Genomic DNA, 57,671 nt, shown 5'->3' with positions numbered 1-57,671 from the left:
CCAAGATCGGTCAGCCCCGCCCGCCAATAGGCGGTGTTGTCGAACAGCTTTTGGCGAAGGTCGTCGCCCTCCTCGACCAGATCAAGCGCAGCGATTCCGGCCATCACGACCGACGGCGGCAGGGAATTTGAGAACAGATAGGGCCGCGCCCGTTGGCGCAGCAGGTCAATCACTTTTTGCGGCCCGGCGATATAGCCGCCAATAGCGCCACCCAGCGCCTTGCCCAACGTGCCGGTCATGATATCGACATCGACCTTGAAATGCGCCGGGGTTCCGCGCCCCTTCGGACCCATGAAGCCCGTGGCGTGGCAGTCATCGACCATCACCAGCGCCTCATACTTTTCGGCGAGGGCAGTGATTTCCGGCAGTTTCGCCAAATAACCATCCATCGAAAACACGCCGTCGGTTGCAATCATGATGAACCGGGCGCCGTCCGCGCGGGCCTCTTTCAGCCGCGCCTCAAGCTCATCCATATCCGAGTTCGCGTAGCGATACCGCTTCGCCTTGCAGAGCCGGATTCCGTCAATGATCGACGCGTGGTTCAGCGCGTCGGAGATGATCGCGTCCTCCGCGCTAAGCAGCGGTTCGAACAACCCGCCATTCGCGTCGAAACACGCGGCGAACAGGATTGCATCGTCCTTTTTCAGGAACTGCGCGATGCGGTGTTCCAACTGGCGGTGAATATCTTGTGTGCCGCAGATGAAGCGGACCGACGCCATGCCGAACCCATGGTCATCAAGGCTCAGCTTCGCGGCATTGATGAGGGTCGGATGATCGGCAAGGCCAAGGTAGTTGTTCGCGCACAGGTTCACGACGTTCTCATGGGTATGGCCTTTGAAATCGACAGTGATCCGACCGCCTTGGGGCGACGTGATCGCCCGCTCGCGCTTCATCAGGCCGTCGGTCTCAATCTCGCTAAGGGTCTCTGTCAGATGATCCAAGAATTGCTGTGTCATTGTGGTTCCTTTCGCGGCGCGGCTTTTGATCGAATAGACTCAACGGCCCAGGCCTTCAAGCAGACGGCATCACCCCCGCACTCCGCTTCGGCTGACCGTGCGCCTTGGGGTCGGCACTGTCAACGGCTTGCCTTGCGGGCGGAAAACATGCAGTCATATCACTTGCAACGACCCCGGAGAAAGCCGTGACGGATTTCAAACTTGATGAGTTTCTGCCCTACCAGCTTGCCGTCGCCGCATCCCGCGTCAGCCGCGCGTTTTCCGCCCATTATATTGAGAAGTTTGGAATTTCGACACCTGAATGGCGCGTCGTCGCACATCTAAGCCAGGAAGGGTCGGTAAGCGTGCGCGAAATTCACCGCAGGGTCGATATGGATAAATCCAAGGTCAGCCGCGCCGCCGGGCGGCTTGAGGCGGCGGGGTATATCTCCAAATCCGAGAACCGGTCAGATCGGCGGCTGGTGGAACTGCAACTGACCGACAAGGGGCGGGAGATGATCGATCAACTCGCCCCGGTCGCGCGGGGCTTTGAACAAGAGCTTCTGGCGCATCTGGGCGAGGACGGCGCGACATTCAGGGGTGCGCTGGATGATCTGCTGAACGCGATGGCGGCAAAGCACTAGGGTTATTCAAGCGAGACATTCACCCGCGACGCCCGCCCGGTTGCGTCGATCACCGACAGGCGCAGAAATCCCGGCCCGACCGCGCCGATATTCGACTGAAACTCGCGTGTGGCGATCACAACGGGCGCCCCGTTGACAAGCCACGTGAATGGCGCTGTGCCGTTTCTGACCTTGACAGTCAGGCTGCCGTCGGCGGCAATAACCGCTCCGTCCGGCGGGAAGGCGATATCGGGGCCGTCGATCTGGCGTTCAAACACTGCGCCACGCGGCCGGAAACGCTGCAGGGGCGGCGGCAGGTCTGCGGTGCTGACAAGCAATGTCGCCGGGGGTGGTGCTGGCAGCGGATCAAGCGCTGACTTCAGGCGGGCGAAGGCGTCAAACAGCACCGGCGCGGCAAGGTCGCCACCGAACGCTCCCGGAACGGGTGTTCCATCCGGGCGACCCATCCAGACGCCGACGACATGCCGACCGTCAAAGCCAATCGCCCACGCGTCCCGGTGCCCGTAAGACGTGCCGGTTTTGTAGGCAAGGCGATTGAGCGGCGCGTTTGGCGGTGGGGCCAAACCGGAAAGGATATGCCCGACCTGCCACGCGGCCTCAGCCGACAGCACGGCGCGGGGCGGATTTTCTGATGTTACCCCAACACGCCACTGCAAGGTTTGCTGCTGCCCACCGTGGCCGATCCCGGCGTAAAGCGTCACGAGGTCTTCAAGCGTCACGCCAATCCCGCCCAGCGCAATCGCCAGGCCGGGGCGTCCACCGGGAACCACCGGCTCCATCCCGGCCCGGCGCATCCGGTTCAGCAATGCGGTGGGGCCGAGCGCGTCGGTCAGTGCAATCACCGGGATGTTCAGCGACTGTTGCAACGCATCGCTGGCGCGCACGGTCCCGCGAAACTGGCCATCGAAGTTTTGCGGAACATAGGTGCCGAACGCTGTCGGGCGATCCTCAATCAAGGTTTCGGGATGCGCGAGCCCTTCTTCAAACGCCATGCCGTAGATCAGCGGTTTTAACGTCGATCCCGGTGAGCGAAGTGCACGGGTCATATCGACGAACCCGTCACGGCGATCCCCGCGATAGGCGGCAGACCCGACAGAGGCCAAGATCTCTCCGGTTTGATGATCCGCGACGAGGATCGCGATGGAAAGCCGATTGCCAGATGATCGCGCGGCATCGGCCGCGAGGGATTCCAGCGCCCCTTGCAGGCCCGCGTCAATCGTCAGGTCGTGGATCGTCGCGGTTGGGTCATCCGCCAGGGCGCGGTCGGCAAGGTGGGGGGCACGCATCGGAAACCTCGCCCGCGCGGTGGGGATTGGTGCGCGGCGGGCGACCGCAGCCATGTCGGGTGAAAGAACGTGGGCGCGGGTGGTTCTCGCCAAGACGCGCCGCCGCGCCTCCTCCGCCCGTTCGGGGAACCGATCCGGTCGGCGGGTTTCGGGGGATTGCGGCAGCGCGACCAACAGCGCGGCCTCGGCAGGTGTCAGCCGCCTCGGGTCTTTGCCGAAATAGGCGCGCGTGGCCGATCGGACCCCTTCAAGGTTGCCCCCAAATGGCGCCCGGTTGAGGTAGAATTCAAGGATCTGATCCTTGCTCAGCCGACGCTCCAACGCCAGCGCGACGCGGATCTGCCGGATTTTACCCTCCCATCGCCCGGTGCCGCTGTCTTCCAGCATCCGCGCGACCTGCATCGTCAGGGTCGATCCGCCTGACACGACCTCTCCGTTCCACGCCGCCTGCCCCACTGCACGGATCATCGCCAGAATATCGACGCCGTTGTGGTCGTAGAACCGCTTGTCCTCATAGGCGAGCAGCATGTCGATATAGCGACGGTCAGTTCCGGCGAGCGTCGTCGCCATCCGCCAGCGCCCATCGGCCACCGTGTAGGCGCGCAGCAACGTGCCGTCGCGCGCCCTGACCTCAGCCGATGTTTCGACGATCAGTGGTGGCAGAACCGTCGCCGCAACCCATCGGTCAAGCGCATCCCCCGCAAGCCCGACGCCCCAAAGGGCGACCGCCAAAAGGAAAAGCGCGCGCCGTTTCATTCCGCGACGATCACCCGACCCGCGTCGGTGCGGGCGCGGAAGGCGGGGCGATACATATCCTCAACACTCGCCGCTGGGTGATGGAAACTGCCGGGAGAGACTGCGCGGACGATATAGCCAAGCTCAAACGGTTTGTCGGACCGCCAATCGACAGCGGCGATAAAACGATCCTGCCGGAATTCGGCGTTCTGCACGTCGGCCAAAAGCTCTAACCAATCGAGCGCCGAAACGTCACCACCCCGCATCAGGTTTGGATTGTCGATCTCAAGCCCCGCCGGAAGCGGATCGTTTACGATCAACCGCGCCTCGCTTTGGCCGAACGGCGAGACCCGCAGAACGGTGACATAGCGTTCGCCAGACACCATCGCGTCAGTCAAAACCTCTTCCCCCTCCATCGTGTAGTAGCGTCGGTTGATAGTGTATCCGTCGCCGCCCGCACCGACCGGTTCGGACGGGATACCGAATGTCGTCACGGTAACGGTCGCGTCCCGGTCGGTGTTGTTGGCCACCGCTATCGGTGCGTCTGCATCATCTTCAAGCACCCGGACAAGCGGCCCATCGACAGGCTCACCGTTCACCGTGAAGCCCTCCATATCCGGCGACTTCAGCATCGCGTTCGTGGCGAGGAGGGTCCACATCGCCTCCTGCGTTGAGCGTTGCGATGCACCTTGCAGCGGCGATATGCGATCCGCAAAGGCGTCCCGGTCGATGACATCGCTGCCCGCCTCCACCGCCAGCGTCAGGACGGCTGCCGTATCGCGCAGTTCGGTACCATAATCGACGCGCCAGACGGGTCGCGTGGGGCTATCCGGTCGCGCCATCAGTCGCGCGGCCTGTGTAAACATCGTATCCGCCCGTGTCTGATCGCCATAGCTCGCAAGTGCCGCGCCCAGTTGCGCGGCGGCCAGCGGCGTCGCGAACGCGTCGCGCTTCACATCCGCGTAGTAGCGCAGATCACCCGTCGCGGCGGCCCCTTCGCGGGCGAGGACGTAGAGGGCATAGGCGACATCCTCGCCCCCTTTGTCGAAATCGGGCGCATAGTTGACGCGGTTGCGCAGGTTATCCATCGCCTGCCGGAAGGCACGATCCGGCACCTCAAACCCTTGGGTGCGGGCGCGGGACAGGAAATCGCTGACATAAGCGTCGAGCCAGAAATCACCGCTGCCCGGCCGCCAGAGTCCAAAGGCCCCGTTGGAGCTTTGGTTGGTCAGCACCTCGTCAATCGCCTGTTCGATCCGAAGGGCGACTTGATCGCGGTTCGCCAGCCCCATCGCCTGCGCGACTTCGTCGAGGTAAAGCAGCGGCATCGCGCGGGATGCCACCTGCTCCGTGCAGCCGTAGGGATAGCGATCCAGCGCCAGCAAAAGCCCCGGCGCATCGAACCGCGCGATGGGTCCGACCGACAGTGTGGCAGAGCCGGTGCCGCCGTGCAGCCCGGCGAAGGCGTCAGCATCGAGCGTAAAGGTGTCCCCCGGCGCAAGCGACAGGCGAGAGGTGCGCGCGATCTCCGGATCGTTGATCTGCACCGGAAGGGACAGCGTCTTGGACAGCCCCTTGCCGTCCGGCGTCGTCAACCCGACGGAGATTGTATGAATTCCAACATCCCCTGCCGTGATCGGGACAGAGATGACCTGCTTACCTTGCTCCGCGATGTCCACGCCAGACGGGACGGCACCAAGCGTCACGCCGTCAGAGGACACATCAAGACCCACGCGGCCCGCTGGTCCTTTGGCGTGGACGATTTCCAGCAACATCCGCGTTTCATCGCCGGGCGACATGAAGCGTGGCAGGCTTGCGGTCACGACGACCGGGTCGCGCACCAGAACATCGGCGGTGGCTTCGCCAACGCCTGTCTCAGACCAGACAACCGCCATCAGGCGCACGGTGCCGTTGAATGACGGCAGATCGAACTTGGTGGGGGCCAACCCATCCGCCCCGACCTCAATCGGGCCGGAGAAATACGCGACGAGTTCTTCTGTCGGCGGCGGCGCTTGCAGGCGGGCTTTGTTCCCGGCATCCCCGCCGGACCGCACGGCCCCCATCGCGCCGTTGGACCCGTCAATCAGACGCCCGTAAACATCGCGGATCGCCATCCCGAGCTTGCGCTGACCGAAATAGTGACCCGACGGATCGGGGGCATCAAAGCCGGTCAGGTTCAGGATGCCAACATCAACGGCGGCGATGGTCGCATAGGCGGTATCGCCCTCGGCCATCCCATCCACGCGCAGGGCAACGTCAAGCGGGCCGCGCGGGGCGGCTTCGTCTTCAACGTCGAACGCGGCGGTCAGTAGGTGTTCGCCGGGATCGACACTCGCGTAGCTGAGGCCGAGCGCCCGCGCCGGGTTGTGACCCGCCGCCGTTTCCATTGGCCGAATGACGGTCGCCGTCACATAGGCGCCCGCGCCCCATTCATCGGTGACGGTCAACGGCACGAGGTTTTCGCCCTCCGTCAGCTCTGCCGTTTCCATGTGGATCAGGCGGTTCGACATTACGGTGATCAGCGCCTTCCCGGCATAGCGCGGCACAACGCGCAATGTCGCCGTTTCGCCAGAGGCGTAGGCCGGTTTGTCCAAAGACACCTCAAGCGTGTCCGGGGTCGCCGTCGCATCCGCCGGCGCATACCAACCGGCGTAGAACGTGGTGGAGGTTGACGCGTATTCGCCATCCAACCGCTCGACCGCGATTTCGTATTGCCCCCAGTTGACTGGGGCAGAGACTGTTAAGGGGTCGGCCCCAAGCTGCACTTCTTCCGAGGCGACGCGGGTGCGTGTTGTTGTCGGCTCCCAATTCCAGTTGCCGTAAAGCTGATACCACTGATAGCGCGTGTCGACGCGGTTGATTGTCCAGCGAACCCGCATCGGTGTCAGGGACTCCGTCGCGTCGATGCCGATGACGTTGAACGAAGCCTCTCCGCCTTCTGAAACAATACCATCAAACAGGGGCTTCACCCCGATCATCGGGCCATCGGGGGCGAGCCGTTTCGTGATCTCTCGCTCTACCGGACGACCGGAGCCTTCGGAGACGCGCACGGTCAGCCGCGCCTCTAGTGGTCGGTCAACAGAGGTTTCAAACTCCGGGAACGCAACGGGCAAGGTTGCCTGCCCCGCCGAGTCGGTCTTTTGCCCGAACGGCAGCGTATCTACCCGCGCCTGAAGCGGATTGTCGTGGCGACCGAACACGTAGCCGGGGAAGCTTGGCAAGCCTTCGGCGGGGCGAACGGACACCTCGCCCTCAATCGGCAGATCGGCGCCGGGTGCCCCGAACAAGTAGCGCGCATCAATCTTGAGGGCGGGCGTATCGCTTAGCCGCAGAGGGGTGTCTGGAAGGGCAAGGTCGAAATCAATCCTCTCCGGCAGGAAATCCTCGACCAGAAAGCTCGCGCGGGTCAGCGCCGGGGCTTCCGGGTCAGCGTAAAGGTCAAGCCGATAGGTGCCACGCGGGGCGCTCGCTATGATGGGCATGTCAAAGACATGGCCGCCCGCCCGGTCGTTCGTGGAGGTTTGACGGCTGTATTCCACCCCATCGGGTCGGGTCAGCACCGCCGTCAATGGCAACCCGCCAAGCGCTTCGCTGGTCGCGGAGCGGGCCAGCGCGGTCGCGTGAACCGTTTCGCCAGCACGGTATGCGCCGCGGTCCGTGGTCAGGAACACGTCAATCGCCTCGGCAGGCGCGCGCCCTTCGACGCCGCGATCAGAGAGATCAAACTCCGGGTCGGTCAGGGACAGGAACGCGATGTTCTCATCCCCCTCGGCGACCGTGACCAGCGCCGGGGCCGATCCCGCCTGCCCTTCGGTCAGCGCCGCGTTGAAATGGGCGTAGCCGTCGGCATCGGTTTCGACCTTTCCCAGTTCCACATTGGCGCGGGAGTATAGCCTGACCGTCACCCCAGGCTTCGGATCGGCAGAGCGGAGCGAGCGAACAAAAACGTGCATCCCGTCCGTCCCGGACAGGGTTGCGACCCCCAGATCCGACAACACGAACCACTGCGTCGCGGTGGGGGAGTCACTATCCCCACCTGGCACCTTGGCCGTCAGCGCGTAGATGCCAGCGTCAAGCCCGGCGATGACCTCACCCAACGGCAAGCGTGTCGTCATATCTCGGTTCAGTTCCATCTCAACATCGCCGACACCTTCCCAGAGTGTCTCGGAAATGTTGGAGGCAAAGCTGCGCTCCTGCCAGAAGCTCATCGGGCGACCGAAGTAATCGTCCTGTATCGCGCGCAGCAGGTTACGGTCGCTGACCCGGCGCAAGGTCAGGTCAACGGTTTCAAGGTTGACGGTTTCAATCGGAAGCGCGGCGTCACCGGTTTTCGGCAACACATAGGCACGGCCAGAGAACCGGATATCCGGCGACCGATCCCGAACGTAAAGGTTCAGTTCAACCGGTTTGGAGAGTTCCTCGCCACTTGCCGCAGGAAGCCCGGCCCGGAACACCACGCGGTAGCGCGCGCCGTGTTCGACGCCGTCAACGCAGACCTGACTGCCATCATGGGTGACGCTTAGACCGGAGTCCTCAAGCTGAACAAACGGGGTGTAATCGGTGCCCGCCTGAATGATCGGTTCGGAGAAGACGGCGCAGATGCGCGGCTCTGCCGCATCATTGTCGACGGTGTGTTCGGTGATCCGAAACCCGTATTTGCCAATCGCATCGTCGAGCATCCGCGCGACGTCATCGCGTGGCTGCACCGCCTGCGCCAGTCGCAGCGCCGGGATCATGTCGCGCCCCCGACCGCGCCGTTCAAGCGCCTGCGCGAGCACCGACAGGGCAGACGCTCGTTCACCCGCACCATCCGCGCGAAGATAGGCGTTCGTTGCGGCAGACAGCGCCCGTGCCTGAAAGGTGCCGCGGTTGTTATTGTCCTTCTCCGACTGCTCAAGCGACAGGCGTGCGTATTCCAGCCACAGATCAGACGCATCCGTGAGGTTCAGCGCGGCACCGACGAAGGCCAGCGCATTGAGCGTATCATTCGCCGCTTTTCGGGCCTCCGCCGCACGCAGGTGATCCTCCGCCGTCCATTCGCCGGTGACGTGCATCTGCCCGAGATTCTGGGCGAGTTGCAGGGCATTGTTGAAATCCCCTTCGGAGAGGAAAGACAGCTCTGCCTGCCGATCACCCGCCTGCGCCAGAACCGCGTCGTCGGTCCGCAAGATCCGGCCCGACACCGCCCCCTCATAAGGTTGTGCATCGGTGATATCCCGCTTTGGAAAACAGGCGTTGGACCGTGCGTTGAAGGTGAAGGCAGAGCAGTCAGGGTTGGTCAGGCAAATCCGCTGGCAGGCCTCAAGCGTCGTATCAAACACGTTCTGAAGATCCGCGCCGTAGAAATCGAGGTCTCGCGTCAATGCCAGCCGCCGCTCAGGCACCGCATCCTCTGCCTGAACACTAAGCGACATAAATAGAACGATAAAAAGGGATTTCAGCAGAATGCGCATACCATATCCTCCGGCCGGATTTGAAGGGATCGTGACACGCCACCCAAGGTGGCGCAACGATTCCTGCCGACGCGCATTAAGAGGCTGTTCACAGAGTTCTGGAATTGTTTCCGCCAGATTGAGTCTAATTTTCGGAGGTCGCGGATGAGCCTGATGGATACGCTTGCTCAGGAACGGCGCGGGCGCCTTGCGGCGGAACGGTTGCTTGAATTGAAGCAGGCCGAACTGTTTGCAGCGAACGAAAAACTCAGCCACCGCGCCCGCGCCCTGTCGGATGAGATCGTCGTAAAACGGCAGGAGGTTGAGCAGGTCAGGTCAGAGGCCGAGGCGTTGAAGGGCGAGAATACGCAAGTCCGATCTGATCTACGGATCGCCGAACGCAGGCTTTGGGATTCGATCCAGACCATTCAGGATGGCTTCGCGGTGTTCGACTCCGATCATCGGATGGTGACGGCGAACAGTGCCTATCTGGCTGTATTTGACGGAATTGAAGAGGTCCGCCCCGGCCTGAAATACGGCCGCGCGCTTGAACTGATTGCCGAAGAGGGCATCGTTGACCTCGGGACCCAACCCTCCGCCGAATGGCAGGCTGAAATGCTTGAGCGTTGGAACGGCCATGATCCCGAACCGCGCACCGTCAAGCTGTTTAACGGCGAATACATCAAGCTGATCGACAGGCGTTCGCCCGACGGGGATACGGTATCGCTCGCTATCAATATCACCGAAACCATCCGGCATGAGGTGGAACTGAAAGAAGCCCGCGAACGGGCGGAAGCCGCGAACCGCGCGAAGTCCGCGTTCCTTGCCAACATGAGCCATGAGATCAGGACGCCGATGAATGGCGTGGTCGGGATGGCAGAACTATTGCAGGAATCCGAGCTTTGCGAGGAACAGGCGCTCTACGTCGAAACCATCAAGAAGTCCGGCGAGGCGCTGCTGGTCATAATCAACGACATCCTTGATTATTCGAAGATTGAGGCGGGGAAGTTGTCACTGAAAGAGGATCATTTCGATCTGGAACAGTCGATCAACGAGGTTCTGACCCTGCTGCTGCCAACTGCACGGGAAAAGGGTATCGACCTGCTGCTCGACTTCGACGTGCTTCTGCCCAGCCGCTATGTCGGCGATGCCGGGCGCATCCGACAAATACTGACCAACCTGATCGGAAACGCGGTGAAATTCACGGCTGATGGGCACGTCATCGTCCGGGTCGTCGGGCTTGAGGTCAGCGATACGGGCACGACGCAATTGCACATTTCGGTTGAAGATACCGGGATCGGGATCGCCGACGGCATGGTCGATCACATATTCGGAGAGTTCAATCAGGTCGAAAACGACCGGAACCGCAAATTCGATGGCACCGGTCTGGGGCTGTCGATCACCAAGCAGCTTGTCGAGCTGATGGGCGGCGAGATTTGGGTCGATTCCGTCGATGGGGAGGGTTCGTGCTTTGGCGTCGCGCTGAAACTGCCGCGGTCCGGCGGTGGCGATGTCATCCCGCCGAACCTGCCCTCCGACCTAAAATCCGTCGCGATTATTGCGGCAAACCAGATGACGGGAATGATCCTCAATCGGCAATTGTCCGTGTTCGGCGTCAACGTTCAATGCTTCAAAAGCGTTGACGCGTTCCGAGGCGCGCACGCCGCTGATATCGACCTTATTCTGGCTGAGGCAGATATGCCCAATGTCGACCCACATGACCTTACCAGGACACTTGCGGATGATTTGCCGACGACGCAGATTATCCTGCTCTCATCGCTCGGCGGCATGAAGGCCGATGATTTTGACGGAGCAAACGTGGTGTCCGTGCTGAAAAAACCCATGTCCCGGCGCGATGTGCATGAGATTTTGCGGCATGTTCCGGAGCCGGATAACATGGCGGAGGAGCGCCCACCGCTGCCTCCCATCGAAGGCAGTCGCATCAAAATCCTCGCCGCCGAAGACAACAAGACGAACCGACTGGTCTTCGCGAGAATGGTCCGTGCGCTTAACGCAATCGTCGAATTCGCCACCAATGGGGAGGAGGCGGTCGCCGCCTACCATACCTTCAAGCCTGACATCGTCTTCATGGATATCTCCATGCCCGTCGTCGATGGGAAGGCCGCCGCGCAACGCATCCGCGCGATAGAGGCGGAGGGCGACCGCACCCCCGTCCCCATCGTCGCCATGACCGCCCACGCGATGCAGGGCGACGCGGACGACATTATCGCGGCGGGGATTGATTACTATCTGACCAAACCGCTTCGCAAAGCCGATATAGAGGACCGGATCACCGCTTTGTTAAGTGACACGACGCCTCGCGAGACACCCACGGGTGCCGCCGCGCTCTGACATTGTTTTACGGCTTTCGGCATGCGAGTTTCCGTAAATGGAAATCGAACGCAAATTCAAACCCCGTGCGTTGGGCGAAATCGCTATTCGATGCGAAAACATCGATGCGATGGTGTCCTTCTATCGGGACGTCATCGGCCTGAGCCCACTGCCCGGGGGACATCGGCGCGATATTGTGTTTTTGAAGGTGGCCGACGGCTACGCCGGGCATACCTGCGTGCTGGCGCTGTTTCGGGCGGACGGCGACAAGCCCGCCACTGGCGCGGCTTCATCGCTTCACCACATCGCGCTGACCGTTTCCTATCAGGAACAGGACGCCGTTATTGCTTGGTATGAGAGCCTGAAGCAGCCATACCGAATTGAGGAATTCGACTGGATCGGCTGGCGCGGAATTTTCACGCAAGACCCGGATGGCAACACCGTCGAGCTTGTCGCCTATGATCCATCGTCCAGGGGCGACCCCTCAGCCGATTGAACTGCGTCACCGCAAAAGAAAACGGGCGACCTAAGATCGCCCGTTCCCAATTAACACTTGATTTGGCGTTTAGGCCTTTTTGCGGCGACGCATCAGACCCAGACCACCAAGCGCGCCCAGAAGCAGGAAGCCCGCTGCAGGCAGCGGAACCGGTGCGGGTGCGTCGACGATGTCGATACCCGTAACGGATGCTGTGGTGGTGATCGAATTACCAAGGAACACGCTGCGGCCCCCTTGGAAATTGACGCCGATGGTCGACCCGTCAGCTAGCGTGAACTCAGTCGGAACGCCGGTCCAGTTCAGCGTGCCCGCCGAAATCGAACCCAAAAGTGATACCGCGTTCATAATACCGCTGGACCCGACGCTGAATTCCTCAGGTGCGAGGAAGGCGAGGGTCGCCTGGATGCTGAAGTCACCGAAAAGGAAACGGCTGTTGGTCGAGAACCGAAGGAAGTCGAACGTGTTGGTGTCGCCTGTATCGACATCAAACGTGTAACCATCTTCAAGCGCCAGAGCGCCACTCACGTGACCAAAGCCAGACGTTCTGACAACGGAAACGGACGAGTTATCCAGATCGACGGTGAACGTCGCAGCATCGGAAGATGTCGGAGAAATCGCGAGGCCCAGAGCAAGGGCTACTGCTGGAATTATTTTGCCTAGGTAGGACATAAAAACACAACCTCAATATTAGTAGCTAAAAAACAGCTTTCGAAACACACCTAAGGGTTAACGGAAATATAACGGTGACACAAGCGAACTTTCGCCTATCTCTCGCCATAATCCTATGTGGTGCGTCAGGAAGACAACGGAGGTCCGTCACGAACCGCTGGGATTACCAGATTTTCGCCCCACATAAACACATTAACAATCTGTGTTTAATGAATTTTTATAACTTCTGTCCGTCGCAAAATCGCAGGCGGTCCCAAGACAATGCCCGCTCGCACATCGTTTCGAAAATCACAACAATCGAGCCAAAATAGCCATTTTGATACGCGCTCACCTAACAATCATGACCTGATCGGCGGAGAATGGCCGCCTGAAAATGCTCGCCTCCCAGCAAGGATTCACCCCCCGGTTAGCCCCGCGTCAGCGACTATTCCTCGGCCAGCTCGCTTAGCAGCCTCCGGGCCTCAGCAAACTGCGGCTGATCGCTGTCGCCTGCAATCTCCAACACGCGGGTGAACGCATGTCTTGCGTCGCGTTTTCGGTCGAGCGCCACATAGGTCATGCCCAGATGATACTGAACCATCGCGTCGTCAGACAGGCTCTCGGACGCGGGTTTGAGGTATGACAGCGCGTCGGCATAATTCCCGCGCCGGTACTCGATCCAGCCATAGGTGTCTTGAAATGCCGGAATCTCTGACCCGCTGAGGGGTTGGGCGATTTGCGCGGCTCGCCCCAGACTGTCCTCGTCGCCGTGATAGGTCGCAAGCAGGCTGGCAAGATTGTTGGCGACGATCACGTTGGTATCGTCCTGTTCATAAAGCCCTTCGTAGATCGCGATCGCGCCTTCGATATCGCCCTCCTCCTCCAGCCGCGCGGCTTTCACGAGGCGCGGGGTGATCGCATCCGGCGCGGCGGCGATAGCATCGTCGATCAACGCTTGCGCTTCCGTATCGCGGCCCTGCTCCTCAAGCAATCGATGCAGCCCTTGCAGCGGGCGGTCGGCACCCGGAAATTCGTTCAGCAACTCACGATAGATCGCTTCGGCTTCGTCGAATTGATCGGCCTCGCCATACACCCGTGCGAGCAGAAACCGCATGGTCGGATCGCCCGGCGCGTTTTTCAGCCGCTCATCAAGAAAGCTGATCGCCGCGTTATATCGTTCGTCGTCCACTAGCTCTTGCACCAGCCGCGCCAAAGCCCCGGTTGAAACGGTCAGATCCCGCTGAAAGGTCATCGCGTCCTCAAGCCGGTTTTGCGCCAGCAACAGTTCAGATTGGATCGTGTTGGCGGCTTGTGTTGAGGCGGGCGTGTCGGCGCTGTGGAGTTTTTCGATGATCTGTTCGACCAGCGACCAGTTCCGTTTTTGCAACTGAACGTCACCCATCGCGGCCAGCAGGCGAACATCGCCGGGCGCGACGTTCAGGGCGTCGCGCAAGACGGCTTCGGTCGCCTCCAGTCGTTCATCCGCCATCAGGAAGGCCGCGTAGGTCAGGGTTTCCTCGACCGCGCCGCCCGACAGCTCAACGGCCAAGGCATAGCGTTCGCCCGCCAGTTCACGCGCGCCAGCGCGTTCGTGCGCGCGGCCCATCAACAGCATGATCTCGGGGTCACGAGGCGCCTGCCCCTGTGCTCGACGCAGCGAAACAACGGCGTCGCTGGATTGACCATCCTCGATCAACCAGGCCGCTTTCATCTTGAGCGCCTCGACGTGCCCCTCTTCAGCCGTAAGTATCTTGTCCACCTCGGCGCGGGCGTCGGCTTCGTTTCCGGCATTCATCAACATCCGCGCCAGAATGATCCGCAGGTTTGAGGTTTCTTCGGACGCTGCGCGATCGTTCAGGATGTCCTGCATCTGGGCGATGGCGCGATCCGTCTCTCCGTCTTCAAACAGGATGCTCGCCTGTGCCGCCTGATAGGTCACGTTCGTCGAGTCGTCTGCGATCAGGCGCTCAACCTCTGCCGTTGCGGCGGCACGGCCCACCGTCTGGCGAAGGAAATCCACGACGATAAGTTTCTGGCCGATCGTCGCACCGGGGGCGTCGGCAATCTGGCGCAAGAATGTTTCGGCGCCTTCAATATCCTCTTGTTCGATATACCAGGTGAGCAGCAGGTTCCGCGCGTCCTCATCGTTCGGGAATTGCTGCGTCATCACCTTCAGTGTGTCGCCCACACCGTCGAGGTCGCCCATTTCATTGAGGATACGCAGCTTGATCGTGTGAAGCTCATAGCGCCCGGGCAGGAAGCCCAGCGCGGTGTTCACTTCGGCGAGTGCCGCGGGCAGATCGCCACGGGTCAGCGGATCATCAATCACGATGCGCCACGCGAGGGGGTCATGCTGATCCCGTTCGATCACCTCGTTGGCAATCGCAACAGGCTCCTCCGCAGCGCCGGCGTTGTTCGCAACCATCGCATAGCGATACTCAAGCGCTGCGTTCAGGAACACGACCTCTGGATCATCAGGGGCGAGCTTTAACGCAAAATCATTGTGGCGCTCTGCAATATCCCAGCGGTGGTATTCGATCGACATGCGGGTTAGCGCGACATGCGCCTCAAGCGAGTCGGGGTAGTATTCGACGGCCCGCAAATACTGGCTGAATGCTTCCTGAATATCGCCACGTTCGCGTTCTGCCTTGGCATAGGCCAGTCGCGCCTCTTTATGGCTATCGTCGTATTTCAGCGCGTTGCGAAATTCGACCACGGCGCGGTCGACATCGCCCGCTTCAAGCAATTCAACACCGGATTGGAAATGCCGCTCCGCGCGTTCTTTCGAATCCTCACATCCCGCCAAAAACAGGCCAAGAAACAAAACGCTAGTAGATAAGAATAGTCGTGATCGCCGCAGCATTGCGTCTTCCGTTCGATGATACCGTCGTGCTGATCTATCCCATTCTGGACGATTTTCCATCCCAGACTGCGGCTGACAGCCGATGAATTTTAGCACAGCCCGAATGGCCGTCCGGGTTCTGGCATCAAAGCGACGCCCCGTTTCGCATTATTGCACATCGCGAAACAGGCCGAATCCGGACCAATTTCAATCACGCCGATAGCGGTTGAATCGCCCCTCAGCCAGTCGCGCTGTTGACCCGATAACACAGTCGAACGGTCACGATTCTGTAACGCCTTGTTTTTGCCCGATTGTCTTGCGAAAAAGAGGGCTGGAAGAACAATTGGGGCCACGCAACTTCTACGAGATTGCACGCGGCGAACTTTGCAGCGCGTGCCGTTCGCATTAGGTTTGCGCTTTGTCGAAGGTTGGATTCATGAACGAACATGTAAGATACACCCGACAGCCACGAGTCTGTGAAAACAGATCATCTTTGACGGATCATCAACGTGTTAGACGCCCTGCCCTTGTTCTTGAATCGCCCGATTTGTCGCATAAGTGGGTATTTCGCCACCGGCCGTATTTGGATGATGCCGAAAGCGGCGAAACACGTTATGCAGATACCTTATCGAATGCTCCGGGATCGGATATGAACGAGTATTCGAAGAACGATAGCTTCGCGGGATTACTGCGGGCCCAGCAAGGGGAGGCTGTGAATATCTCACCATCTGACCATTCGACGGAGCAGCCCGGCAGCAGCTCTCTTGATATTTATACATCGCATTTTGGCCTGACCGAACGCCCTTTTTCACTTGTTCCGGATCCTGATTTTTTGTTCTGGTCCGACGTTCACCGCCGCGCTTACACGATGCTGGAATACGGCATCATCACCCGCGCCCCGATCACCCTGATTACGGGTGAAGTTGGCGCTGGGAAAACCACGTTGGTCCATCACCTTCTGAAAAAGCTGGATGGCGGCGTGAAGGTTGGCATGATCTCAAACGCGCATGGCTCGCGTGGCGAATTGCTGCGCTGGGTTCTGATGGCACTTGACCAGCCGGCGAACCCGGAATCGACCTATGTCGATCTGTTTTCCGAATTCCAGACCTACCTGATTGATGAATATTCGCAGGGCAATCGGGTCGTCCTGATCTTTGACGAGGCGCAGAACCTCAGCCGAGAGTCGCTGGAAGAACTGCGGATGTTTACCAACATCAACTCCAACAAGGATGAACTGTTGCAGCTTGTTTTGGTTGGTCAGCCCGAACTGCGCGATATCGTTGGCCGCGCCGACATGCGCCAGTTCGCGCAGCGTGTCGCCGCGAATTTTCACCTGACAGCGATGGATGCGAAAACCGTTCGGAAATACGTCGCGCACCGCCTTGATGTCGCAGGGGCCAAGCGCAATTTTTTCAGCCCAACGGCCACGAATCTTGTATATGAGGTCACGGGTGGTGTACCCAGACTCGTCAATCAGCTCTGTGACCTTGCGATGGTTTACTCGTTCGCGAAGCAACAGAAGAGCGTGACGCAGGCGACGGTGCAGCGAGTTTTGGACGACGGTGCATTTTTTGGCGCCAGCGACCTTGTTAACAAAGATGACTTACTTCGATGATTCAAAACATTAAATTCTACTTTTCTTTATTTCTTAGACGCATTCATTACTTTATCTTTTTCACTCTGGCCGGAACCATCGGCGGCCTGACACTCGCCTACACCCTACCGCCCGTCTACTACGCCGAAGCGCGGCTCGTCGTCGAATCGCCCCAGATTCCGGGCGAATTAGCGTCATCGACTGTGCAAACCGGCGTTGTCGAGATTCTTGAGGTCATCCAGCAGCGGCTTTTGACGCGGTCGAACCTTCTCGACCTGTCACGCCAATTCGGTGTGCACGCGGATCAGGAAGGGATGACGCCCGACGCCATCGTCGAAGATATGCAACGGCGCATCAATATCGACCTGCCGCTGGGGATGCTGAACCGCGCGTCCTTCGTGAATGTGTCTTTCGCGGCGTCCTCGGGTGAATTGTCGGCGCAAGTCACGAATGAGCTCGTCACGCAAATCCTGCAACAGAACGTCGAGATGCGGACATCCGTAGCCAGCGAAACGCTCGATTTTTTCGTGCAGGAAGTCGCGCGGCTTGACGAAGAATTGGCCCGTCAGGGTGGCCGCATCCTGTCCTTCAAAGAACAGCACAAGGATGCCCTGCCCGACAGTCTTGAATACCGACGCAATCGCCAGTCTTCGCTACAAGAACGCGCGTTGCAGTTGGAACGCGAACTGTCCGGTCTTCGCGACCGCCGTGCGCGGCTCGTCGAAATCTATGACCGCACCGGGCGGCTCGACATCCGCGGCGACAGCCTGACGCCCGAGCAGCGCCAGTTGCAGCAGTTGAAAGATCAACTGGCGTCGGCGCTGGTGATCTATTCGCCGGAAAACCCCCGGATCAAATCGCTTGAAGCGCAGATCGCCGCTTTGGAAGCTGCAAATATCAGGCTTGGCCTCGGGACTGAGACCTCGCCCAATGTGACAGCCTTTGAACTGCAACTTTCCGATATCGACGGCCAGATCGCGTTCATCGCAGATCAACGACAGCTTATCGAACAAGAGCTGAACGCGCTGGCGGAGTCGATCGACGCGACGCCAACGAATTCAATCGCCCTCGGCACGCTTGAACGCGATTACGACAACCTGCGCCTCCAATATAGCCAGGCGACCGCTAGCCTCGCCGAAGCGCGAACTGGCGACCAGATCGAAGCACAATCGCGCGGGCAACGGATCACCGTCACGGAACAGGCAGTCGTGCCGCAAAATCCGGCCAGCCCGAACCGCAAGCTGATCGTGGCAGCGGGCTTTGGCGGCGGCTTTGCGCTTGGCATCGGGTTCCTGTTGCTGCTGGAGATCCTGAACAACACTATCCGTCGTCCTGCGGAACTTGCCGCGCAATTCGGCGTCGCGCCCTTTGGCACGGTGCCCTACATTCAAACGCGGCGGCAAATCCTGAACAAACGTGCTATGATTACAGCCGCGATTGTCCTTCCGATCATTATCGGCGCTGCGGGACTTTATTACATTCACACGAATTTCATGCCGATCAACCTTCTGTTGGAGAAGGTCGGCGACAAAATTGGACTTGGGTCGCTGGTTGAACCGACGCAGACGACTCGCTGGGGATAGACGTAAGATATGGAACGTATTCAATCTGCCATCGAAAAGGCGCGCGCCGCCCGAGAGCAGGACGCACCGCGAAGATCGGATGAACGGGCCACAGGCTCCGCCAAATCCGCGCGCGCAACGGACCCGGTCAACACCCAAGCCGCCGAAGCGGCGCGGGAGGAGCTTTGGTCCGCCATACCGGAAATTCGGATCAACAAAAAACGCCTGATGGATGCGCGCATCGTCGCGTGCCAAGCGGGCACGGCTGCGGCACCGTTTGATGTAATGCGGACGAAGATGCTGCACCAGATGCGCACCAATAACTGGCGCCGCGTCGCAGTGACATCGCCGACCATCGGCTGCGGCAAGACGACGACCTGTCTTAATCTGGCGTTCAGCCTTGCGCGTCAGCGCGACATCAAGGCAATCGTCGTCGAACTCGACATGCGCCGCCCGTCGATTGCAAAGGTCCTGAACCTCGACAAACAACTGCTGTTCGCAAGCGTCATCGAAGGCCTGGCCCCGCCAGAGGATCACATGGTGCGCTATCAGAATAATTTGCTGTTCGCGACCAATCACAGCCCCGCCGTGAACCCTGCCGAGATTCTGCAAGGCCGCCGCGCTGCTGCGATCATAGATGAGATTGAGGATCGGTATAAGCCAGACATCATGATCTTCGACATGCCGCCCATGCTGGTCTGCGATGACACCATCGCGTTCCTTGATCAGATCGACTGCGCCCTTCTTGTCGGCGCGGCTGAGGCAACGGCGATCGAAGAGATGGACAAGTGCGAGCAGGACATTTCAAGCCGCACCAACACGCTCGGCTTTATTCTGAACAAGTGTCGGTATTTGGAAAATACGGGGAGTTACGGCTACTAGGCCGGCTACCCCGACGTCTCTTTCCGCTCAAACGAAAAGCAGAACACATCCTCCAGCAATATCGTTTGCCAAGGCTGTGTGAGTGCCGTGGCTTCCGCCGGTTTGCGCTTGAAATGGTGAACCGGAGGCGTCGGACGCCGCGCGGGCTTTGCCATGGGTACTTCGGACTGGTTTTGCTGCCGCAAAATGCTGAACAACGCCGCCCGAGTTCCCTTCAGGTTCTCCGGCACGTCTACTGGTAGTGGGTTCGTGCGTTCATCTCGCATCATATGCCCCATATTGTCCCTGCTCTTTTTTCCTATCCTTTTACTATGTCTATGAATTTGTCAAAAGAAAGCCGGGGGTTGGGTAATCTGCGACCAGAGTGTGGCAATCGCCCGCCGAAAAGAGAATCGCCCACGACGACTCAGTGCGATAGGACAAGCGGTCCGACATTCAGGGGTTGAGGGCGATCGCAGACCGGATTCTACCGATCAACCGCGTTTGCGAATCCGTAAACTATTGACGAATCGGCACTTTCACTGGAAATTTGATTGGTTGGTGGCGCTTTTGGTAGGCCGTCGTGCTGTTGCGACAACATCACGATATCTACGCTATGCTGGGGTGGATGCCAGTCTCAGCGGGTTTCTATTCCTGAAATTGCTGAGAAATTGTAAACTGTCTGGTGGGGCTTGAGCCTGCGAATGCGGGCAAAAAGAAAGAGATTTTGTCATGAAACCGTTTTTTACGCTGCTTGTAACTTTGTTTATTCTGGGTGTTGTCGGAACTTCCGCAACGGCCCAAGATAACTATCGCGTCCGTTCGGGCGACACCCTTCGGATTGAAGTGCTGGAAGATGCCACGCTCAATCAAGAGGCTTTGGTGCGCCCTGACGGCAATATTTCCGTTCCATTTGCTGGCAGCGTGACTGCCGGTGGCCGAACAATCGACCAGATCCGCAACGACGTCGCCGCGCGGCTTGAACCGAACTTCGCGGCACGTCCGAACGTCTTTGTAACGCTAAGCTCTCTGGCGGTCCCGCGCGAACCGCGTCCGCCCCGCACCATCGACGTCTACGTCATCGGTGAGGCTGCGACGCCCGGCAAATACGAAGTGAACCGCGGCACCACGCTGTTGCAGTTTTTTGCTGAAATGGGCGGTTTTTCCCGCTTTGCTGCCACCAAACGCATTGTTCTGCGCCGCAATAGCTCTGGACAAGAGAATGTATATCGATTCAACTACGACGCAATACTTAGTGGTACAGGCCGTGGTGCATCAACTGTGATGTCCGATGGTGACGTTATCGTAATTCCGCAGAGACGCCTATTCGAGTGAACTAAAGACAAAAGAGGGTACGGTGGGAAAAAGACGGATTACGCATTTTGCACTTCCGAGTGCGACGTGCATTTTGGCATTGTCGGCACTGACCGCGATTGCTCAAGACACCGACGAAGGGGGCGTTTTGCTGACCTTCGGGATTGAGCAGCGGTTCGAAGTCGGCAGAAACATCGCATTGGAAGTTCCGGAGGAAGGCACAAGCTCGGTCGCGACGACCACGCTTTCCTTTGGTCTTTCCAGCGAAACCCGCACCCAGCGTATCAGCATCGAAGGCTCCTCTGGCCTGCGGATCGCGAACCTTCCGGGCGAAGGCACCGATGTCGGCTTTGGCGACACAGAGCTGCGCCTTGAATACGGGCAGGATGTCGGCAACTCCGCCTTTACGGCGAATGCTGAATATAATCACAGGGATATCGACTTTCTTCGCTCTCTCTCGGATTTCGAGGATGATGACGGCGTGATCGTCCTTCCGCCCGACTTCGACGATCTGACGGGCGGCGGCACCCGGCGGGAGTATGACGTTGAGCTTGGATTAGAGCTTGGCCGGGAAAGCGTGCTTGGCTTCAACCTGCGCGCGGGCGCAAGCGGTGTCGACTATTCCGGCACCACCGACCCTGACCTTTTCCAGACCCGGACAACCAACCTTGGCCTCGACACGATCCTGCGGTTTTCCGAGGTCACGACCGGCATCATCGGCTTGAGCGCCGAACAATATGACGCCGACAACGCAGAGATGACCGACCGCCTGACAACCGCGATCACCTTCGGGGTCGAGCATGAGATATCGCCAAGGGCGCGCGTTGATGCGTCTGTCGGCTATAGCGTCATCGACACCGAAGAACTCATTTCCGGCGACACCCGGACCACTGGCGTGATTTGGCATCTCGGACTTGACTACGATATGCCGAACGGTGTCCTCACCGCCGATCTCGACTCTACCCGCGACGTCGCGGGCCGGCTGCAAACCTTCCGGTTGGGCCGCAGCATTGAGATTCCGGATGGCACCTTGTCGGGCAGCATCGGCGTGGCCGACCTGCCGGGCGGCAACACCGAGATCATTGGCGATCTGAGCTGGCGTCAGGAGCTGGGCCCGAACGAGATCATCGCAGAGATCAGCCGCGCCGTCTCGACCAGTTCCGATGATGAATCGCGCGCGACGACGACAGCGGGCATCGGCTATATCTGGGGTCTTAGCCCACTTTCAAGCGTGCGCTTCAACGTGGCCTATGCGCTGACCGACGGAACCGCGACCGAGGCCGAAGTGGAACGCACGGACGTCAGCGCCATCTACCGCCGCGCCCTGACGCCGGACTGGAACCTCAACACCGGCGTGATCTATCGCACGCGGGATGAAGAGGGCGTGGGCCGCGCAGAATCGCCTTCGGTATTCGTCTCCGTCGATCGGCAGTTCTCAATCCGACCCTGACGGGGATTTCCCGCCTTAGATGACCGGACAACCGCCCTTGGATGCCCCAGCCGTCTGGAACCGCTGGCTTGTCGGTTTGTTGGTTGTCACGACCCTGCCAGAGCTTGTCTTGATCGGTGCCGATTTCGGGCTTTGGGGGTCAAACCTGTGGCGTGACGTGGCCTACGCATTTGGCGCGTTCTGGAGCGGGTTGCTGGACAACTGGCAACCGAACTACGCGATCCAACCCTACAGCATGTTCCTGACTTACGCATTCCTTCACGCGGGGATCACGCATCTTGTTCTGAACATGCTGACCCTCGTCACGCTTGGGCGCCTGACGCTTGAGCGGACGCATCAGTTTGGCTTTCTGCTGATCTATTTCGCATCCGTCATCGGCGGAGGCTTCGGGTTCGCGCTGCTGTCCCAAATCAATCAACCGATGGTCGGCGCGTCTGGGGGCCTGTTCGGGCTGGCGGGATACGTCGTGATTTGGAACATCAGCGTCGCGTGGCGTCGGGTGCCGCGCGCGGATCGGTGGCGCGCCCTGCGGGTCTATCTGCTGACACCCATCGCGTTCATGATCGCAATTCATCCGGTGCTTTACCTGCTCACCGGTTATCCGATTGCGTGGGAAACCCACCTTGGCGGGTTTCTGACTGGTGCTGCGCTCGCGCTATTGATGCGGAAGCCGGGCCCTTAGTTCGTTTCTTCGGCCTTCGGGCGAACCGTGATGCCCGACCCCAATGCGACCCGCAAGGTGACAAAGTCGATTGCCACATCACGCTGGTTCCGCGCAAGGATTGTGCGGGAATTCGTCAGCGTCCGTTCCCGATCAAGTAGGTCGAGGACCGTGAGGTTGCCTCGGCTTTCAAGAAGCCGACGGGACAGCGCCAACGCCTGTTCGTTCAGCGATACGACCCGGCGCGCGGCCTCAACCGCTTGGTAGGACGCATGAAGTGCGGATAGCGAGGTTTCAACCTCCTCCACAGCGGACAGCACGGCGCTGCGCCATTGAAGGTAGGCTTGGTTGGCGCTCTCTTCGCTCGCATCGACCGAGGCGGCCAGCGTGCCTTGCGAAAAGACCGGAACGGCCAGACCGGCGGTCAGCGTTTCGCTGGTGCTTCCGCCGCCAAACGGCGCGCGCACGACACCGCTGAGGCTCAGGCTCGGGTAACGCGCGGCGCGGGCGGAATCGATGTCCGACACGGCGGCGGCGTAAAGACGCTCTGCCCGGCGAACGTCGGGCCGGGTGCGCAGAAGGTCGGCGGGTACGCCAAGGTTCGCAACGCCACGCGGCGCGGGCTGACGGCCCTGATAGGACAGGTCGATATTCAGACTGCCCACTGGTTTGCCAAGTAGGGTCGAAATCCGGTTCCGCTCGCGCACGATATTCGCACCGAGTTTCGGCAGGTCGACCTGAATTTCAGCAACCAGAGCCTTTGCGCGGACCACGTCAAGCTCTGTCGCGACGCCGTTTTCCTTTTGCGTCGTGATGTCGCGCAGGGTCATGCGGCGCGATCTGAGGTCGCGGTTACGTTCTGCCAGTGTCTGCTGATTGAAGCGCAGTTCGATATAGGATTGCGCGAGCCGCAAAAGCAGGCGGCGCTGCGCGTCGATCCCGCCCAGTTGTTCCGCTTGAAGGCGGGCGCGGGCGGCTTCGGTTCGGGCACGTTTGCGGCCGAACACATCAAAGATCGCGGACAGCCCAAGTTCCCCCGCTTCGGTCCCATCTGACGCAGCATCGACTTCAAGCCGGCCATCGCCGGAAATACCGCTGCTTGCGCCACGCAGATTGGCCTCGGCCTGACGCACTCTCGAACGGGCTTCGACAAGCGACAGGTTTTCAACCAGCGCCTCGTCCACCAGCTTGTTCAGAACCGGGTCGCCAAAATGCGTCCACCAGCGCCAGTCTGCTTCGGACATCTGCTGAACCGGGCGCACCACGGAATAGCGGTCAGACAACCGCATGTCAGGCGCCTGATATGGCGTCGCGGTCATACACCCTGATAGAAAAATCGCCGCCGAAACGGTTGTAAAAATAGGGGCGCGTGCGCCCGCGGACCGATGAAGTTTCATGTCCTGCCCTAGTCTGCTCTGCCTCTGTGGGTCTTTATTTGCGCCTTTTCGGCGCTTTTTGACCTCTGATTTCAACCTAGCAGAGATTTTCGGGCCATTTCCGTTATCACGCACAACATCGAATTTTTTCAGACAGTTGTTGCCCTACTGCGCCACCGCGAAACGGGCCGTTTTATGGCCCTATTCGCGGAATGCACGGTTGAAGAAGTTCATCAACGGCTGGGTCAGGTATTCAAACGCGGTCCGGTCGCTCGTGCGAATAAACACCTCAACCGGCATGCCAGGCAGCAGTTTTTGATCGCCGAGCACCGTCAATTCCTCTTCATACGGCAGGATTTCGGTCGCGTAATAATTCAACCCAGTCGCTTCATCCAAAATGACATCCGCCGAAATACGCGACAGTTGCCCTTTGATCTCAGGCATTTCGCGCTGATCGAAGGCCGAGAAGCGCAAGGCGGCCTCTTGCCCGACGAACACCTCGTCGATGTTGATCGCATTGATCCGCGCGGATACGACAAGCGGTTGATCTTGCGGGATAATATACATCAACGGCTCTGCTGGTTGCACAACGGACTGCACCGCGAACACCTGCGAATTATAGACGATCCCGCTGACAGGCGCCCGCACATCGAGGCGAGAGATCGTTTCCTTCAACGCGGAACGGCGTTCCAGCAGTTCGACCTGCCGGAATTGCATATCACGCAGCTCACTCACCGCTTCTTCGCGTCTGCGGGTTTCAAGCTGCAAGAGTTCGATTTCGTTGCTCGCGGATTGGCCGCGAAGCTCTGCGATTTCGGATTCGAGACGACCAATCTGCCCCAACAAATCCGCTTTTTGCCGTTGCAGGTCGAGCACTTGCGAGGCTTGCGTCAACTGTTGGTCAAGCAGCGATTGCTGATCCTCAAGCTCCTGACCGATCAGGTCTTCTTGCGCTCGCAGCGCCTCTAGCTGCGCTTCGATGCCGACGACCCGGTTGTCGATCTGCTGGTTTTGTTCGCCGAGCAGCGCGATTTCCTGGGTCAACGCCTCGCGGCGCGCGTTGAACAAGGCCGCTTCGCCTTCTACCTGATCGCGCGTGTCGGAGTCGGTTTCAGCCAGCGCCGCGATGTCGTCGCCAAAATCGATTTCGGTTGCGCCGTCACGCTCCGCTTCAAGCCGCGCCTGACGGGCTGCGATTTCCTGAAGCTGGCCATTCACGATGGTCAGTTCCGATTGCAGGCGCGTCCCATCCAGCACGATGAGAACATCGCCCGCTTCGACAACGTCACCGTCCTTGACAAAGATCTCACCGACGACACCACCATCCGGGTGCTGGATGACCTGACGGTTCGATTCAACCTCGATCATGCCAGAAGTCACGACCGCGCCCGCGATGTTCGCCCGAACGCCCCAGACGCCCAAACCACCAACCAGAACGAGGATCGCAAGAAAACCTGTGTAAAGCGGTATGCCGCCCCTCCAGGCCTGTGTTTTGTTTTCAGGTGCCATTGGTCTTAGATCGCTTTCCGGCTTTTGAATGTCTGCCGTACGTTGCCGGCATTCTTCAGCATCTTGTTCATCACTTCGTCCCGCGGGCCGAAGGACGCAATCGCGCCTTTTTCGATCACCATCAGGGTGTCACATTCGGCTATCGCGATGGGGCGGTGGGTCATGATGATGACCGCATTGCCCGCCGCTTTGAAGTCTTTGACTGCGAGGTTCAGCGCGTCGGACCCCCCGGAGTCGAGGGCCGAGTTCGGCTCATCCAGGATCAGCAGAACAGGGTTTCCGTAGAGCGCACGGGCCAGCGCGATGCGCTGCCGCTGCCCGCCCGACAGTTGGTTTTCGTTGCCGTTCAGATAGGTGTCATACCCGTCGGGCAGTTCGGTAATCATGTCGTGGGCGTTGGACCGCTTGGCCGCTTCAACAACCGCCTTCGAGTCCGGATTTCGAGCCATACGGGCGATGTTTTCGGTGATCGTTCCGCTGAACAGCGTCACGCTTTGCGGCAGGTAGCCGATATGCTGTCCAAGCCGATCAGGGTCATATTGGTTCAGCGTTGCGCCGCCCAGCCGCACTTCGCCAGCGGCGGGCGCCCAGTACCCAAGCAACGTGCGGGCGAGGGTCGATTTGCCGGACCCGCTTCGCCCGATGACGCCCAGCGCCTGGCCGGGTTCCAGCTTGAACGTGATGTTGCGAAGGGTCGGCGCGCGCGATCCGGGGGGGATGACCGACACACCAGCCACGGACAGGCGCGCTTCGGGAACGGGCAGTTCCGTCCGCTCATCCGCTGGCGGAACTTGGGCAAGGTAGGTGGACAATGCCGCCCAGCCAGACCGCGCCCGCTGCAGGGCGGGCCACTGGCCGACGGCCTGTTCAATCGGCGCCAGGGCGCGGCCCAACAGGATCGTGCCTGCGATCATCGAGCCCGGCGTCATCTCACCCTGCAAGACGTAGAACGCGCCAAGGCCAAGCATGGCGGACTGCAAAAACATCCGAAACGATTTGGTCAGCGACGCAAAGCTGCCGGTCCAGTCATTCGCGCCGATGCTTTTCTCCAGACCGTCATTGCGGCGCTGAATCCAGCGTTCGCGCATCTCTGCCCGCATGCCTTGGGCCAGAACGACCTCACCACCAGACCGCGCCTGATCAGCGAAGGAATGTGCGCCCTGCTGCGCCATCTGCGATTGCCGCACGCGGCGGACGGTCATCACTTGGTTCAGCAGCGCCAGCACGAACAGAATGACCCCACCCGTCACGGCGAGCCAGCCAAGCATTGGATGAAACAGGAAAATCGCCGCGATAAAGATCGGGGTCCACGGAATATCCATCAGGGCAAGCAGCACCGGCGACACGAAGAACGACTGAACCGCATCGAGGTCCCTGAGCGCGGCGCGGGATTTGGCTTGGTCCTGCGGATCAATCGACCGACGCAAGGTCGCCTCGAAAACACGGCCGTCCAGCGCTGTTTGAAACCGCGCCCCAACACGCGCCATGACGCGGCCACGGGCGAAATCAAGCACCGCCATCAGCGCAAACAGCCCCGTCACAAGAATGGACAGCGCCACAAGCGTTTCAACAGAACGCGAGGCCAGCACCCGGTCATAGACCTGCAACATGTAAAGCGGCCCGGTCAGCATCAGAAGGTTCACGAAGATACTGAAAACAAACGCGCCAAAGAACAGCATACGCCCGCGGCGCAGACCCGCCTTCAGTTCATCGCGACCCAGAGTTTGCGTCGATGTCATTGGATTTCAGCCTCAACAGATAGGATTAGGTGTGACACGCGAACATTACCGGTCGTGGAAAACAAAGCCAGTTCAAACACGCGCCAAAGCGACGCAAAATTTGCGCCCAGACGCTTGAACGACATCTGACCCACCACGGTTTCACTCGTTTTTCGTGGGCGCGTTATGTTGCATTCATATGGGGGAGGCAATCACATCGCCTTATATTGCTGGCGTAGTGGCTGATCGTTGCCGATTTGGGCGGTGACTAGCGGCGCGAAAAACTGCCATATCGTCAAAATTTCGGCCAATTCACCTGCCATAGACATCATCACTTAATTTCTAAGCGCGGCGACCTTTAGCTTTGTCGCGCGAAACGGTATTGCTTGCACGTTTTGTAAGTGTTTTTAGTTTTGATCGGGGCGAGCAGACTTCCCCGACAGCCAAGGCAGGATTTATGTCGGTCACCAACGACACGTTTTCCCAGTCTGACGATGGCGCACAGGGCCACGGTAAGACTCGGTTCTGGGGTCTGTTCTGGCTTGGCGTGATGATCGTCGGGGCCGCTGTTTTCTTCCGCGAAGGCATCGAAGAGCTTTTGGCCGCGTGGACCCTGCCGGAATACAGCCACGGGCCGCTGATCCCGATCCTGTCCGGGCTACTATTTCTACGCCAGTTGAAAGACGTACCGGTTAACACGGGCCCGGTGAATGACCGCTGGCCGGGCTTTGCGGTCTTGATCTTCGCGCTGCTGCTTGGCGCTGGCGGCAAGCTGATCGGGATCGGAGATATCGTCGCCTATGCGCTGATCCTGTGGGTCGGGGCGATTCTGCTTATCAGTTTTGGCTGGAAGACCGGGCGGCATTTCTGGCCGCCAGTTCTGCACCTTGTTTACATGCTGCCCCTGCCCGGCGCGCTTTACTACGGGGTGTCGACGCAGTTGCAGATGATCTCGTCAGAGCTTGGGGTGTACTTCCTCGACCTGCTACGCGTGCCTGTGTTCCTCGAAGGCAACATTATCGACCTCGGCGTATACAAGCTCCACGTCGCAGAGGCGTGTTCCGGCCTGCGTTACCTGTTCCCGATCCTCAGCTTTTCCTACATCTTCGCGGTTCTTTACCAAGGTCCGACGTGGCACAAAGCCGCTCTGTTGCTGTCGGCGGTGCCGATCACGATCCTGATGAACTCCATCCGCATCGCGCTTGCCGGGGTCGTCGTGAATTCCTACGGGCCGGAATATGTCGAAGGGTTTTCGCATTTCTTTGAAGGCTGGGTAATCTTCCTGAGCTGCATCCTGATCCTGTTTGCGTTCGCATGGGTTCTGGTGCGGCTGCGTCGGGACGGAACGACTCTGGTCAAGGCGCTCGACCTCGAAACCGAGGGGCTGGGCACCCAGCTTGGCCGGTTGCGGCTGGTGCAACCGTCGAAGGCGCTGATCTCGGGCGCGGTCGTTCTGGTGGCGGTCACGATGGCGTGGCAAGCGCTGCCACGGCCCGAGATTGAGCAGATCAGCCGCGATCCGTTCTCGATCTTTCCAACCCAGCTTGGAGCATGGAACGCAGGGTCGCAAAAGGCGCTGGACCCGGCGGTTGAACAGATATTGGCGGCGGATGATTACCACTCCGTCACACTGATCGACCCGACCGCCAATGCGGGCGTAGACCTGTTCATGGCGTGGTATAAAGACCAGAACAGCGGCGGCGTGCATTCGCCTGAGGTCTGTTTGCCCGGTGCTGGCTGGGAAATCGCCCGCCTTGAAACAGTGCCGTTCCCCGGCGGTGCCAGCGGTGAAACCCTGAACCGCGCTATCATCCAAAAAGGCACGGAGCGGATGCTCGTCTACTATTGGTACGAACAGCAGGGCCAGCGCACGGGGTCCGAATTTTCCGCCAAATTACAGCTGATGGTCGGCAAGATCGCGAATGGCCGGAACGACAGCGCACTTGTCCGCTTGATTACACCGATAGAATCCGAGCAAGATATACCTGAAGCTGATCGTCGACTCAGCGATGCACTTAATGAGGTTGTGCAACCGCTGTCGAAATTCGTTCCGGCGCCGAGGTGAATATGAACAGCCCCTCAAGGGATTGGGATTCCCAACGGATTGCGCAGCCAGATGGTAGCCTCGATCTGGCGCCGATCTTTGTGTTTGGCTCTGAACGATCGGGAAGCACACTTTTTGCGCTGATGCTTGATGCCCACCCAGCGGTCAGTAATCCCGGTGAGGTCGATTTCCTATTCGACTACCTTGAGCGTGATCCGGCCCATCCGACCGGCTGGCGCTATGACATGAACGACCTCGCGGCGGATCGCATCTTCATCGCGAAATCCCTGACGGTGCCCGAGGGGATGACCGGCCTTGATCTGCTCAACAGCTTTCTGGATCAACTGGAAGCGCGGAGCGAAGGCCTCACGACGCACAACCTTCACCGGCGCATCGACCGGCTGCTTGAGATTTTTCCGAATGCCCGGATCATTCACATCCTGCGCGATCCCCGCGATGTAGCGCGATCCTCAATCGGGATAGGGTGGGCCGGCACCGTCTATCACGGCATCAATCACTGGATCGAATGTGAATCGACCTGGGAAAAGATCGCCGATCAGATCGCACCGGAACAGGTGTTGACGTTGCGATACGAGGCGCTGATCGCAAACCCGGAGCGCGAACTTGACGCCGTTTGCGCCTTTCTCGGCGTTTCCTATGACGACCGGATGCTGGAATATCATCGGAACTCCGGCTACGAGAAGCCCGACCCGTCCCTTGCAGGACAATGGCGCCACAAGCAAAGCCCGCAAGAGGTGGCGCTGGTCGAGGGCAAGATCGGGACGCTGATGAAACGGCGAGGATATGAGCCGTCGGGCGAGGGCATTCAACCCGGCTTCTGGCTGCGCCTAAAGCTTACCGTGATTGATAAGTTGGCGATCTGGCGCTTTTCCGTCCGTCGTTATGGTTTCGTCCCCTACGCGGGCGAAAAGGTCGCCCGGCGGCTGGGCCTTCACGAACTGCGCCGCCATTTTCAGAAGAAGATCGATCAACGGGTTAAAAAGTATCTGAAATAGGCGGGCAAACATCATTCCATTGCCCGCATGAATTGCATAAATTCGCCATGATCTGGAAGTAAATGATATAATAAACTCGATTAGCACTAAAAATTTGTCCGACGTTACCAAGTATTATCAGGAGCTACGATGACTTCACCCGCCCTTAAGATGGACCCGAAAACCTTTAGCCTTAGCGTTGACGACGCGAAAACCGCGGCGCAGCCCTACGCAGAGGCTTACCGTGCCGCAGCCCCTTACGCGCATGGGGGGATCGACAATTTCCTGCCGCCCGAAATCCTTGAGAACGTGCGCGCGGAATTGAAAGAGATGCCCGAAGCGGAATCGAGCTTTGACCGCGATCAGGAGCGTCTAAAAACCAGCTATTCGCCGGAGCGTCTTCCGGCCTACACGCGGAACCTGTTTTACGCACTGAACTCCCGCCCGTTCATCCTGTTTCTTGAGGAGCTGACGGGCATACAGGGCCTGATCCCCGATCCCTACTTCATGGGCGGTGGTATCCACATGGTCTCGAATGGCGGACACCTCGACATTCACGCCGACTTTAACCACCACGGTAAGCTGAACCTTGAACGCCGGCTGAACGTGCTGATCTACCTCAACAAAGACTGGAAGTCTGAGTGGGGCGGAGAGTTCGAAATCTGGAACAAGGATATGACCCAGAAGGTCAACTCCTTCGTTCCGATCTTCAACCGCATGGTGTGCTTCAACACCGGGTCCGACACATGGCACGGCAACCCCGAACCTGTGAACCACCCTGATGGTGAGCCGCGCCTGTCGATCGCGCTTTATTACTTCACAGCGACATGGGATGCCTCGCGTAAAAGCCACACGACGCTGTTCAAGCCGCGCCCCGGCACCGCCGACAAGGAAGACCGGCAGGTCGCGCGGCGCGAATTCGTGCAGAATGTGCTGCCGCCGTTCATCTATCGCCGGATCGCGGGAAAACTCATGCGGATCGGCTTCTAGCTGAGATATGACGTGATTGCCGACCCCAACGCATTGGCGACAAGGCCCGTGCGTTGGACGGCACTTGGCCCGCTATGTGCTGACATGGCCGCCCGCCGTCACCCCCCGAAAAGGAACTTTCGTCCGTGAACCGACTTAGGGCACTCCTGATCGCGCTGCGTTTGCCAGCCGATGAACGGAGCTTGAAGCAAAAGGTGATGATCTCCGGCAGCCTTTCGGCGGTCGGCTTCATCACCGTCGCATTTCTTCGCCTTGCCTCGACGATTGTTCTGACCCGGATTCTGACGCCGGACACGTTTGGTATCTTCTCGGTCCTGCTGACCTTCGTTTTCATTCTGACGATGTTCTCTGACCTTGGTATCCGGTCCCTTATTCTGACGCAGGAAGGCAAGTTGGAAGATGAATTCCTGCATTCCTGCTGGACGATCCAAATCCTGCGCGGAATTCTGATCGCGGTGGTGATCCTGCTTGTCGCGGGCACCATTGCGCTGTTGCAAAGCTACGACGTCTTCCGGCCAGAGACGAGCTATGCCGCCCCGGTTCTGCCACCCGCCATCGCCGCGATGGCGCTGAGCTTTCTGATCTTGGGAACCGAATACCCCAACAAGTTCGTCTATGAGCGCCGGATGCGGTTCGGCATGATCACCATCGAAGAGATGGCCCTGGCGTTCCTGCAACTGGTTTTCATGATCGGCCTCGCGCTTTACCTGCGCAACATCTGGGCGCTGGTCATCGGCCTGATCGCGTCGTCGGCGATCCAAGTCACGCTCAGCTATTTTCTGTTCGACGGGCCGAAGATGCGGCTGGCGTGGCATCGAAACCACATCGCGGTGATCTTTGAACGCGGCAAGTGGATCGTCGTCCACTCCGCCCTGACCGCGATTACCAATGTCGCGGATCGGCTGGTGCTGGGCATGTTCATCCCTGCGTCGAGTTTCGGGTTCTATCACATCGCGCGGCAGTTGATCGAAATGCCCGTCATGCTGCTGACGAAGATTCACACGCAGGTCGGCCTTCAGCTATTCACCGAAATCCACAAATACGACGCGGTCTACGATTTCCGCCAACGCTACTATCGCTATCGGAAATTCTTTGACGCGCTGGCGATGCTTGGGTGCGGGGCGCTGCTGATGCTCGCCCCGATCCTTGTGGAAATCGTATATGACGACCGTTACGCCAGCGTCGCCGGTATCCTGCAAATCCTGGCGCTTGGTCTGCCGTTGACCGGCTTCACCTTCCTGCGCGAAGCCTTTAGCGCGCAACGGCGCTTTCGCAAGATGACGGTGCTGAGCATCGTGCAGGCCGTGACGATCTGGATCGGCCTATTGCTGGCCCTGCCGGTGTTCGATTCGATGACCGCCGCCTTTTTCATCGTGGCGCTGCACCGCGTCCCAGAGATCCTTGTTCTTCTGTATATGGGCCACAAGGAACGCTGGGTGGAACCGTTGAAAGAAATCCAACTGCTACCGCTAATCGCCGTCGGTGCGGCCTTGGGCTGGGCGCTTGACTGGCTGCTGCGGGCGGCATTCTTCGCGGGCGGATGACTATGAACGAGAGGACGTAGATGAAAATCGGGCTTGTAACGCCTTCCTGGCCGGGAACCAAAACAGCGAACGGTATCACCACAGCCGTGTCGTCAATGGCCGCCGGGCTGAAAGAACTTGGCCATGATGTCACGATCATAACGAGCCACATAGATGCGCCTGACGACACGCCGGCCGTTCAATTCCCCGAACCCAGACGTTGGACCATTGCAGAGCGTATTTCATTCAAGCTGGGCAGGGACATCGCGTCGGTTCCCGTTCTGGCAGATCAAATTGCGGGCGCGGTGCAAGTCGCCATCGACAAGCATGGGATTGAGGTCTTGGCCATCGAGGAAACTCAGGGTTGGATTCGTTACCTTCGCAAAAAGCTCAACATTCCAATCGTCGCCGTTCTGCATGGCCCGTGGTTCATGCTTAGCCCGTTGCAGAAGAACGACGCAGCAGCGATGGTCAACAAAGGTCGGATCGAACGTGAGGGCGCGGCGCTGCGGGTTTGCGACGGGATCGTTGCGCCATCGCAGAATGTGATGACCAAGACGCTTGCGCATTATGGTCTGTCCGGCATCCCGAACGCTGTGATCCCGAACGCGGTCGACAAGAAACCCGCCATCGACCTTCGCGCCCTAAATGAACGCCAACGCAAGAGCATCCTTTTCGTTGGACGGTTCGATAAGATTAAGGGCGGCGATCTGATCCTCTCCGCGTTTCGCAAACTGGTTGAGGACGGGACCGATGTCTATCTGACCTTCGTCGGGCCGGATCGCGGGGTGGATCAGCCAGACGGGCACCGCCTGATGATGGATGATGCCCTCGTCGCGCTGCCGGACGAGGTGCGGGCGCGGGTCGATTACAAAGGGCTGTGCAGCAAGGACGAGATCGACGAGATGCGGCGCCGGCACGCGGTCGCAGTCGTCGCCTCCCGCTACGAGAACTTCCCGTTGGCGGTTCTTGAATCGCTCTCCGTCGGGGTCGCGACCGTGGCGACGGATGTTGGCGGCATTCCTGAGATCGTGGTTGATGGCACGAACGGGTTGTTGGTGCCGAAAGACGACGCGTCGGCCATGGCTGACGCCTGCGCGCGGCTGTTATCTGACCCATCGCTTTGCGAACTGCTCGGCACAAACGCGCGTGCAGAGATTGAGGCGCGGTTTTCATCGACCAAGGTCGCGGGTGACTTCGTGTCATTCCTGACGAGTGACGTTCTCAAACGCGAAGACGCTTAGGTCAGTTACTTTTCGCAAACACCGCGAAATCGCCGATCTGGTCCGTCATCGCGAACGGGAATTGGCCATCCGCAAGCAACTGATGCGCAGGCAAGCCTTCACGCACGGCGATGGTTTCGATCGAAAGCTGCTCTAACGCCGCCAGAACGTCGGAATTTGACGCCTCTGGCGTTTCAGTCGCTGCGATCCAATCAAACAGAAGCGCACGCTGCGAAAGCTCAGCCTCGGGCAACTGCCCCTGCCGCTGTGGGAGGTAAATCTGCCGCCCCTCAACAACCGGGCGGCCTTCTTCGAGTGTCGGTATCCAGGCCGAAACCTCCTCCGGCGCGAGGATGCGCGCGCCGGGTTCGGTCAGGTCATTGGTCTGAACCGCGACGCCGTAAGCTTCAGGTGGCACTTTTTTGAAGGCGAGACCGATATTCGCCTCATGCAAGATCGAGCCGGGACCGACGATAAACCCAAGCGCCAGAACAGCGACCAAAACCCGCATCAAGCGCAAGTTACAGAACCAGATCAGTGTCGTGACGATGGCCACGATGAACGGCACCGGAACGGCCCATATCAGGCGATAGTTGATGTTCCCGGTGACGTTCTCTCCGTAGAAATCCCACAGAAACGGGTTCAGCACGACGATGAACAGGCCAAGCATATACAGGCTGACGATCCGCATCCGCGTATGGAACACGCCGGCAACGCTCGCCAGAAAGGCCAGCCCAAGCACGGACAGCAGCGCGTAGTTTGACCCGAAGACGCCCCAGACCATATCGCCAGCGGTTCCGGCGGATTCCGACTCCGATGGTTTCGGGGGATCGAAGATGACGAGGATTGCGGCAATGATGGCCGGATAGACCACAGCGGCGGCGACGCGCAGGCTCGCTATACGTTGTTGCCCGTTTCCGATCAGCAAGAACGGCCCGGCGACAAGCGCGGCGGCCAGCGGGGCCGCATATATCGCGTTCGCCGTGAACCCGATCGACGCGATCAGCGCCATACACACCAGCCCAAGCGCCCGCAGATCACGGCGGCAGATCGACACTGCGGTAAGATAGGCAATCAGCGGAACCATCAGCGTGACGAACGGCCCCTTGCCGTGAATAAAGCGGGGGATCGCGTGATACCCAAAGCTCGACAATGCGCCATCAAGGCCGATCAGCCAGACGAGGTGCAGGATGACCCCGGTCAGCCATGCCCGGCCGAACAGCGCGTGATGCAGAACGACCAGAACGCCGCCCGCCCAGATGCAGCCCAGCGCGGGCAGGATCGTATGGGCCGACAGGATCACGCTTAGCCCCGTCAGGTCCGACAGTATCGCGGCGAGCAGGGTGTAGGATTCGATCTTGTAGGTCGACTTCATGAACTCCAGGCCCGGCACGCCGAGCATGGTGTCAAACACATAGATCGCGTCGCGGTTCTGCTTGGCCCCCACGGCCATGTTCAGAAAAAGGGAGTCGTCCGTGTCCGGTATCGACGTGAAGAAATAGAGCAGAAGGAGCGCACCGCAAACGAGGACGGTGCCGACAGTCAGCGACAGCCCTGCGCCCTCACGCTCCTTTGGCGGATCGAAGGACAGGACGGTGTCGGAAAGCCGCCCTTGGGCGAGCCATACGGCGAAGAAAGCGCAGACGATGCACAGCGCCCAGAACGGCACGAATTGGGTGCGAAAATACTGGAACGCCATTGCCAGGATCAGAACGGCAAGGGCTGCGCCGATAACGAGCAAATGGATCAGCCGCAGCCGGAACGTGAACCGAACGCGGGGCAATAGGAAATTCGCGCCGCCAAAGATCGAATGCAGCCAACCCGCCCGAAATTGCCCCGCAATCGCCAACGCGACAGCGGCCACCAAGAAGAGGTAAAGCGTATCAAAGCCAAGCGACAGCAGCGTCGTAATGTGAACGCCAACCGTCCAGACCGTGTAGAAGATCAGACCGAACAGCATGATCCGGTGGGGCAGCAAGCCTTGCGTCACGATGCGGCTCCTTTGGTCGGGTGGGGCTGCGTCACGTCGCTAGCTCCGAAACAGATCAGGCGCTTGGGTCAGGAACACACCCGCAAGGATCAGCACGACGCCGATCCAGAATTGGCCGTTCAGTTCTTCGCCAAAGATGTGCTGGGACAGGAACGGCACGATGACGAACCCCGCGCTCATGAACATGTAGGACCGTCCCAGCGGCAAGTCCCGCAGCGCCAGAATCCACGACACCGTCGCGCTTGAATAGATGACGAACGCGATAATCAGCAGGATCAACGCCTGCCCGTCATTGCGCAGGAACGCCTGAATGGAGGGTGTGTCGAGCAATAGCGATATTTTCTTGAACAGAAGCTGCCCGGAAACGATTGCGACCACGGTGTAGAGCGCAAAAACATACGTAAGACTACTAGCCATTAAGGGACTCTTTTTCAGGAATGGGTGCGGGTGCAGGCAATTCGGCCGGCGGGTTCAGCGACGCGACCACCGCCATTTGCTGCAAGGGCCGACGGGGAACATTGCTCATGTCAAAGCCGAGGAAGAACAGGATCATCTGGAAGCCCGAGATAATCGGCAGAACCGCCAGCATGACCGTCCCGGTCGTCGCCGGAACACCCGTGCTGACCGACGCGATCCACTCCGCCATGCCGAATATGACACCGAAGAAGAAGGTAATCAGGCCGAACAACAGGTTGAGCGACGCGAGGTTAAAGTCTCGCACGAAATACATATAGAAAATGCGGCGGATCGTGCTGCGGATATGTTTCCTCAGAAACTCCCCCACGATTGTCGAAATCCGCAGGTTGCTTTCCTCATCGCCGTAGACGGCCATCATGGGTATATCGACGACGACAGCGCGGACATCACCGAGCGAGATCAGCATATCGGTTTCAAAGAAATAGCGTTCCGACAGCCCGTCAAGATCAAGTGCCGCGACCGCCTTGCGGTGGATCGCGGTATAGCCGTTGGTGGGATCGAACAGGCCCCAATAACCGCTCGACAGTTTGGTCAGAAGGCTAAGCACCGCGTTGCCAAACAGGCGAAGCCCCGGCATCGCCTTGACCGCAGAGGCAGAGAAAAAGCGGTTGCCCTTGGCATAATCCGCTTCACCCGCGCGCAGGGGGGCGACGAAGTTCGGGATCAGCGTCGGGTCCATCTGCCCATCGCCGTCGACCTTGACCATAACGTCCATCCCGTCCGCAAGCGCAGCACGATAGCCGGTCACGATAGCGCCGCCGACGCCCTTGTTCTGTTCATGCCGAAGCAGGGTCAGGCGCGGGTCGTCTATATGTTCGTCAATGAAATCGCCGGACCCTTCTGGGCAGGCATCGTCAACAGCATAAATCCGCGTGATCTCCGGTGGGATTCCGGCCACGACCGAAGCGATATGCTTCTTAACCTTGTAACAGGGTATAATAACGGCAACGTCCACGACGTGCTCCTCCCGCGTGCAATCTCGTCAAATATTCGTTGCCCAACTATAGGGCGGAATTTGGTCAGTATTTGTATAAAAAGCGCGTCTGCGCATATTCCGCGGTAATTGCGGTTTTAGAATGACATGCTGAAACATAATCCGTTTCAGTGGTTAAACCTCATTGTAGGATCGGGCGGTCCTTGGTTTGCGCACCTTCAGCGCGGGTTTTTCAGGAACGGCCTCGGGTTCTTCCTCCTCCACCGCTTCGGGAACGTAGGAATACCGCCCCATTAGCGCACCGCTTATTAGAAAGATAATCGGCGTCAGCGAAGCGTTAGGGATCAAGTCGATCAGGTTAAAGGCGAGGATCAGCGCCAACCCCGACGTTGCTTGGGACAGGCCCAATCGTCGTCGCTTGAACCCGAGTAGCAGCAAAGGCATCGCCAGAAGGCCGAACCGGGCGAGGTAGCCGAGCCACCCGAAGGAGGCGATGAAAATGATCCACGCGCCGTCCCATGTGCTGGTGGTTTCGCCCGTGTAAGGGTCGTGGATTTCGGGCCGCCCCCACGACCCCCACCCTGTCAGGGGTCGCTCATTCGCGCGTTCCAGCAGAATTTCCTCGTTATCAAGCCGGAACTTCAGCGATTGCGCACGGTCTTCGCTTACCGACAACGCAAGATTATAGATCGTGTCAATCGGCACCCATCCTGCGCCGCGCATAGCCGGGTAAATGAGGATCACCGCCGCGATCACGGCGGCCAGAACGATCTGAAACCGGATCGTCGCGAAAATAACCGCCGGCGCGATCAGCAGGGTCAACGTCAGCGGGCCGAGGCTTTTGGCGAAGACCAAGATGATGCTCATCCAGATCGCGGCCAGGAACCAAAGGTAGGTTTTCGGGTTCCCCTTTTCGTGCCGCCAAAGCGCTATGGCCGCAATCACCGTCATCGCGATGAACATACCAAGCAGCAACCCGTGCCGGAAAAACACCACCGGACGATAGCCGTCCGCGCGAACATGCTGCGCGAAGGAATGCGGGAAATAGCCGTAAAGCCATGTGTGAAGCTGCGGGCTCATCCTCGATTCGAACAACATGGGCAGCGAATAGGCGAGACCCGCAAAGCAAAGCGCCTTCAGCAGCAGCGCATGGGATTCCGGCGTCGCCAGAAAGCGCTTGGCAAGGAAGAACGGCGCGATCATCGTCACAAGCCCGATCAGGATCGACACGGCATCGTATAGCCGAAGGCCGGGGATGAACCGCGGACCGATGACGATGGGGTCGGTGTTGTTGAGCGCTGTGAAGACCGGGCTGATCATCAGAATAGCAACCAGAATCTTGAAAATCATCGGGTCTTTGAACTTCTGCGGAACGACCTCTTCATTTGTCTTTTTGGTGACGCGCCGGCTGGTGGGCGCGCCGGCCACGACGGGCTTGCTGCGTTGCGGGCCGCGCAGTTTCGCCGCCTGACTCCTGACGATCAGAATACACATAAAAAGCGCGGTAAGGTTCGGCACCGACGTCTTATCAAACGCCGGGACCATCGGAATTTTCACTTCCAAAGCGCTTGGCAGCAACAGCAACCCGCCCAGCAGCGACCAAATCAACGCCTCTTGGATCGGGCGTGTCCTGAACAGGAATATCACGACAAGCGGCCACCCGAACAAGGCGGCGTAAGCAATCAGGTTAGGCGTGATCAATGGTCGTGCTCTTGGTCATGAAACAGGTTGGTCAATCATAAGCGGTCGTCTTACCCGGTTCCGGTCGTTTGGGGAACAGGGAACGATAACCCGGCGGATGCTTCTTCGGCGCGTCGTTTCATATCTGGTTTTCCGATACTTCGACAGTCACCGTCGCCCGCGTAAACTGCCCATCGTCATCCGCCGCCCAGTAGTGGAACCTGTCTGTCCCGACAAAATCAGGGTTCGGACGGTAAAGCAGACGCCCGTCCGCCTGAATATGGACGTTGCCGTTCGGTGTCGTGCTTAACCCGTCAACGCGAAGCGGTGCCCCCGCTGCGTGTGAGTCATTGGCCAGCACATCGATCAACACATCCTGACGGGGCTGTGTCGCCGCGGCATCGTCCTGCGTTTCAGGGGCCACGTCGTCAAAGGCAATCGTGCCGTTGAACAGTGCCCCGCCCCAGTGATCGACGGACCACGAATTTTCAATCTCATCATCCGTCATGTTGAGCGTAACTACATGCGCGAACTTATGCAGCGCTCCGGTCGCGCGGTCCGCGATGAAATCTTCGACAAGGATCACGTTCCGCCCGTCTTCGGTCTTGTAATACCCCTCGTTCACGATCAGGGGCGCGATGCGTTCGTGAAACTCAAGCCTTTGGGTGTCGCCGCTGAACTGCCGATTGCGGGGGCCGATGGAATCCGTCTTGGTGCCATTGAGGTAAAGCGTTTCGCCCACCGCGATGGTCGTGTTGCCGGTCATCTCAAACTCCAACCGCCCCTCGGCTAGCTGGTCCGAGCTTAGAACCGCGTGGCGCGACGGGTTCAATCCGACATAAGCGTTCTGCACATTGGATGTTTCGACGTCGATCAGCACATGCGCGACGTCCTCATGTTCAACCTCAAACGTGAAGGTCTGTTGCAGGTCGACGCCTGTTTCAAACCCATGTGCGGTCACATCGTTCAGGACAAAGTCAAACGTATTGGTCGCGAGGTTGAAGCCTATCGCCGCATCCATGAACGGAATCTCACTGGTGGTGGCGATCAGATCAAAGTCAATCAGCGTGTAATGCGAAGTATAGGAGATATCGACGCCATAGGACGTTTCCCAGTTCAGGAAGCCGTCGAACACACTGCGCACGTCATGCCATTGTTCGGCGCTGCCTTTGATGACCATCAGGCCGATCTGCGTGCCAAAGGCTTCGTTATCGTGAAAGCCCTGAATGATCGCGTGATCCACCGGAATGGTGTCAGCGCCATACGCGATCTCGGGCTGGTGCATGGTGTGGGACAGGGGCGGGATCGGCGCCGACCGATGCATCCAGACGAAGCCGTGGGTGGTGTTCACCGCGACGTTGTCGCTGGCCTCGACGAGGCGGCCGGCGAAGAAGAAGCCGTCGCCGGTGCGGCCATTGTCGTGGCGCGCGACGTCGCCGGCGTCCTTCGCCATGAAGTCGCCCCAGCCGATCCCTTCGGACCGGATCGCCATGTTGTGCGACCAGATGCCGGTTTCGTTGCCGTCCTCGGCCGCGAAGGCCGCGCCGAAGACGTCAAACGCCACGTTGTCGGTGAAGGTCGCGTGGCTCTGGTGGTGCACAAAGCCCCAGCCGGGTGAGCCGCTGACCGTGTTGCCGATCGCAATCGCCGGATCTTCCTGCGCTTCCGTCCCGGTCTTGTGCAGGTGGAACGGGTAGCGCGACTTGATGTTGCTGTCCGAGGCAACGTGGCCAAGATCGCCCACGTCAAAGGCCGGCTCCGACTTGTCGGTCCGCCCAAGATCGTCAAACGCCGCGTAGCGCACGTCGACATCGTCGCTGTGCATGAACATCACGTGGCCGCGGTGATGCAGCGGGGTTCCCTCGCCATCCTCGCTTGAGAAGGTGATGTTGCGCGACATGTTCGCGACATAGGCCGACAGGTCGGCCCGCGGCGTGTCGTGGTCGTATTCCAGCGGGCGATCGATGGTCAGGGTCGATCCGTTGATCCCGGTAATAACAACCTCTTCATCCTCGCTTTCGCGGTGGATGACGCGGCGTTCGTCATTGTCCCAGACCCAGCCCTGCTTGTGCGTGCCGCTCAGGACCAGCGTGTCGCCAACCTGCCAGCCTTCGGGAACTTCGGCCAGCGTGATCGAGGTGTCGCCCGCCATCGGCGCATCGTCGACCTTCAGGAACGCGGTCTTCTCGGCCCCGTGGATCTCCACGTCACCGTGCGAGATCACCCCGCGCGAGAACAGCTGCGGGTCCCAGTTCGTGTTGATATTGCCGTTGTTGGCGATCACGATATCGGCGTTCACGCCATCGGCGATCGGGTTGTCTTCGGTTCCGATCTCGAGCCGCCCGGTCGGGGAGACCACCATCGTGTCGATCACCATCCTTGTGTCGGTCTGGGTGGCAAAGCTAAGCTCGCCATCGACACGGAGCGTAAACAGCGATGCGTCGCTTTCGCCGTCGTAAGTGACCGAAAGGCCCTCGGGAATGATCGCCTGCGCGCCCTCGCCGGGGATCTGCCCCTGATACCAGGTGCCCGGATCAAACCAGTCACCATTGTTGATCGCGATATGCGTCACTTCGGCATGCGGCACCAGATCAAGCACCTGCATGTGCTCCTGCGCCATGCCCGCATTGTCGCCATGCGAATGGCTGTCCGTCTGCGCACGGACCGCAGCAACAAAGGCTTCGATCTCCGCAGGCGTCGACGGGGGCGTGATGCCGCCCTGTTTGAACATCCCCATGCGATGAACCATGGCCGCCTGCCCCGCCGCCAAAATCGCCGACCAGCGCGGCGTTTCATCATCAAGATGCCGCAGCGCGCCCCAACTGCCCCATTTGCTCGGTCGCCCGACATCGACATAGGCGGTGAACAGCGTGCCCGACGACTCCGCCCACCCGCGCAGAAGGGCATCGTAAAGTGCACCCATCTCAGTCGAGTAGTTCAGTTCGGCAAAAAAGTCATTGAGAACAGCGTCTTCACGAACCTCTCCGATACCGACAACGTGGGTTCCGCCCTCATACATAATGAGATCAAGATCATGCCGCGCGGCGACGTCCGCATGATAGGGCAGCAGGTAGTTCAGATAGGTGTAAAGCGTGTCCTGCGTGTCGCCGGTCAGCGAACCGTCCCAGATTTCATCATGGGCAAGCGATATGGCGTGGTCGTATTTGTGCTCTTCCACGTAAGTCTGACGCGCGCTATCCAGCAGGCCGATCGCCTCTGCGTCGTCTTCGGCCATCTGCCAACTGGTTGCGATCCAAGCGCGCACGGTGTCCGCCTTTTCCGCCGTTCCGAGGCGCCCGCTGAAATATCCGGTGATCGCGTAGGCGTCGAAGCTTTCATAGGGCGGGTGCGTGACGGTGTCGTCGGCTTCGATCAGCCCGTCCGCCTCAAGAATCGCATTCTCTAACCCCGCCCATCCCGTCTGCGTCGCGATCACCCGCACAAGACGCTGCTCGGCGTCAGCACCATAAACATCGGCCCAGATATCCGCCATCCGCGCAGCCTGAACACCGGCGAACTGGGCGTGGGCATCGTAAACATCCGCACCCAACAGGGTCGCGCCGTTCTGCTGCGCCCACGCGCCTTGGCCAAAGCCCTGATTCCAAACTTCGTTTGAAAACTCCGCATAGGTTCTGAGTGGCGGATCAAGATTGGCCTTCACATAGCCCGCGAAATTGCGAACGTAATCCTCAGATGCAAGATGCGGCAACGTGAACCAAGGATCGGCGCGAAGCTCATTCGCCAGCGCCACCATGACTTCGACCGGGGCACCCCGCAGGGTGTATGTATAATCCGAGGGCAGCGGGCGTTCGTTCCACTTCACAACCCCGGAGTTATTCGTCTGCATCCAATCCATGAACCGCAGCGCCCGCATGTCCCCGATCCGGGCGAGCCACAGAGGATTGAAAATCTGCCCCTCAGCATGGCGGTCAATATCGCGTTCATGCACGACCGAAATGTTGCGGATCGGGTCGTTCGGGTCGGTTTCCTCAATCCGAATACTGACAGAGCTTTGGCCGGTCGGACGATAGGTGAATGAAACCTCACCTTCTGCCGCGATGATGTCTTCGGCTTTATGGCCGACGGTCAGCGCCCCGGTTCCGTCATAGCGCAGCAGGTATCTGCCACTTAGCGAAACGCCCTGCTCAGGCTGTTCGGTCAGGATCAGGGTTTCAATCGCCGAAAGCTCTTCCGGGATCTGCTTTACCCAACCGTTGCGATCAAGATACCTGCCATCAGCAAGGTCGGCATGGGTCCAGGCCGGCGACTGATCCTTGGTATGGCCAATCCACGTCCGGCCCGATTTCATCACGTCGATGAAGGGATTCTGCGTGCTCCAATCCGCCAGACCGGCCAGCCCAACGCCATACGTCGATGGCCGCGCGTCATGCACGGGACCAGTATAGATTAGCTGTGGCCGGTTCGCGGCGGTTGTCAGGGCGATCAGAGCGTAAACCGCAAGGGCAACAATACTCAGCCCAACCAAATAAATAACTGCACGCGAAATCGGCGGGATAGTTCGAAGAATCATCCGCGTGACACCGAATTTCGTTTCAATACCCTATTTATTATAGGCCGAAACGAAATTCGGTGCACGTAGAATGATTGTTAGATGTCCCAAACCTCAACAGTCACGGTTCCTTGCGTAAACTGTCCATCTTCATCGGCGGCCCAGTAATCGAACGTGTCTGTGCCGGTGAAGTCGGGATTCGGGCGGTAAAGAAGGCGCCCATCATCCTGCACATAGACGTTGCCGTTCGGCGTCGTGCTTAGACCATCAACGCGCAGATCGTCGCCCGCAGCGTGGAAGTCATTGGCCAGCACGTCGATGAACACATCCTCACCCGCATTGGTCGACGCGAAGTCGTCCTGCGTTTCCGCCGCACGGTTATCGAAGTTGATGATACCGTTATATTGTGGCCCGCCATGATCCTCGATCGCCCAGGATCGTTCAATCTGCTGGTCTGTCATGTCGAGCGTGATGACATGGCTGAACTTGAACAGCTCACCCGTTGCGCGGTCAGAGATGAAATCTTCGACAAGGATCACGTTCCGACCATCTGAGGTTTTGTAGTAGCCCTCGTTCGCGATCAAGGGCGCGATATTGTCGTAGAAGGTCAGCCGCTGCGTATCACCCGCAAACTGACGATCTCGCGTCCCGATGGAGTCCGTCTTGAACCCGTTCAGGAATAGGGTCTCGCCCTCCGAAATCACCGTGTCGCCGGTCATCGTGAAGCCAAGCTCACCCGTATTAAGCTGCGAAGAGCTCATGATCGTGTGACGCCCGGAGTTGAACCCGTGATACTGGTTTGTCACATCCGACATCGTCACGTCGATCAGGACGTTGTCAAAGTTCACGTCCGCCGGATCAAAGTGGACCGTAATAGGGTCCAGATCGACGCCGGTCTCGAACCCTTCGATGTTCAGGCCGTTCATGACCATATCGAATGCGTCGGCACCCAGATTGAATCCGGTCGCGGCCTCCATGAACGGAATGTCGCTGTTGGTCCCGATCAGGTCAAAGTCCTGGAACGTATAGTGCGACGTGTAGGAGATATCGACACCATATGCCGTCTCCCAGTTCAGAAAGCCGTCGAACACACTGCGTCCGTCATGCCATTGTTCAAAGCTTGCTTTGACAACAATCAGACCGACTGACGTGCCGAACGCTTCGTTGTTGTGGAAGCCCTGAATAACCGCGTGGTCGTGCGGTATCGTTTCGGCGCCGTATGCGAATTCCGGCTGGTTCATGTTTTCCGAAAGCGGGTCCAGCGGCGCCGATCTGTGCATCCAGACGAAGCCGTGGGTGGTGTTCACCGCGACGTTGTCGCTGGCCTCGACGAGGCGGCCGGCGAAGAAGAAGCCGTCGCCGGTGCGGCCATTGTCGTGGCGCGCGACGTCGCCGGCGTCCTTCGCCATGAAGTCGCCCCAGCCGATCCCTTCGGACCGGATCGCCATGTTGTGCGACCAGATGCCGGTTTCGTTGCCGTCCTCGGCCGCGAAGGCCGCGCCGAAGACGTCAAACGCCACGTTGTCGGTGAAGGTCGCGTGGCTCTGGTGGTGCACAAAGCCCCAGCCGGGTGAGCCGCTGACCGTGTTGCCGATCGCAATCGCCGGATCTTCCTGCGCTTCCGTCCCGGTCTTGTGCAGGTGGAACGGGTAGCGCGACTTGATGTTGCTGTCCGAGGCAACGTGGCCAAGATCGCCCACGTCAAAGGCCGGCTCCGACTTGTCGGTCCGCCCAAGATCGTCAAACGCCGCGTAGCGCACGTCGACATCGTCGCTGTGCATGAACATCACGTGGCCGCGGTGATGCAGCGGGGTTCCCTCGCCATCCTCGCTTGAGAAGGTGATGTTGCGCGACATGTTCGCGACATAGGCCGACAGGTCGGCCCGCGGCGTGTCGTGGTCGTATTCCAGCGGGCGATCGATGGTCAGGGTCGATCCGTTGATCCCGGTAATAACAACCTCTTCATCCTCGCTTTCGCGGTGGATGACGCGGCGTTCGTCATTGTCCCAGACCCAGCCCTGCTTGTGCGTGCCGCTCAGGACCAGCGTGTCGCCAACCTGCCAGCCTTCGGGAACTTCGGCCAGCGTGATCGAGGTGTCGCCCGCCATCGGCGCATCGTCGACCTTCAGGAACGCGGTCTTCTCGGCCCCGTGGATCTCCACGTCACCGTGCGAGATCACCCCGCGCGAGAACAGCTGCGGGTCCCAGTTCGTGTTGATATTGCCGTTGTTGGCGATCACGATATCGGCGTTCACGCCATCGGCGATCGGGTTGTCTTCGGTTCCGATCTCGAGCCGCCCGGTCGGGGAGACCACCATCGTGTCGATCACCATCCTTGTGTCGGTCTGGGTGGCAAAGCTAAGCTCGCCATCGACACGGAGCGTAAACAGCGATGCGTCGCTTTCGCCGTCGTAAGTGACCGAAAGGCCCTCGGGAATGATCGCCTGCGCGCCCTCGCCGGGGATCTGCCCCTGATACCAGGTGCCCGGATCAAACCAGTCACCATTGTTGATCGCGATATGCGTCACTTCGGCATGCGGCACCAGATCAAGCACCTGCATGTGCTCCTGCGCCATGCCCGCATTGTCGCCATGCGAATGGCTGTCCGTCTGCGCACGGACCGCAGCAACAAAGGCTTCGATCTCCGCAGGCGTCGACGGGGGCGTGATGCCGCCGCCGTGGTCGTCGTGACCGCCATCGTCGTGGCCACCGTCATCGTGACCGCCATCGTCGTGGCCACCGTCATCATTGCCGCCGTCGTCGTGACCACCATCATCATGGCCACCATCGTCGTGGCCGCCATCATCATGACCGCCATCGTCGTGACCTGCATGGCTGAAGCTATCGCCGGAGATCGTCTCCCGCGCACCGTTGCTGTCCGGGCCTTCCCAGTCCAGCGCCAGCGTCTGTGCGCCGCCACGTTCGAAATACTGGACTTCGATGTCATGTGCGCCGGCGGACAGGTTAAGCGTGACGCTTTCTTCCTGTGTGCCGTGCAGACCGTCGTTGCCGATGACCATTTCGCCGTCGATGTAAAGTGCAGAGCCGTCGTCGGAAGACAGGTAGAACGTGTATGTTCCGCCCTGCTCGACATTCAGATCGCCAGTGTATTGCGCTGCGAAATCATCCGTCACGCCGCCATCCCAGAACGCGTCAAAGCTGCGCATCGTGTCGAGCTGGTCGACCATGCCCGTCGCCGTCGGCGTCGCGTCAAAATCGATCTGGTTCAGGCTGGAAACAGCAGAGGCCAGCGCAAAGTAGCTCGCCCGAAGGCCGGACATCGGGTTGGTGCCGCCATCATCGTGACCACCATCGTCATGTCCGCCATCGTCATTGCCACCGTCATCATGGCCACCATCGTCGTGGCCGCCGTCGTCATGACCACCGTCGTCATGGCTACCATCATCTTGGCCACCATGGCTGAAGCTATCGCCGGAGATCGTCTCCCGCGTGCCGTTGCTGTCCGGGCCTTGCCAATCCAGCGCCAACGTTTGAGCGCCACCACGTTCGAAGTACAGAACTTCGATGTCATGCGCCCCAGCGGACAGATCAATCGTAACGCTTTCTTCGCGTGTGCCGTGCAGACCGTCATTCCCGATAACACGGGCGCCATCGATATAGAGTGCGGAGCCATCGTCGGAAGAGAGGTAGAACGTATACGTCCCGCCCTGCTCGACATTCAGATCGCCGGTGTAGCGGGCTGCGAAATCATCCGTCACGCCGCCATCCCAGAACGCGTCGAAGCTGCGCATCGTGTTGAGCTGATCGACCATGCCCGTCGCCGTCGGCGTCGCGTCAAAGTCGATTTGGTTCAGGCTGGAAACAGCAGAGGACAGGGCAAAATAGCTCGCCCGGAGGCCGGAGATCGGGTTGGTGCCGCCATCATCATGGCCGCCATCATCATGGCCGCCGTCGTCATGGCCACCGTCGTCGTGGCCGCCATCGTCATTATCACCGTCGTCATGGCCGCCATCGTTATGATCGCCATCGTCGTGGCTACCATCATCTTCGCCACCATGGCTAAAGCTGTCGCCGGTGATCGTTTCCCGCGCGCCGTTGCTGTCTGGCCCTTGCCAGTCAAGCGCCAGCGTTTGTGCGCCACCGCGTTCAAAATAGCGGATTTCGATGTCGTGAGCGCCAGCGGCCAGATCAAGCGTAACGCTTTCTTCTTGCGTGCCGTGCAGACCGTCGTTGCCGATGACCATTTCGCCATCGATATAAAGTGCGGAGCCATCGTCGGAAGAGAGGTAGAACGTATAAGTTCCGCCCTGCTCGACATTCAGATCGCCGGTATAACGGGCTGCGAAATCGTCCGTAACGCCGCCTTCCCAGAACGCATCAAAGCTGCGCATCGTGTCGAGCTGTTCGACCATGCCCGTCGCTGTCGGCGTCGCGTCAAAGTCGATCTGATTCAGGCTGGAAACAGCGGAGGCCAGCGCATAGTAGCTTGCGCGAAGGCCGGACATCGCATTGGTCCCACCGTCGTCGTGTCCGTTATCGTCGTGACCGCCGTCATCGTGACCACCGTCATCGTGACCGCCATCGTCGTTATCAACGCCGCCGTGGCTAATGCTCGACCCCGACAAGGTAACGCGAGAGCCGTCGCTGTCCGGGCCTTGCCAGTCAAGCGCCAGCGACTGTGCGCCGCCCTGCTCAAAATACCGCACTTCGATATCGTGTGCGCCGGCGGACAGGTCGAGTGTCACGCTTTCTTCGATCGTCCAGTGCAGACCGTCGTTCCCGATGACGCGCGTGCCATCGATATAAAGGGCAGACCCGTCATCAGAGGACAGGTAGAACGTGTATGTCCCGCCCTTATTGATGTTGAGGTTGCCCGTGTAGCGTGCAGCGAAATCATCCGTGCGGCCGCCCGCCCAGAAAGGATCGTTGCTGTGCATCGTATCGAGCTGATCAACTGTATCGGTGGCCGTCGGTTCGGCGTCGAAGTCGATTTGTGAGAGGTTCGAAATCCCGGAGGGGAGTGCGAAGAATTCGGCGAAAAGGCTCATGACATTGCCCACTTTGCTTTTGTTGACCACATTGATTCAGTCTTACTCATTCTGGTTTTTTGTTGCCCGTTAGCGGCCCTAGAAGGGCTGAATGAGGGCAGGAATGTGTCTCGGCGGGAAAGTGCCGATTTCCTTTTCATCGCAACGAGTTGGCCCGCGACACGCCCCAGGGCCAACGAATCAAGGTTCGATTCGAGGCAGGAACTCCGAAGGAGCTGTCTCTCACAGGAGATCGCGTCGAGCATTGTTCTCTCGCTTCCAAAACTTTCTGACTGATTTTGCGAATGAGTGATTTCGCAAGATTTGACGATGAACGAACTGTTTCAATTTCGTTAACAGCGCAACCCGACCCCAAAACGCTTTTCGGATTTCGGCGGTTTTCGGCGTGTTTCGGGATTTATCTGCGCGGAACTTCGTCAATTTGGGGTTAACCGGCATAAGTTTGCCGACCCGGTGACACGCGAAAAGCGGGGATTTCCGCCTATTTTGGCATGTTTAGAGGCCGACCAGCCGCAGCCTGAACCGCTGGAGTGAGTCGTATCGACCGATTGCGAGTCGCGATAATGCGAAAGGATCGCCGTTGCGCGATGCCAGTGCCGAATCGAGAACCGTCGCGGATTCGAAGCCCAGATCAGCGATCATCGCCCCCAGCTCCGGGGTATAATTGCCGTTCGGATAGGCGAAATGCCGGATATTCTGGCCTGTCCAGCCTTCCAGCAGGGCTTTCGACATGGCGACACTTTCCCGCGCGGCGTCCAGCGGGATTTGGTCAAGAAGACTGTGACAGTGGCTATGGGCGCCGATGCCGACATTCGGGTTCGCCGCAAGCTCCGCCAGTTGATCGCGCGACACGGGCACGAGCGGTGTTGGGGCCGCGCCCCTATCCGGCGCTTGGGCGACGATCCGATCGGCGACCGCGTCCCGTTCATCCGGTGCCACGGTTTTGAGCGCTTCGAGGATGCCTGAGATCACCTCCCATTTATCCGCGCCCGTCGTGTCTGGAACTGCCCACTCCCCCAAGCCCGTATCGCGAAGGTTTATCCGCGCCCCGCTGGTCTGTAGCGCGTTCATCACGCGGTCGAACCAGAATGGCTGCCCGGTTTCGATCTGCCGCGTGGCGACATAGATCAACACCGGCAGCGCATCGGCCTCAACAATCGGCAGCAGATGGGTGAACAGCCCGGTATCGCCATCGTCAAAGGTCAGCACCGCCTGCGGGCGTTCTCCTCGCCGCTCGGGGTCCAGTGCGTCATCCAGACTGACAATGTCATATGTTCGGCGAAGTGCGGCGACCTGTCGCTGGAAATCACTGACGCGCAGAACGGTCCAAGCGTCCATGTCGTCGGCGTCCGGGCCAAGCGTATGATAGCAGAGGATCGTGAGCGGATCGCTCTTCAGCGCGCGTTTCTGCAGATGTCCGTAGATCGGGGGTGAACTCAGCGCCGCGAAGGCAGCCTTTTTCAGCAGAGGCGTCACCTAGCACGTCTCGGCAAAATTCGTGCTAAGCCGCGCGACTTCGGTTTCTATATTATGCCGTTCCTGCGCCAGTTTTCGACCGGCGCGGCCCATCTTAATCAGGGTGGCGTGGGGGGTCGTGATACTGGCTTCCATCGCGTTCGCCAGTTCATCGCTGTCGCCCGCAGGCACCAGCCACCCGGTCTTACCCGGTTGGACCAGTTCAGGAATACCTGCGACATAGGTCGAGATCACGGCCCGCTCCTGCGCCATCGCCTCCATCATCACGACAGGCAGACCTTCGATAAAGCTCGGCTGGACGAGGACATGGCTGCCCTGAATCTCGGCCCGCACCTGATCCGAGCTGATCCAGCCCGTGATCCGAACGGCGTGCGCGATGCCCAGCGCCTCGATACGCGCCTCGATCAGGGGCCGCAGATCGCCGTCCCCGGCGAAGACCAGCTTTGCGTCGGGGTTGTTCTTCAACACATCGGCGAACGACTCCAGCAGCAGCATGTGGCCCTTTTCAGCGCTCAGCCGGGCGATACACAGAAAGACCGGGGATTTCGACGGTTCTGTCGTCGCCTCCTCAAACGCACCTGCGGGCAGCCCGCAACGAATGACTTTCAGGCGGGGCCAGACATCGGGCGGGACGTGGCGCATAAGCTGGCTACGGGTGTAGGAACTGATCGTCGCGACAAACGCCGCGCCCCCGACCTTCCGATCAAAGGCCAATCGGCCGCCATTGTCGGCCTCATCCATACCGTGAATAGTAAAGCTGTATTTCGGCCCGCCCAGAATATGAATGAGAAGCGCAATTTCGGCCGGGTTGGTCCCGAAATGGGCGTGGAGGTGGGTGACGCCCTTGCCCTCCATCCACCGACAAATGCGGCAGGCGTGCCCAACATAGATCAGATGATAGGGCCACGGGCGGACACCGTTGCGCGACATCGCAAGCGCCGTCTTCACCGCCTTCCAGAACGGCCCCGGTCGCTTCACCATGCAGCGCAGCATGTTCAACAGCAACGGCGCCACGCCGTCTTTCAGCGTGTATTGCGTCTTTTCCAGCTCACTCTGATCAATCGGGTCGACCAGTTCCGCGTCCCAGCCGCGCAGGGAAAAGCGCATTACCTCGACGCCCTGCCCTTCCAACGCCAGAATCTCGCGCCGGATGAACGTGTGGCTGATCTTCGGATAGTAGTTGGTCAGATAGGCCACACGCATTAATGGGCTCTTCACAATTTTCGTCTGGTGCAAACGCAAGTCACGATCAAACATCAACTTTTCCTAAGGTCTTTTCGCATAACAGGGCCTTAGAAGCCTAGCAAATTCGCCTGAGTCACCGCGCGTCGGATAAACTCCGCCTGTGACGCCTCCGGCTGCCAACCCAGAACCTGTTTCGGCTGGCTGTTATCAAACGGAGAGAAATGCGCCCGCGACTTCCAGTCTTTATAGGATGCGCGCGGCGGCGGAGACTTCCGCAGGATATACTGTTTCAACACGTGCTTTGCGCTGCCCGTCAGGTGGAAAACGAACAGATTGCCGGAACTGACCCGGATCTTTGCGCCAAGTTCTTCGTGGATCGCGTCGAAATAATCGCGGGCCGAAAACATCGGCTCCCCGATCAGGTTGAAGGATTTGCCCACTGCGGCGTCGGACTCCATCATCTTCACCAGCCCGTCGGCGATGTCGTCGTTCAGAACAAAGGGAAGCGTATTCTTGCCGTGGCCCCATATCCGAACGGCGCCTGCGCCATGCCAGCGCCCGATGCCCCAGTGCTGTAGCGGCCCGCCAGGGCCGACAACGATACCCGGCCGGGCAATCGTCAGGGGCAGCCCGTCGTTCTTTTGCATCTCGATCAGGCGTCTTTCGCATTCCGCCTTTGACCGCGCATAAAGGTTGCGGTCGGTCATGTCGTCGGCAAACCCGGTGTCCTCGGTAATGGTCGCGCCGGGGTCCGACATGTCGTAGGACGCGATCGTGCCGGTATAGATGAAGCGCTTTACCCCCGCATCCAGTGCTGTGCGGGCGACATCGACGGTTACGCCAACATCGTTCTGCAAACACGCTTCCCATGTTGAATCGAGCGATTTGCCGAGGTGGTAGACGGCATCGATACCGTCCATCGCCGCCTTCAGACCGTCCGGGTCGCGAAGCGAGGCTGACATGACCTCCACCTGCTCAGGCAAATCGTCGAACGGGCCGGTCCGCCCGCGGCTGAGCACGCGCACGTCATAGCCCCGGTCGACCAACGTGCGGGTCAGGCAGCGCCCGATAAACCCGGTGCCGCCGATCACCAGAACGCTCGGGTTCGGCTTTCTTTTCGGCTTTGGCAGCGACACCGGCTTTTCCTTCGGCAAAAGCCGGAGCGTATCGTCGATGGCTTTCATCACGGTCACAGCAGAGGCCCCGGAAAAACGGCTGTCGATATCCGTGCCATTGCGAATGGCGGTGTAGAACGCATCCATCACGCCCCGAAAGCTGAGCCCGTAGGGTGACTTGCGGTTTAGTGAAATCAGTTGCCGCGCGGCGTTGACCGTGCCTTCGCGCAGATGTTGCCATGCCGCCGACATCTCGGACCGCAGGCCATTTACGATGACGTCCGACGCATTCTCTCCGCGCACGATCAGCGTGTCGGTTCCGTAATCAAGCCGCGCGTAACCGCTTGATCCCCGCACCACGACAGACCTGTCATCGGTCGTCTCAACCAGCGACAGGGTAATCGACACATCGACATCGCCAGCCCGCGCCGTGACGCGCCAGCTTTGCGGGCGGGTGCCACCGCCGCCGGGCAATTCGATGGGTTTGCCGACGCTCAGATGCTCGACCTCCAGCGGGCCGAACAGGTCGATAGCGAACCCGAACAGGTGCGGACCAAGTTCCAGTAGTAGGTTCTGCGTTTCGCGCAGCATCCAGATGCCGAACGGGCCTGACCGCAGCGGCGCGAGCGGCAGGTGCCAGCAGATATCGGCGCTGGTGATACGGCCCAGATCGCCAGCCTTCACCCGCGCCTTGAGGCGTTCGTAGCTTGGCGTTCCCATGAAGTTGTGGCCAACGGCAAGGACGCGGCCCGCGTTGCGCGCGGCCTCTTCAATCTCAACCGCGTCGGCGTGGGTCAGGGCCACCGGCTTTTCCACGAAGCAATGCAGACCCGCCTCAAGCGCTTGCTTTGCGACGTCGCGGTGAAACTGCGGTGGCGTCAGGATATGAACCGCATCGCACGTTCCCGACGCGATCAGATCGTCCAGCGATGAAAACGCCGCGACCCCGTTTGCCGATGCCAGCGCTTCGGCTGCCGAAAGGGACACGTCGCAAACAGCGGCCAAGTCGACATCGGGTAACGTCCGCAACGTCGCCACATGCCAATCCGAGATGTTCCCGGCACCGACGATACCGGTTCGAATTTTACGATCTGCCAAAACTAAACCCACTCACAATCAGATCCGATCTGTTTATTTGTATTCAATGATGTTCATTTTATGACCCCGCAAACGGCGCCAGAAATATGTTGCCATGCCGATAATGTTCGGGAACTTGGACAGGGACAGAAATACTCCCTGATGCGCGGCCTCGCCCGATGGCAGGCCGTCACGCTCCAACCCCTTTACGGTGCGCCAGTAAGACACGACATAAGCAAGCGCAACCAGCAGAAGCACCCAAGGCGCAACGAACAGCGCGATCAATGCGATCAGCGGCAGCAGCCCACCAAAGATCAGCACGCGGCGGCGTTCAGGGCCGAAATACCCGTCGTGCATATCGCCGACCTGTGCGAAGGCATGGCCAGTTCTGACCGCACGGCGCCACCATTCCGAAAACCGGGTCATCGCGGCGTCGTGCCGGGTCATCGCCAGTGGCAGGCGGCGAAGTTTCCAGCCCGCCTTGCCGACACGCACGCAAAACTCATCATCCTCACCGGCGATGACGACCGGGTTGAACCCACCGACTTCTTGAAACGCAGTGCTGCGCACCATCATGTCGCCACCACAGGCGACAATCTCGCCAGCCGGGCGGTGCCATTCGAAATCGCAAATCGCGTTGTAGATGCTGTGGTCGCGGTGAATCTCTGACCGCCAGCCGGTAACGATGCCAAGCTTGTCGTCGCGATCCAGTTCCGCCTTGCCCGCCGCGATCCAGCCCGGCTCAACCCCGCAATCACCATCCACGAACTGCACGTAGTCGGGCAGGCTGCCGGTTGCGGCCAGCGCCTCAAACCCCTCGGTGCGGGCGCGTGCGGCTGTGAATGGCACAGTAGTATCAAGTTCGACGATCAGCGCGCCACGGGCCTTCGCCTCGGCCAAACTGTTATCGGTCGACCCGGAATCCACATAGACAAGCGGCACCCCCGCATCGACCAGTGAATCGAGGCACCGGACAAGACGTTCGCCTTCATTGCGGCCGATAATGACCGCGCCAACTGTTGTTTCGTCTGTCATCGGTTCACGAATGGATAGCTAGAGGAAAGGCCCGTCGCGTCAGAATGAAGCCCGATCAGCCGCTGGTAGTCAGCCGCAAAGGTCTTTTCCAATGACGCCTTCAGCGCGTCGGAAACGGTCGGGCGGGTCCGCATCTGTCGTCCCTTCTTGATCTTGTCTCGAATGGATTTGGGCACCAGTGTCCGCCGCATAAATGCCGCGACGGGATTGTCAAAAATGAGGCCATGAAGTGGAAATCGTCTAATCCGCTCGGCCGACACGTTTTCCGCCGCGCGGTCATCGCGCCATTTCGGGTCGCCCGTGTAGCCCAGAAACGCACAGACTTCTTTAAGCACGGCATCCGGGTTTTCAAACAGTTTTTCCTGGCTTGAGATAAAGACGTTTTCGGCCCCAAAGCGTTCAATGTAGGGCGAGATCTGTTCCGCATATCGGCTGTAGGCGATCAGTTCCGGGTGATGGGCGAAGGCATCGTCGATATCACCGCCCATATTCCCCATCGACCATTCGTGAATATATTGGGACACCGCGCGGGCGATCGGGTTTCTGATCATATAGATGATCTTGGGGTTCGGCACGGCATCGGCGATGCGGGACAGGGAGTCGGGATAGGTCGGCAGCTTGGTGTAATGCGTGCTGACCTCGCCCTTGATGTCGGACGGGTTGGCGGCGGCGAACAGATCCTCATACCAGCCTAGGCCGTTGGCGTAGTTTGGGTCATCGGAGAAAAAATTCGTCTCCTGCTCATCCGCCATGTAGATGCCGGACTGGTTCGCAAGCTGCGCGGCAAGCGTGCTGGTGCCGCACTTCATCGCACCAACGATAAGAAAATCTGGAAGCGCCATCTGTTATCTACCTTCCGCACGCCGGTCGCCAAGCGGCGTCAGGGCATTTGTCCAAATATCGCGTAGTTCGGCCCGGTTTGCCTTTGGGATCGGCTTGCCTACCAGCCGCCGCAGGTTGGCGATGCAACGGCCAGCCAGCCACAGGGCGTTCGCCAGATACAACCCTATCAAGCCGTGAGCCTGATAAAAGAACCGGGTGCGCGAGGCATAGTAATAGGCCGGCAGTCGTTCGAAATCCCGCGCGCGTTGCTTTACGGGGCCGCTGCCGCCGCGAAAATGCACGGCGCGGGCGTCGGGGACATAGGCGATGGTCCACCCGGCCTTCCGCGCCTTCCAGCAATAGGCGACGTCTTCGAAATAGAGGAAATAGCCTTCATCCATCGTGCCGACCGCTTCGACCATGTCGTGTCGCAACAGAATGCACGCAAAGCTGGCCCAGCCGATCTGATCCTGCGCCGGGGGCATTTCGATGGGGATGTCATAACGGTGAAGCAGTTTCGACACAGGGCCTGTATCCGCGCCCCGGATCAATTCGCTTGCCGGGGTTGGGAAACGGAAGCAACTGTTCTGAACTTCGCCGTCGTCAAACTCCAACCGTGGGGCCAGCAAGCCAGCCTCGGGCTGAGCCTCTGCCGCCGCAAGGATCGCCTTGAAAAATCCGGGCCGTAGCAAAGCGTCGGAATTGAGGACGAGGTAGAATTCCGCCTCCGCCACGCCGATTCCCTGATTATGACCGCCGGAAAAGCCGGAATTGCTATCCGACCGAAGCAAACTGATTGGCGTCGTTGGGGGCTGGTCGGCAATCCACGCTTCGATCTTCTCTGCCGATCCATCGCCCGACGCATTGTCGACCACGACCACATGCACTGCCTGACCCTCGATATCATCCAGAACAGAACAAACGCACTGAATCGTAAGATCAGCGGTTTTGTAATTGATGATGGAGACCAGAACCCTGAGGCGACTGGTCGGGGCAAGACTCTTCAACACGGATCCCAATCATAGGATTGATGCAACGCAACTTCTTGGTGGCGTTTATATTAACCCCTGCGTTTGACACAAGCTTGTCCCCCGTGTGGGCCGGCAGCTGTGGCTTTCCGCCAACTCCCGGCGTCAGTCTTTGCCGGAAAACGCCCAGTTGCTTTCGCACATGGATTTCAGGCCATGCCGCGCCTCAAACCCCAGCAGGGATTTGGCAAGAGCGGTCTTAGCATAGGACACCGCGGCGTCGCCGGGTCGGGGATCGACGATTTCATGCGGGATGGGTCGGCCAATGACGTCTTCGTAGGTTCGCAGCACCTCCAGAACGCTATAACCGCGTCCCGTTCCGAGGTTCACAAGGTGGCTCTGCCCCTCGTTCAATAGCGCATTCAACGACAGCACATGCCCCTCGGCCAGATCGAGCACATGGATATAATCGCGGATGCCCGTCCCGTCCGGCGTCGGATAGGCACCGCCGAACACCATCAGTTTGTCGAGTTGCCGATTTGCGACGCGCGCGATAACCGGGACGAGGTTTGTGGGCGGAAGGCTCGGGTCTTCGCCGATCAGGCCAGACGGGTGCGCGCCGACCGGGTTGAAATACCGCAGGATACCCGTGCGCAAAGCAGGGTTCGCGGCGGCGATGCTTGTCAGAAATTCCTCGCCGAACAGCTTTGTCCGCGCATAGACGTTCTGCGGAGCGGGCGGAGTGTCTTCGGCAATCGGGATGTCGTCGGTGCTGCCGTAAACCGCGGCGCTTGATGAAAACACGATGGCATTGACCCCATGCGCCTGCATCGCCGCGGCAACATGGATCAGACCGGAACAGTTCGTCTGATGATAGCCAAGCGGGTCGGCATCGCTTTCCGGCACACTTTTCAGCGCGGCGTAATGGACGACGGCGTCGAAGTCTCGCCCTTCAAACGCGGCCATCACCGCCTGTTCATCGCGAATATCGCATTCGATCAGCTTGATCGGCGTGCCGGTGATCTGCTCAAGCCGCGCCGGAACCGTCTTTTGCGCATTCTCGAAATTGTCGAGGATTGTCACGTCATAGCCCGCCGAAACCAGCGCAACATAGGTGTGCGACCCGATAAATCCGGCCCCACCTGTCAAGAGAACGCGCTTTTTCATTCCAGTTCCTGTTCTTCCTCTGATGCCGCGGCGGGTTCCAAACCTGCCCTCAGCTAT

The 57,671-nt window shown here is 59.5% G+C and carries 35 protein-coding genes (1 of these 35 running past the window's edge); 14 read left to right on the top strand and 21 right to left on the bottom strand.

The window, feature by feature from the left end; translation table 11 throughout:
- Nucleotides 1–956: the 5' portion of a glycine C-acetyltransferase gene (locus ACEWPJ_RS01265; protein ID WP_416510345.1), read on the bottom strand. 247 nt of this gene lie to the left of the window's left edge; the window shows 956 of its 1,203 coding nt (coding positions 1–956); the start codon lies at nucleotides 954–956; its stop codon lies off the left edge, out of view.
- A gap of 185 nt (nucleotides 957–1,141) precedes the next feature.
- On the opposite strand from ACEWPJ_RS01265, the gene ACEWPJ_RS01260 reads away from it, so the two are divergent.
- Nucleotides 1,142–1,579 (top strand): MarR family winged helix-turn-helix transcriptional regulator, encoded by a 438-nt coding sequence (locus ACEWPJ_RS01260; protein ID WP_416510344.1) that lies wholly within the window; start codon nucleotides 1,142–1,144, stop codon nucleotides 1,577–1,579.
- Between the two features lie 2 nt (nucleotides 1,580–1,581).
- Here ACEWPJ_RS01260 and pbpC read toward each other — a convergent pair whose 3' ends face one another.
- Both pbpC and ACEWPJ_RS01250 read right to left on the bottom strand, forming a co-directional pair.
- On the bottom strand, nucleotides 1,582–3,621 hold the full coding sequence (gene pbpC / locus ACEWPJ_RS01255) for a penicillin-binding protein 1C (RefSeq protein WP_416510343.1): 2,040 nt from the start codon (nucleotides 3,619–3,621) through the stop codon (nucleotides 1,582–1,584).
- Entirely contained in the window at nucleotides 3,618–9,053 is a 5,436-nt protein-coding gene (locus ACEWPJ_RS01250) for an alpha-2-macroglobulin family protein (RefSeq protein ID WP_416510342.1), read from the bottom strand. The genes pbpC and ACEWPJ_RS01250 overlap by 4 nt, the downstream gene beginning before the upstream one ends.
- 144 nt (nucleotides 9,054–9,197) lie before the next feature.
- Here ACEWPJ_RS01250 and ACEWPJ_RS01245 point away from each other — a divergent pair, with 144 nt between their 5' ends.
- The gene (locus ACEWPJ_RS01245; RefSeq protein WP_416510341.1) at nucleotides 9,198–11,384 is read left to right on the top strand and encodes a response regulator; all 2,187 of its coding nucleotides are present in this window, start codon (nucleotides 9,198–9,200) and stop codon (nucleotides 11,382–11,384) included.
- Nucleotides 11,385–11,421: 37 nt separating this feature from the next.
- Complete coding sequence (locus tag ACEWPJ_RS01240) at nucleotides 11,422–11,859, top strand: VOC family protein (protein WP_416510340.1); 438 nt, start codon at nucleotides 11,422–11,424, stop codon at nucleotides 11,857–11,859.
- Between the two features lie 69 nt (nucleotides 11,860–11,928).
- Here the strand turns inward: ACEWPJ_RS01240 and ACEWPJ_RS01235 are convergent, their stop codons facing one another.
- On the bottom strand, nucleotides 11,929–12,384 hold the full coding sequence (locus tag ACEWPJ_RS01235) for a VPLPA-CTERM sorting domain-containing protein (RefSeq protein ID WP_416510339.1): 456 nt from the start codon (nucleotides 12,382–12,384) through the stop codon (nucleotides 11,929–11,931).
- A gap of 568 nt (nucleotides 12,385–12,952) precedes the next feature.
- Nucleotides 12,953–15,370, bottom strand: coding sequence for a tetratricopeptide repeat protein (locus ACEWPJ_RS01230; protein ID WP_416510338.1), 2,418 nt, complete (start codon nucleotides 15,368–15,370; stop codon nucleotides 12,953–12,955).
- A 628-nt stretch (nucleotides 15,371–15,998) separates the two neighbouring features.
- On the opposite strand from ACEWPJ_RS01230, the gene ACEWPJ_RS01225 reads away from it, so the two are divergent.
- The 6 genes from ACEWPJ_RS01225 to ACEWPJ_RS01200 all read left to right on the top strand — a co-directional run bounded on the left by ACEWPJ_RS01225 (nucleotide 15,999) and on the right by ACEWPJ_RS01200 (nucleotide 22,812).
- Nucleotides 15,999–16,964: an ExeA family protein gene (locus tag ACEWPJ_RS01225; protein WP_416510337.1), complete on the top strand. Its 966-nt coding sequence runs from the start codon at nucleotides 15,999–16,001 to the stop codon at nucleotides 16,962–16,964.
- Nucleotides 16,961–18,526, top strand: a complete 1,566-nt coding sequence (locus tag ACEWPJ_RS01220; RefSeq protein WP_416510336.1) for a GumC family protein — start codon at nucleotides 16,961–16,963, stop codon at nucleotides 18,524–18,526. Before ACEWPJ_RS01225 ends, ACEWPJ_RS01220 begins: the two co-directional genes overlap by 4 nt.
- Nucleotides 18,527–18,535: 9 nt before the next feature.
- Entirely contained in the window at nucleotides 18,536–19,387 is an 852-nt protein-coding gene (locus ACEWPJ_RS01215) for a CpsD/CapB family tyrosine-protein kinase (protein WP_416510335.1), read from the top strand.
- A 711-nt stretch (nucleotides 19,388–20,098) separates the two neighbouring features.
- The gene (locus ACEWPJ_RS01210; RefSeq protein WP_416510334.1) at nucleotides 20,099–20,701 is read left to right on the top strand and encodes a polysaccharide biosynthesis/export family protein; all 603 of its coding nucleotides are present in this window, start codon (nucleotides 20,099–20,101) and stop codon (nucleotides 20,699–20,701) included.
- A gap of 73 nt (nucleotides 20,702–20,774) precedes the next feature.
- Entirely contained in the window at nucleotides 20,775–22,130 is a 1,356-nt protein-coding gene (locus ACEWPJ_RS01205) for a hypothetical protein (protein WP_416510333.1), read from the top strand.
- 19 nt (nucleotides 22,131–22,149) lie between these two features.
- Nucleotides 22,150–22,812 (top strand): rhomboid family intramembrane serine protease, encoded by a 663-nt coding sequence (locus ACEWPJ_RS01200; protein ID WP_416510332.1) that lies wholly within the window; start codon nucleotides 22,150–22,152, stop codon nucleotides 22,810–22,812.
- On the opposite strand, the gene ACEWPJ_RS01195 is transcribed toward ACEWPJ_RS01200, so the two are convergent.
- The 3 genes from ACEWPJ_RS01195 to ACEWPJ_RS01185 form a co-directional block, all read right to left on the bottom strand.
- The gene (locus ACEWPJ_RS01195; RefSeq protein ID WP_416510331.1) at nucleotides 22,809–24,188 is read right to left on the bottom strand and encodes an efflux transporter outer membrane subunit; all 1,380 of its coding nucleotides are present in this window, start codon (nucleotides 24,186–24,188) and stop codon (nucleotides 22,809–22,811) included. The two genes, ACEWPJ_RS01200 and ACEWPJ_RS01195, sit on opposite strands and share 4 nt — an antisense overlap.
- Nucleotides 24,189–24,368: 180 nt before the next feature.
- Entirely contained in the window at nucleotides 24,369–25,676 is a 1,308-nt protein-coding gene (locus ACEWPJ_RS01190; RefSeq protein WP_416510330.1) for an HlyD family type I secretion periplasmic adaptor subunit, read from the bottom strand.
- A gap of 5 nt (nucleotides 25,677–25,681) precedes the next feature.
- Nucleotides 25,682–27,415, bottom strand: coding sequence for a type I secretion system permease/ATPase (locus tag ACEWPJ_RS01185; protein ID WP_416510329.1), 1,734 nt, complete (start codon nucleotides 27,413–27,415; stop codon nucleotides 25,682–25,684).
- A 436-nt stretch (nucleotides 27,416–27,851) separates the two neighbouring features.
- On the opposite strand from ACEWPJ_RS01185, the gene xrtD reads away from it, so the two are divergent.
- The 5 genes from xrtD to ACEWPJ_RS01160 all read left to right on the top strand — a co-directional run bounded on the left by xrtD (nucleotide 27,852) and on the right by ACEWPJ_RS01160 (nucleotide 34,190).
- Entirely contained in the window at nucleotides 27,852–29,459 is a 1,608-nt protein-coding gene (xrtD, locus tag ACEWPJ_RS01180) for a VPLPA-CTERM-specific exosortase XrtD (RefSeq protein ID WP_416510328.1), read from the top strand.
- 2 nt (nucleotides 29,460–29,461) lie between these two features.
- A complete protein-coding gene (locus ACEWPJ_RS01175; protein WP_416510327.1) occupies nucleotides 29,462–30,454 on the top strand; it encodes a sulfotransferase family protein in 993 nt (330 codons plus the stop codon).
- 129 nt (nucleotides 30,455–30,583) lie between these two features.
- Complete coding sequence (locus ACEWPJ_RS01170) at nucleotides 30,584–31,423, top strand: 2OG-Fe(II) oxygenase (RefSeq protein ID WP_416510326.1); 840 nt, start codon at nucleotides 30,584–30,586, stop codon at nucleotides 31,421–31,423.
- Nucleotides 31,424–31,548: 125 nt separating this feature from the next.
- Nucleotides 31,549–32,967, top strand: coding sequence for an oligosaccharide flippase family protein (locus ACEWPJ_RS01165; RefSeq protein ID WP_416510325.1), 1,419 nt, complete (start codon nucleotides 31,549–31,551; stop codon nucleotides 32,965–32,967).
- 20 nt (nucleotides 32,968–32,987) lie between these two features.
- A complete protein-coding gene (locus tag ACEWPJ_RS01160) occupies nucleotides 32,988–34,190 on the top strand; it encodes a glycosyltransferase family 4 protein (protein ID WP_416510324.1) in 1,203 nt (400 codons plus the stop codon).
- Nucleotide 34,191: 1 nt separating this feature from the next.
- On the opposite strand, the gene ACEWPJ_RS01155 is transcribed toward ACEWPJ_RS01160, so the two are convergent.
- The 13 genes from ACEWPJ_RS01155 to galE all read right to left on the bottom strand — a co-directional run bounded on the left by ACEWPJ_RS01155 (nucleotide 34,192) and on the right by galE (nucleotide 57,614).
- A complete protein-coding gene (locus tag ACEWPJ_RS01155; RefSeq protein ID WP_416510323.1) occupies nucleotides 34,192–36,159 on the bottom strand; it encodes a hypothetical protein in 1,968 nt (655 codons plus the stop codon).
- Nucleotides 36,160–36,198: 39 nt separating this feature from the next.
- On the bottom strand, nucleotides 36,199–36,576 hold the full coding sequence (locus ACEWPJ_RS01150) for an EamA family transporter (RefSeq protein ID WP_416510322.1): 378 nt from the start codon (nucleotides 36,574–36,576) through the stop codon (nucleotides 36,199–36,201).
- A complete protein-coding gene (locus ACEWPJ_RS01145) occupies nucleotides 36,569–37,591 on the bottom strand; it encodes a glycosyltransferase family 2 protein (RefSeq protein WP_416510321.1) in 1,023 nt (340 codons plus the stop codon). Before ACEWPJ_RS01145 ends, ACEWPJ_RS01150 begins: the two co-directional genes overlap by 8 nt.
- A gap of 153 nt (nucleotides 37,592–37,744) precedes the next feature.
- Nucleotides 37,745–39,271: a hypothetical protein gene (locus ACEWPJ_RS01140; RefSeq protein WP_416510320.1), complete on the bottom strand. Its 1,527-nt coding sequence runs from the start codon at nucleotides 39,269–39,271 to the stop codon at nucleotides 37,745–37,747.
- Between the two features lie 118 nt (nucleotides 39,272–39,389).
- Nucleotides 39,390–43,781 carry a G8 domain-containing protein gene (locus tag ACEWPJ_RS01135; RefSeq protein WP_416510319.1) on the bottom strand — a complete coding sequence of 1,464 codons (4,392 nt, stop codon included), beginning with the start codon at nucleotides 43,779–43,781 and terminating at the stop codon, nucleotides 39,390–39,392.
- Between the two features lie 77 nt (nucleotides 43,782–43,858).
- Nucleotides 43,859–48,769, bottom strand: a complete 4,911-nt coding sequence (locus tag ACEWPJ_RS01130) for a PA14 domain-containing protein (protein WP_416510318.1) — start codon at nucleotides 48,767–48,769, stop codon at nucleotides 43,859–43,861.
- 495 nt (nucleotides 48,770–49,264) lie between these two features.
- Nucleotides 49,265–50,245 carry a polysaccharide deacetylase family protein gene (locus ACEWPJ_RS01125; protein WP_416510317.1) on the bottom strand — a complete coding sequence of 327 codons (981 nt, stop codon included), beginning with the start codon at nucleotides 50,243–50,245 and terminating at the stop codon, nucleotides 49,265–49,267.
- Nucleotides 50,246–51,448 carry a glycosyltransferase gene (locus tag ACEWPJ_RS01120; protein ID WP_416510316.1) on the bottom strand — a complete coding sequence of 401 codons (1,203 nt, stop codon included), beginning with the start codon at nucleotides 51,446–51,448 and terminating at the stop codon, nucleotides 50,246–50,248.
- Nucleotides 51,449–51,537: 89 nt separating this feature from the next.
- Nucleotides 51,538–53,643 carry an NAD-dependent epimerase/dehydratase family protein gene (locus ACEWPJ_RS01115; RefSeq protein WP_416510315.1) on the bottom strand — a complete coding sequence of 702 codons (2,106 nt, stop codon included), beginning with the start codon at nucleotides 53,641–53,643 and terminating at the stop codon, nucleotides 51,538–51,540.
- 33 nt (nucleotides 53,644–53,676) lie between these two features.
- Nucleotides 53,677–54,657, bottom strand: coding sequence for a glycosyltransferase (locus tag ACEWPJ_RS01110; RefSeq protein WP_416510314.1), 981 nt, complete (start codon nucleotides 54,655–54,657; stop codon nucleotides 53,677–53,679).
- Nucleotides 54,654–55,499, bottom strand: a complete 846-nt coding sequence (locus ACEWPJ_RS01105; protein WP_416510313.1) for a sulfotransferase domain-containing protein — start codon at nucleotides 55,497–55,499, stop codon at nucleotides 54,654–54,656. Before ACEWPJ_RS01105 ends, ACEWPJ_RS01110 begins: the two co-directional genes overlap by 4 nt.
- 3 nt (nucleotides 55,500–55,502) lie before the next feature.
- Nucleotides 55,503–56,489 carry a glycosyltransferase family 2 protein gene (locus tag ACEWPJ_RS01100; RefSeq protein ID WP_416510312.1) on the bottom strand — a complete coding sequence of 329 codons (987 nt, stop codon included), beginning with the start codon at nucleotides 56,487–56,489 and terminating at the stop codon, nucleotides 55,503–55,505.
- Nucleotides 56,490–56,612: 123 nt separating this feature from the next.
- Nucleotides 56,613–57,614, bottom strand: a complete 1,002-nt coding sequence (galE, locus tag ACEWPJ_RS01095; protein ID WP_416510311.1) for a UDP-glucose 4-epimerase GalE — start codon at nucleotides 57,612–57,614, stop codon at nucleotides 56,613–56,615.
- Nucleotides 57,615–57,671 lie beyond the last annotated feature (57 nt).

This window comes from Aliiroseovarius sp. YM-037, from assembly GCF_048060095.1.
Classification (GTDB): domain Bacteria; phylum Pseudomonadota; class Alphaproteobacteria; order Rhodobacterales; family Rhodobacteraceae; genus JBLUOA01.
The sequence above is the reverse complement of the archived record's forward strand: the minus strand, read 5'-3'. Positions and strand labels throughout refer to the sequence as shown.

Bases quoted from the DNA above. Each gene is read 5' to 3' on its own strand.
- ACEWPJ_RS01120 (WP_416510316.1), bottom strand. From the start codon at position 51,448: ATGCGTGTGGCCTATCTGACCAACTACTATCCGAAGATCAGCCACACG.
- ACEWPJ_RS01110 (WP_416510314.1), bottom strand. From the start codon at position 54,657: ATGACAGACGAAACAACAGTTGGCGCGGTCATTATCGGCCGCAATGAA.
- ACEWPJ_RS01105 (WP_416510313.1), bottom strand. From the start codon at position 55,499: ATGGCGCTTCCAGATTTTCTTATCGTTGGTGCGATGAAGTGCGGCACC.
- ACEWPJ_RS01195 (WP_416510331.1), bottom strand. From the start codon at position 24,188: ATGAAACTTCATCGGTCCGCGGGCGCACGCGCCCCTATTTTTACAACC.
- ACEWPJ_RS01230 (WP_416510338.1), bottom strand. From the start codon at position 15,370: ATGCTGCGGCGATCACGACTATTCTTATCTACTAGCGTTTTGTTTCTT.
- xrtD (WP_416510328.1), top strand. From the start codon at position 27,852: ATGTCGGTCACCAACGACACGTTTTCCCAGTCTGACGATGGCGCACAG.
- ACEWPJ_RS01170 (WP_416510326.1), top strand. From the start codon at position 30,584: ATGACTTCACCCGCCCTTAAGATGGACCCGAAAACCTTTAGCCTTAGC.
- ACEWPJ_RS01150 (WP_416510322.1), bottom strand. From the start codon at position 36,576: ATGGCTAGTAGTCTTACGTATGTTTTTGCGCTCTACACCGTGGTCGCA.
- ACEWPJ_RS01240 (WP_416510340.1), top strand. From the start codon at position 11,422: ATGGAAATCGAACGCAAATTCAAACCCCGTGCGTTGGGCGAAATCGCT.
- ACEWPJ_RS01245 (WP_416510341.1), top strand. From the start codon at position 9,198: ATGAGCCTGATGGATACGCTTGCTCAGGAACGGCGCGGGCGCCTTGCG.
- ACEWPJ_RS01185 (WP_416510329.1), bottom strand. From the start codon at position 27,415: ATGACATCGACGCAAACTCTGGGTCGCGATGAACTGAAGGCGGGTCTG.
- ACEWPJ_RS01175 (WP_416510327.1), top strand. From the start codon at position 29,462: ATGAACAGCCCCTCAAGGGATTGGGATTCCCAACGGATTGCGCAGCCA.
- ACEWPJ_RS01210 (WP_416510334.1), top strand. From the start codon at position 20,099: ATGAAACCGTTTTTTACGCTGCTTGTAACTTTGTTTATTCTGGGTGTT.
- ACEWPJ_RS01225 (WP_416510337.1), top strand. From the start codon at position 15,999: ATGAACGAGTATTCGAAGAACGATAGCTTCGCGGGATTACTGCGGGCC.
- ACEWPJ_RS01200 (WP_416510332.1), top strand. From the start codon at position 22,150: ATGACCGGACAACCGCCCTTGGATGCCCCAGCCGTCTGGAACCGCTGG.
- galE (WP_416510311.1), bottom strand. From the start codon at position 57,614: ATGAAAAAGCGCGTTCTCTTGACAGGTGGGGCCGGATTTATCGGGTCG.
- ACEWPJ_RS01250 (WP_416510342.1), bottom strand. From the start codon at position 9,053: ATGCGCATTCTGCTGAAATCCCTTTTTATCGTTCTATTTATGTCGCTT.
- ACEWPJ_RS01190 (WP_416510330.1), bottom strand. From the start codon at position 25,676: ATGGCACCTGAAAACAAAACACAGGCCTGGAGGGGCGGCATACCGCTT.
- ACEWPJ_RS01160 (WP_416510324.1), top strand. From the start codon at position 32,988: ATGAAAATCGGGCTTGTAACGCCTTCCTGGCCGGGAACCAAAACAGCG.
- pbpC (WP_416510343.1), bottom strand. From the start codon at position 3,621: ATGAAACGGCGCGCGCTTTTCCTTTTGGCGGTCGCCCTTTGGGGCGTC.
- ACEWPJ_RS01215 (WP_416510335.1), top strand. From the start codon at position 18,536: ATGGAACGTATTCAATCTGCCATCGAAAAGGCGCGCGCCGCCCGAGAG.
- ACEWPJ_RS01130 (WP_416510318.1), bottom strand. From the start codon at position 48,769: ATGAGCCTTTTCGCCGAATTCTTCGCACTCCCCTCCGGGATTTCGAAC.
- ACEWPJ_RS01135 (WP_416510319.1), bottom strand. From the start codon at position 43,781: ATGATTCTTCGAACTATCCCGCCGATTTCGCGTGCAGTTATTTATTTG.
- ACEWPJ_RS01220 (WP_416510336.1), top strand. From the start codon at position 16,961: ATGATTCAAAACATTAAATTCTACTTTTCTTTATTTCTTAGACGCATT.